Below are 57,671 nucleotides of genomic sequence, written 5' to 3'. Positions count from 1 at the left end.
TTCAAATTACCAAGGCTGCTCCTAACTACAAATAAGCAGTTCAGATTATAAAAAGCGCTGAGTCAGTGATAACCGGCGCTTTTTTTTACTGTCTTAAATACTATGCTTTAGTGATGATGTGGCAGGCCAGGACGATATAATTGCTTGCGGTGAACGGTTGCTTTAGAATTTTGGCAATACGCGGCCTAACTTACATACCGATTGTTTCAGTTATCTGAATCAGTCAAAAAATATCTGATAATATGGTAGGATATTAATTAGTAAAACTTCAAAAAAGTAAGAATATAATAATGAAGAAACTGTTCATTTTGTTGATGATTTTAGCCGCAATTTGTTTTGTTGCCGTATGGATTTACCAGACCCGGCGCTTAAAACGAAATGCCCAAGCATCAATCAGCAAAGGACAGGTAGTGATGAACTGGGGACTGATCATTCTGTTTGTAATTGGCCTGGTTGGCACATTTACAGCACCAGACGGCAAAACAACCGGTACGGTGCAGCATCAATCAGCAACCGAACATGCCTCAACCAAGATCAGCAAGGCTCAGTCCAGTTCTACGACTGCCAAGGCGGCTTCTTCGACTGCCAGCAGTTCACAGTCTGGTTCATCATCTTCATCATCCAGTTCATCGAGTTCCAGCAGTCAGCTACAGGTTGATTTTCCGACCGATGTTTCATTAAATAAGACTGGAGACGCGACCGTCAGCTTTAAGGCACCAGCTAATACCCAGTTTGAAATCAAGGACAGTAATAACAACGTGGTGACGACCTTAAACGGCAACGCACAAGGCGCTGATCAGACCTATAACTTTAAAAAGCCGGGTAAGTACCACGTTACTGCGCATAACGGCGACCAAACCATTGATAAAGACTTAACAGTGCGTGGAATTAGTCAATAATCTATGAAAATTTTATCCAATAAATTTATTTAATAAAATTATTTATAAATTATAAATAATCCGTACGTGGAGCGGTAATGTAATGCATCTGTGCATATAAAACAATAAATGAAAAGTTTAATAAATAAGGCGTTAATCCCTGATATAGCAGTATATAAGGGGGTTGGCGCCTTGATTTTTGGGGGCTGAGCATAGATAATTTTAAGGTATGTAGATGTAAAAATTTTTTTAAAAATGGGACTATGTAAATATGAATGAAGAATCGAATCAAAATCAACCAGTGCACCATTCGCACCACCATCACCACCATCATCATCACCATCGTCGGAAACGATTAGGTTTGAAGATTTTGTGGTCATTTATTGGACTTTTGGTGATTCTCGCTTTGATTTTCGCGGGGGTTGCCTGGCGAAACGTCCACGTTGCTACAGATAATATGTATAGCGAATCAGGCGCCAAGACGTACCGAAATGCTGACAAGGTCCTCAAACAGGGCAAGCCGATCAATATCCTGCTCTTGGGTACCGATACGGGAGCATTGGGCCGCGACTATAAAGGGCGAACGGATACGATCATGATGATGACGCTCAATCCGCAAAAAAAGACGACTACGATTGTCAGCCTGCCACGGGATATGAAGGTTAATCTGCCTGGCTACGCGGAATATTCACCGGCTAAGATCAACGCGGCCTATACATATGGTGGGGTTAAAGAAACCATCAATACTGTTCAAAAATACTTTAACGTGCCAATTGACTACTATGTAATGGTCAATATGGGCGGCATGGAAAAAGCCATCAATCAAGTTGGCGGCGTCAGCGTGACTTCGCCATTGACGTTTGACTATGAAGGCTACAGCTTTAAAAAGGGCCAGACGTACCACATGAATGGTGCCAAAGCCCTGGCCTTCAGTCGGATGCGCTATGATGATCCGCAAGGCGACTATGGCCGCCAAGAACGCCAGCGCCTGGTCATCACGGCTTTAGTGAAGGAAGCTGCCTCATATAAGTCAGTGCTCAACCAAAAATTCTTAAATTCAATTGCTGATCAGTCCAAGACTAATCTGACGTTCAGCGACATGGCAACGTTAGCCATGAAGTATCGCAAGGCCAATGGCAAAGTGGTTTCTGACCACGCGCAGGGCCATGGCGACAGTGAAGGCGGCGAGTCGTTTGAAATCGTGCCAACCAGCGAAATGCAGCGCGTGTCGGATGAGATTCGCGATGCCCTGCAGCTTAAACACGTCAGCGTGACTGATTAAAGGAGGAAAAAAGTGGAAAACAGCAGCAACAATACGATCGATTTGCGACGCCTGTTCAATCTGTGCCGTAAACATCTGAAGTTTTTGATTACCTGTACGATTGTTTTGGCTTTGGCCGGCTTTATCGTTTCAAAATTTATTATGACGCCGAAGTACACGGCGACTACGCAATTATTGGTTAATCAAAAACACGATAATGATGCCAATGGTCAAGCCTATGCCAACCAGCAGGCCGACGTTCAAATGATCAACACCTATAAGGACATCATTACCAGCCCAGTGATCTTGAAAGAAACCAAAAAAGAACTGGCCAACCCAGTTAAGGTCATTCGCAAGGCCCAGCCAGCTAAGTACAAGACGCTGGCCGATGGGACCAAGCGGCTGGTTAGCGCGGCCAAACCAGCGAAGGTGGAACACACTGGTCAAGGCTACAGTATGACGACCAGCCAGCTGTCAGACGCAATCACGATCAAGACGCAGACCAACTCACAGGTATTCTCCGTCAGCGTGGAAACCGATAATCCTAAGAAGTCGGCAGCGGCCGCCAATACGATTGCGCAGGTCTTTAAAAACAGAATCAAGAAGATCATGAACGTCAACAATGTCACGATCGTCGCACGGGCCACAACGCCAAATAAGCCATCATCGCCTAACGTTAAGCTGTTTACGCTGGCGGGGGCTGTTTTGGGCCTCCTGCTCAGCTTTATGATCGTCTTGATGCGGGATCTGATGGATACCAGTGTTCGAGACAACGACTTTATGGTTGATGAATTGGGCTTGACGAATTTGGGAACGATCACGCACATCAACTTGGATGACGGTTTCTCAATCAAGCGGCGTTCACAAAACACGCAGACGCGTCGAGTCTAAAGGAGGGTTATGATGGGGATATTCAAACGCAAGTCGCGAGTTGACAATAGTACGATGAAAAACGGCGCTAAGCTGATCACGGTGGCTAAGCCTAAGAGCGTGGCCGCGGAACAGTTTCGGACCGTGCGAACCAACATTCACTTCATGGCCGTGGACCGCAGCTTAAAGACGATTGCTTTTACCTCCGCTAACATCAGTGAAGGGAAAAGTACCGTCGCGGCCAACCTGGCGATTGTCTGGGCACAAGAAGGCAAGAGCGTACTGCTGATTGACGCCGACATGCGCCGCCCAACGCTGTACTCGACTTTTGATCTAACCGGTCAAGAAGGATTGTCAACGGTCTTGAGCAGTGATCAGGCAGAAGTCAACTTGAACGCTGTGATTCAGGAAAGCGGCATTGAAGGACTAGACCTGCTGCCAAGCGGGGCGGTACCGCCAAATCCAGCCGAACTGTTGAGCTCACAACGGATGAAGGTGCTTTTGGAAGCCGTGCAGGCCCAATACGACCTGGTCGTATTAGACGTGCCGCCAATGCTGGAAGTTACCGATACGCAAACGATCGCGGGCAGCGTGGACGGCGTGGTTCTAGTCGTTCGCCAAGGTGTCACGCAAAAAGCCGGTGTGCGGCGGGCCGTTGAGTTATTGAAGATGAGTCAAGCGCATCTATTAGGCTACGTTATGAATGACGTCGTACCAGAAGATGACGCCGGCTACGGTTATGGCTATGGCTACGGTTATGGCTATGGCTATGAAAAGGAATCGGAAAACTAGTCGTATTAAAAGCAGGAAGGGTGAATCAGGATGGTTTTAGTCGATCTACATTGTCACTTGTTGCCAGGCGTGGATGATGGTTCACCGGACCTCGCGACTTCTTTAAAACTGGCTCAAGACGCGGTTAATGATGGCGTAACGCATGCATTATTGACGCCGCATCATATGAATGGGCACTATCTCAATCATAAAGCCGATGTACTGCAGCTGACGGCAGATTTTCAACAAGCCTTGAAGGAAAAGGATATTCCATTAACGGTTTTTCCGGGTCAAGAAGTTCGGATTAATGGCGAGCTATTGGAAGCCTTGCGTAAAGACGATATTTTGTTCGCGGATGAAGGCGGGCGCTACATGCTGCTGGAGTTTCCCAGCCAAGAAGTGCCGCAGTACGCGAAGGAAATGGTTTTTAAGCTGCGGCAGCAAGGTATCGTGCCGATTATCGTCCACCCCGAACGGAATGCCGAGCTGCTGGAACATCCGGAAAGACTGCAGCCGTTTTTGGAACAGGGATGTCTGACCCAATTGACGTCCAGCAGCTATCTGGGCCGGTTCGGCAAAAAGATTGAAAAGGTGACGACCAGTATGATCAAGGCCGGGCAGGGAGCCATCTTTGCCTCCGACGCGCATGCCTTGAGTCATCGCGAATATGAGCTCAGCGAAGCGTTGCAGAAACTGCGTGGCGAATTTGGTGCTGAGCTGGCCGATACATATGAACAAAACGCGCGCGACATTATTAATGGGGATCAGGTTAATTTAGATTGGCAGCCGCTGCCTAAAAAGAAACGTTTTTGGTTCTTTTAGTTAAGAAAATTAGGCGGGGGGGGGGTAACCTCGCCCCTCTTTTCGACTAAAGAGGATGATTAAGGGAGGAGGAATCGTGTAATGATGGCAACAAAAACTAAAGCATATGTCAATCAACAGCGCGTAAAAAAGCGGCTGTTTTATCGAGTCTGTAAACGCGGCTTTGATTTGATTGCCAGCTTGCTTGCCTTAGTGCTACTTTCGCCATTGTTTTTAGTGATTGCATTGCGGATCAAGCTTGAAGATGGTGGTCCAGTATTTTATTCACAGACTCGGCTTGGCAAAAACGAAAAGCCATTTAAGATGTACAAATTTCGGTCAATGGTACAGAATGCCGATCAGATTAAACAACAGCTGCTCGACCAGAATGAGGTTGAAGGTGCGATGTTTAAGATGAAGGAAGATCCTCGGGTTACTAAAACCGGCAAATGGATCCGTAAATACAGCTTAGACGAACTGCCACAATTGGTTAACGTCCTCGTGGGGGATATGAGTCTGGTTGGGCCACGACCACCGCTACCAAGCGAGGTCGCTGAATATACTGATTATGATAAGCAGCGATTGTTGGTTACGCCGGGTTGTACGGGACTTTGGCAGGCAACGGTTCGCAATAAGGCCAGTTTTGATGAAATGGTCAGTTTAGATATTGAATACATAAATAAAGCCAGTTTTTGGTATGACGGCTGGATTATCTTTATGACGGTTAAAATTATGATCTTTCCTAATAGTGCATATTAGGAGTTAGGAGAATACATAGATAATGAAAGGTATTATTTTAGCCGGGGGTAGCGGCACACGGCTCTACCCAATTACCCGTGGTATTTCTAAGCAATTGATTCCGGTTTATGATAAGCCGATGATTTATTATCCATTGTCAACTTTGATGTTGGCAGGGATTCGTGAGGTTTTGGTAATTTCAACGCCAGAATATTTGCCGTTGTTTGAAGAATTGTTGGGGGACGGTTCAGAAATTGGAATGAGCTTTTCCTATCAAATACAGGAACATCCAAATGGCTTGGCCGAAGCATTTATTTTAGGTGAAGATTTTATTGGCAATGATTCAGTTGCATTGGTTTTAGGCGACAACATCTACTATGGCTCGGGACTTTCCAAGCTGGTTCAAAATGCCGCGCGAAAAGAGAGTGGGGCAACGGTGTTTGGCTACCATGTCAATGACCCCAAACGTTTTGGCGTCGTTGAGTTTGATGAAAATATGCATGCCCTCTCATTGGAAGAAAAACCAAAACAGCCTAAGAGCAATTATGCAGTGACTGGGCTTTACTTCTATGATAATGATGTCGTTGAGATTGCTAAGCATATTCAACCATCGGCACGAGGAGAATTAGAAATCACTGATGTCAATAAAGAGTACTTAAAACGTGACCAGCTGGACGTGCAGTTGATGGGTCGCGGCTATGCTTGGCTTGATACTGGCACGCACGACTCAATGCTGGAAGCAGCCAATTTTATCGCCACGATTGAGAAACGGCAAAATCTGAAGGTTGCGGCAATTGAAGAAATTGCCTACCGGATGGGATACATTAATAAAGAACAACTGATTCGACTGGCACAGCCATTAAAGAAAAACGACTATGGTCAGTACTTATTGCGTTTGGCAGAGGAGAAATAGACTATGGGTAAATTAAACGTTCAAACGACAAAACTACAAGACGTTAAGATTATCACACCGGCTGTCTTTGGCGATCATCGTGGCTTCTTTGAGGAAACCTACTCTGATCGTGACTTTAAAGCTGCTGGTATTGATTTTGACTTTGTCCAGGACAACCAGTCGTTGTCCACCCAAGCCGGTGTGTTGCGCGGCTTGCATTTCCAGCGTGGTCAGGCCGCGCAAACGAAACTGATTCGCGTGGTTACCGGCGCGGTTTTGGATGTCATTGTTGATCTGCGGAAGGGTTCACCAACGTACAAGCAGTGGGAAGGCTACATTCTTTCCGCCAGCAACCATCGTCAGCTGTTGGTACCACGCGGTTTTGCTCATGGCTTTCTGACGCTGACTGACAATGTCAACTTTGTCTACAAATGCGACAACTACTATGATGCTGAAGCTGATGGCGGGATCTCGTTTAAGACGCCTGAACTCAACATTGACTGGCCAATTGAATTTGACAAGGCGATTACTTCCGAAAAAGATGCCAAGCAGCCAACCCTGACGGAATTCGAAAAGGACAATCCGTTTGTCTACGGTGAAATCTAGGAGACACAAGTATGACGGAATTTAAGAATATTATCGTAACGGGTGGCTGCGGCTTTATTGGTTCCAACTTCGTTCACTACGTCGTCAATAACCATCCGGAAGTAGAACACATTACGGTATTGGACAAACTGACTTATGCTGGCAATAAGGCCAATCTGGCGGGACTGCCAACCGATCGGGTGGAACTGGTAGTCGGAGACATCTGTGACAAAGAACTGGTTGATCAATTGGTTTCAAAGGCTGATGCCGTGGTTCACTACGCGGCCGAAAGTCATAATGACAATTCACTGCAGAATCCCGATCCATTTATTCAAACCAATATTGTCGGCACTTACACGCTGATTCAAGCTTGCCACAAGTATGATGTCCGTTTCCACCATGTTTCGACTGATGAGGTCTATGGTGATCTGCCATTGCGGGAAGACTTGCCTGGTCACGGTGAAGGTCCGGGTGAAAAATTCACGCCAGATTCACCATATCGTCCATCCAGCCCCTACTCATCCTCCAAGGCCAGCTCTGACTTGCTGGTACGGGCATGGGTTCGTTCATTTGGACTGAAGGCGACGATTTCCAACTGTTCGAATAACTATGGTCCTTACCAACACATTGAAAAGTTCATTCCGCGCCAGATTACCAATATCTTGAGTGGTATTCGGCCAAAGCTTTACGGCTCAGGAAAGAACGTGCGTGACTGGATTCATACCAATGATCATTCACGAGCGGTTTGGACGATTTTGACCAAGGGCAAGATTGGCGAGACTTACTTGATTGGTGCCAATGGCGAAAAGAACAATAAAGAGGTCCTGGAATTGATTCTGGAACTGATGGGTCAGCCTAAAGACGCCTATGATCACGTTAAGGACCGTCCTGGCCATGACTTGCGCTATGCGATTGACGCTACTAAGCTGCGGACCGAGCTGGGATGGGAGCCTAAGTACACGGACTTCCGTGAAGGCTTGAAGGATACGATCAAGTGGTATACCGAACACCATGATTGGTGGGAAGCGGAAAAAGCCGCCGTGGAAGCCAAGTACGCTAAGAATGGTCAATAAAAACAGATAACACATAGATGAATTGAATTTCTCTTATGAAGGTCTCGTTACTGGGGTAGGAGAAATTTTTAATATGAAAAAGGGAATGGATAACGAAGGATGCAAGACGTATTTATTATTGGTGCCAAAGGAATTGGTAACTATGGCGGATATGAGACCTTTTTAAAAAAGCTGATTGAAACTGATCGTAACAATAAGCAGATTAAGTATCACATTGCCTGCAAATATAATGGCCAAGGAGCAATGGACGAAACCAAGCTGCCAAACGCCAAGACGATTGATGATCATCATTTTATCTATTACAATGCCGATTGTTTTAAGGTTGACGTTTCGGAAAAGCTTAAATCAGCTCAAGCAATTTACTATGATATTGCCGCATTTAAAGAATGTATCCGACAAATCAAACTTCAACAAATCAAGCATCCAATTGTTTATGTCTTGGCTTGTCGAATTGGGCCGTTTGTAAATAAATACGTTAAGCAGCTGCATCAGCTTGGGGGACAAGTTTTTGTTAATCCTGATGGTCATGAATGGATGCGGGCTAAATGGTCTAAGCCAGTACGGAAATACTGGAAAGTTTCCGAGGCTGGAATGGTTAAGCATGCTGATCTGCTAATTTGTGACTCAGTTAATATTGAAAAATATATCCAGACTACCTATGCCAAATATCATCCCAAGACTACGTTTATCGCTTATGGAGCTGATGTAACGGCAACCAGCTTAAAAACAGATGATGCTAAAGTGCGAGCTTGGTATCAGCAACATAATGTTCAAGAAAACAACTATTTCTTAGTAGTTGGTCGTTTTGTACCCGAAAACAATTACGCAACCATGATCAAAGAGTTTATGAAGAGTAAGGTTGACAAGGATTTAGTATTGATTACCAATGTTGAACATAACCAATTCTATGATGACCTTAAGGCAGAGACTCATTTTGATCAAGATGCACGAATCAAGTTTGTCGGTACGGTTTATGATGGTGAATTGCTGAAATATATTCGAGAAAATGCATTTGGCTACTTACATGGACATTCAGTTGGCGGTACCAATCCGTCCTTGTTAGAAGCTCTTGGCAGTACAAAGCTGAATTTATTGTATGACGTCGGCTTTAACCGCGAAGTCGCCCAAGATGCAGCATTATATTGGACTAAGGATTCAGGATCATTAAGTGAGTTATTGAATAAGACTCAGCAAATGACACCTGAACAGATTGAATGTTTCGGTAACAAGGCTAAGCAACGAATTAAAGATGCCTATAGTTGGCAATTGATTACTGAAGAATATAATCAAGCATTTTTAGGAAACAGAAATTATGAAATTAAGTGAAACTTTTAAAAAGCAAGGTGGAGTTCATTTAATAAAGCAATATTGGAGAAATGGTGCTTTATTTACTGCGATATGTGAATTTTTTTTATTAGGAAAAAGTAGGACGGCTTTAGAAATTTTACGACTTTCTACGGAATTAAAAACTCAACAAAATCTTAAGAAAAAATATGGCCATTTTTTAGAATATGAAATTTCTAATTTCAAAAAGAAAAAAGAAGAGATGGGTAATAAAGTATGGTTTTGTTGGTATCAAGGAATTGAGAGCGCACCTCCAATAGTTAAAAAGTGCTATGAATCTGCGAAAAGGGCGTATAAAGGAAAAAAAGAAGTAGTATTAATTACAGAAAAAAATTATAAATCATTTATTAAATTTCCTGATTATATTCAGGAAAAAATCGATAATGGTTTAATAACCAAAACTCATTTATCTGACTTAATAAGATTAGAATTACTTATAAATTATGGTGGTATTTGGACAGATGCAACTGTCTATTATAGTGATGAGGTACCCGACTATATTTTGAAGTCTAAGCTATTTTTGTATCAGTGTCTAAAACCAGGGAAAGATGGACATTCAACTGTAATATCAAGTTGGTTTATTTCATCATTTTCAAATAATAAAATATTGATTTTGGTAAGAGACTTGCTTTACAAATATTGGGAAGAAAATACTGATTTAGTAGATTACTTCTTGCTTCATGATTTTTTTCAATTGACTATAGAAGCTTGTCCAGATGAGTGGAAAGCAGTAATTCCTTCAGATAATGCAACACCACATATGTTGTTACTTAGACTTTTTGATGAATATGATCCAGATATTTGGAAGGGTATATTAAGCCAAACGTCTATACATAAGTTGACGTATAAGTTTGATAATAATAAAAGTAAAATAGACAATACCTATTATAAGAAACTTATGAATTCATAAATTTCTTATATATAGTATAGTTTCTCTAAAATATAATGGTTTTGAATCTAACTAAAGGTTTTTTATGAAAGTAAATGTAATAGTTCCAGTATTTAATACTGAGATTAGCAAACTACAGAGATGTTTTGATTCGATTCGTGTGGCTCAAAACAAAAGTATAGCTAATTTAGAAATAGAATGTTTAATAATTGATGATGGGTCAGAAGAGAAATATACTTCTTGGTGTTCTGAATATGTAAAATATCACAATAATTTTAAATTGTATAAAAAGAAAAATGGTGGGGTTAGCAGTGCTAGAAATTATGGTATAGCAAAGGCTGATGGAGATTATATTTGTTTTGTTGACTCTGATGATGTGATTACGGCTAATACGTTTAGGGGGATACCTTTTGACCAAAATTTTGATCTTATAATGACAGATCTAGAATTTGTGGATAGGAATAATAAAGAAGTATGGTCAGTTTTACCAAATGTAAAAGGGAAATTACAAGTAGAGCAAATAGTTTGGAGACTCACGCAAGATGGTAAAGTTAATGGCCCATGTTGTAAATTTATCAAGAATAAATTTTTAAAAGAAAATAGAATAGAATTTAAAACATATATGGTTTTAGGTGAAGATTTATTATTTTTAATGAATATCCTTGAATGTTTGCCTAGAATCTATTACATTCCAAAAGTTACATATATTTACTATATTGATAGTAATACATCAGATAATAGATTAAAGAAAAATCCGGAAATCATTATTAAGAATAATCAATGTATATATAATGAAATGTTTAAATTAATTAACAAAATTTTTAAGGATGGAGAAGGAGAAAAAGTACAACTTAAGGCAACTGAAAGATTCATTAAGCAGTTATTTAATACTGTTGCGGAGGTTAGAATTTTTGGGTTGTTTACAAAAGAAAATAAAAAGTTAATCGAAAATAGTATCGATAATATAAAAAACAAAAAAAGTGTGTATAAGTTTAGTGATCTTAAAACAAAAATTAGATTAAAGATTCTCGATAATGAAGATTGGAGAATTCTAGATACTATAGGTCACATACGTATTATGTATTTAAAAACTAAACGTTTATTATAAATAAGGTTTGAATTATGTATGTATATTTAATTGCTTTTATAGTATCTACCATATTATTTAAATGTGGAGATTTTTTTAAAGAAAAAAATCGATGGATAGTTGATGCATTAGGGATTTTATTGCTATGTATGGTAGCAGGCTTTAGAGGAATTAGCGTTGGTACAGATGTAAGTGTCTATTTACGTCCATCAATAGATGCAGCGATGTATGCTAATAACTTTGTGGAATACTGGCATGCTTCTTGGATGCCTCCCAATGGGTATCGTCTTATGGAGATATCCCAATTTGAATTTGGATATACACTTCTTATTTGGATCGTTACTAAAGTATTTCATAGCATTGTAATGACTCAGCTTGTTGTTGAATTATTTATTATATATCCAATTTATTTCGTATTGAGAAGATTGAAAAAAGCTTCTGTATGGATTGGAATGTTGACATTTGAGTTAATGTTTTTCAATGCATCTTTAAATATGATACGTCAATCAATGGCTGTATCTGTAGGTTTGGTTGCGGTATTTTATTGGTTTAATAATGACAAAATTAAATTCTTATTTTTAACAGTATTAGCGTTCTTTTTTCATAAATCAGCAGTTATCCTATTTATAGTGGTAGGATTATATGAATTTTTATACTCTAAAAAAAGGCTAAGAAATTTAAAATTAGAAGGAAGTAGTTATAGATTAATAATTTTTAGTGTAATTGGTACATTAGTTGTATTTAGCTCACAATATTTAACTTACCTGCTTAAATTTATAGGCCTAGGTCAATATGCTAATTATATGAGTAAGGCTTCTTTCTTACCTAATCAAATTTTGTATTATTTACCTGGATTGCTTGTATTAATAATAAACTGGAGAGTATATAAGCAATATATAGATAATTATAAATTTTATATACTTATGATTATTTGTGCCATTTTAGCAAGTCAGTTTTATACAGAATCTACAGTGCTATCAGCTAATCAATATGGAGGAAGAATAGCATTATATTTCTCAATGTTTCAAATACTGGCTTATGCGCAAGCATTTAAAAAAATAAGGTATAAATATAGTTTGTTACTTATGCTTATTATTTATATGTCATTTTATTGGTGGTATCATTATGCCTTCCTTGGAATAGATATGACAGTACCATATACTTTTATTAATTATTAATAAAAATGCATAATTTTAGTGAAGTTTTTAAAAGTATAGTTGATATATCGAGTATAGTAGAGGATTACCATGACAAAAAAAGTTTTTGTGAATTTTTATGCTGCTAAAAATTTTGGCGATGATGCTTTTGTCTGTTTATTAGCTCAGAGGTATCGCAATGTAAATTTTATAATAGCAGGTCAGATAAACAAATTAAAAGCTTTTAAAAATAATCAGAATATCAAAATTCATTCAATAAGTATTTTTCAAAGAATTCTAATTAAATTAGATGATAAATTATTGAATAATGGAGATTTTCTATATAAGCAGATGGTAAGAAAAGTTAACTATATTGTAACAATTGGCGGATCAATATTTATTGAGCCTGATCATAAACATATAAAAAAGTATCTTACCATGAAAAAAAATTTATTTGTTCCTGATAAAAGAAATTTAATTTTAGGTGCAAATTTTGGCCCTTATCAAGATGATTTCTTTTATGATTTTTTTAAAAAAGAATTTAAAAAATATGATTATATCTCTTTTAGAGATCACGAATCTTACAACCTTTTTTGTGAGCTAAATAATGTCCACTATGCTCCAGATATTTTATTTGGCATTAAAAAACTAGATGTTGAAGGAATTGAAGAACCGAAAAAAGGTTATGTTATTTTGCAAGTTATTGAAAAGACCCAAAACATGGATGAATATATAGCTAAAAATTTAGAAGTAATAAAATATTATAATTCTAAAGATTTAGAAGTTATTTTAATGTCACTATGTGAAAACGAAGGTGATTTAAACATTGCAGAAAAAATAGCTAAAAATAGTAAATCAAAAATAAAAATTATTAATTATGATGGGAACATTGCTGAGATTTTAACTTATATAAAGAATGCTGATTATTTAATAGGAGCAAGGTTTCATTCTATCGTTATGTCTCTAGTATATGGTGTTCCTTGCTTACCCATTAGCTATAGTAATAAGACTGATAATTTGTTAAAAGATATTAATTTTGAAGGGTTAAAGGTTAAAATTAATGATTTTGCTAGGCTTACAATAGAAGAAATTGATAGAAATAGAGTTAATAAATATGTTGTTAACGTAGAAAAGCAGGTAAAAAATTCTGAAAAGCATTTTATGTATTTGGATAAATTATTATTAGGAGAATAATTTATCCAAAAAAATTTGATTTTGAATGATTAGGAGCAATGAATGGAAAAAAAATATAGGAAGTTAATGGGGAATTCCCTTATTTTTGCTATAGGAAATTTTGGCAGTAAAATAATGTCATTTGTTATGGTGCCTGTGTATTCCTATACGCTAAGTACTAATGATTTTGGTAAGGTAGATATGTTAACAACCTTGACATCGTTAATACTTCCCATTGCGTGTTTAGAAATATATGATTCTGTCTTTAGATTTGCACTAGATAAAAATGAAAATAAAAGTGAAATTTTCAGCACTGGGTTGATTATGTCGATTATATCTAGTTGTTTATTTTTCCTTATAGGCTTTATATTATCTTTTTTTATCAAAGGCTATCCTATCATGTACACTACTATTTACATGATAGTTTCATTACTTTTTTCATTGATTTCAAACTTTTCAAGAGCAATAGGCGAAGTTCGATCGTTTGCCATTGCTGGTATTATAAATACTTTTGTTATGGGGATATGCAATGTTATACTGCTAATTTTTGTAAAACTTGGTATGACGGGGTATATGTTGTCGCTAATTTTAGGTCAGGTAGCGGCTATTTTGTTCATTACGTATAGTATAGATATAATAAAATTTTTTAAGGTGAGTTTATTTAGTAAAAACAAACTTAAAGAAATGATGAGATACGGAATACCATTAACGCCTAATAATTTAGCTTGGTGGCTTAATTCAGCTTCCGATAGAGTCTTTATTTTAGGGATGTTGGGATCTGGTGCTAATGGTATATACGCAATGGCTGGAAAAGTTCCAGGTATTATAACTACAGTTAACACAGTTTTTTTTCAATCATGGCAAATGTCAGTTGTTGAAGAATATGAAAAAAAAGATGGAAAAAAATTTATCAGTACAGTTTTTGAATCGTATATAAGTATATTATTTTTTGCAGGGATTGGAATATTATCCATTATTAAACCCTTATATAAAATAATTTTGAGTTCTAGTTACTTTGTCGGGTGGAAACTCACACCATTGCTTGTTCTAGCGGTTATATATACTAGTATCGCATCATTTTTGGGAACTATTTATACAGCAAGTAAAAGGACTGTATCTATATTAGTTACGACAATTATTGGTGCAATTATTAATGTCATATTAACAATTATTTTAATTAAATTGCTTGGTTCCAATGGTGCAGCTCTTGCTAATGCATTATCTTTTTTTGTAGTATCTTTTTTAAGATTTAGGGAAATAAAGAAAATGGGGAAGATTTCCTTAAATGTAATAAAATTTGTATTATTACATATTTTGTTTTTCATAACGTATCTAACTTTGTTTATTTTTAAAGATGATATATTGGTATTTTTAATTGCAATGTCTATATTATTCATTCAAATGATTATTGATAGTAATTTGAGGCATATGATTGTAAATACAGGTAAAAAGTTGGTTAATAAATTTTTTTGAAAAAAGTCGACTACTGATTATTAAAGTAAAGGAAATAAGATAAAGCAATGGAAGAATTGAATGTTAAAGAAACACAAAAGATCTCTTTAGAATTATTACATACTATTGCAGATATATGTGAAATGAAGGGCCTACGATACTATCTAATGTATGGTACTTTAATAGGTGCTATTAGACATAAAGGGTACATTCCTTGGGATGATGATACAGATATAATGATGCCAAGGCCAGACTATGATGCTTTATTGGAATATTTGTATGAAAATATAAACAAATATCCAAACTTAGAAGTGTTTAATCATGATACAAATAAAGATTATCCTTATATGATTACGAGGATTAGTGATAATAGGTATGTTACATATTCACAGAATGAAGCATCGTACGGATTAGGTGTATTTATAGATATATATCCTTTTGACGGTTTAGGAAATAATAAAAAGGAGGCATTGAAATATGGACTAAAGGGCGATCGATTGTCCTCAATTTGTTATCAAGCTACTCGTAAGTATTTTACTTTAGGTACTACAACTAAACCAATAAGAAAAATTATAAAGTATCCTTTTTTTATTTTTTCAAAACTTATTGGAAAAGACAAAATTCAAGATAAACTTGAGAGCCTAACACGAAAAAAACAGTATGACTACAGTAAATATGTTGGCTGTATCGTGTGGCTTTCAGGGGGGATAAAGGATATTTTTGAAAGAAAATGGTTTGATAATTATATAATTGTACCATTTGAAAACTATAATTTTAGAGTGCCTAAGAATTATGATGCTGTTTTAAGACATGTATATGGAGACTATATGCTTTTACCTCAGGAAAAAGATAGAGTTGGTCATCATAATTATAATGCTTATAAAAAATAGGTATTATTTTAGTGAAGTAAAAAGTATTCTTGCAAATAGCAAAACTATGAGAACATATTGTGTTTTTTTCTTGTATAACGATGTATTAGTACCCTATAGAAATAAGCAACACTGCAGTTGATTAATCATCTTTGGCATAGGTAAAAGTTTACATTCGTATCTTTACTTAGTATAAGGTGCGATATAAATTATAATGAAAGCTGTCAAACTTTTAAAAACGTAGTATATGGGAAATATCTGAAGTTATTGTCTATTAAGGAAGATATAGTTCATAGGGGAGTGATTGAATAATGAAAAAATATTTTCTTGTTTTAAGTAGTATTATATTGCTTTTCTTCGGAATGCAAGTGGAAGCTTATGCCGATAATACATTAACTTCTAATCCAAATGTTGGTGAAAGTGATACATTATCAGATACGAATAAAAGTAATTCAAATAGCATTGTCGTGGCAAATAGTGATGATAAAAATTCAGTTGGCAATTTGAATCGTAGTAGTTCAGAGAATAAAGATAGTCAAGATGATATGAATTCTGATTCAAAACAAAATCTTGAAAATGATGAAAAGGCATCAGTTAACAATTTGGAAAATAATAATACTCAAAATAAAATGGACTCTGGTCGAGGCAACATTAGTAATGAAGATGTGTCGTTTACTACATTGTCTGCTTCAAATGCAAATAATCATTATTCTCTCTATATCGATTCTGATGGAGAACAACATTTTCTTAACAATGGTAGTTATGTACGAAGTTCTTGGATACATAAAAATAACGAATGGTACTATGCCAAGATGAATGGAAACTTAGCGCAGAATGAATGGTGCAGTATAAACGGGCAATGGTATTATTTTAACTATTATGGAGAAATGGCTGTTGCAGGATTCGAAACGGATTCGAATAGCAATAGATACTATTTTGATCAAAATGGGCATTATCTAAGAAGCAAATGGGTTAAGCATCAAGACGTGTGGTACTATGCTCAGTCAAATGGAGTAATTGCAAGCAACAAGTGGAGTTTCATCGGTGGCCAATGGTATTATTTTAACTATTATGGAGAAATGGCTGCAGCAAGATTTGAAACTGATTTAAATGGCAATAGATACTATTTTGATCAAAATGGAAAATATCTAAGAAATAAATGGGTTAAGTATCAAGGTAATTGGTACTACGCTCAGTCGAATGGAGTGATTGCAAGTAATAAATGGTGTCTCATCGGTGGCCAATGGTACTACTTTGACTATGGTGGGGAAATGGCTGCAGCAAGATTTGAAACCGATTCAAATGGCAATAGATACTATTTTGATCAAAATGGGCTTTATTTAAGAAGCAAATGGGTTAAGCATCAAGGCGAATGGTACTATGCTCAGTCAAATGGAGTAATTGCAAGCAATAAGTGGTGTCTCATTAATGGTCAATGGTACTACTTTGACTATAGTGGGGAAATGGCTGCAAACGGTGTTTATAAAGACAATAACGGAAAAGATTACTATTTCTATGCTAATGGCTCATATAAAGCCATTGGATAATTAAATGGTCTTTGTCAAATCGTGTTGGTGAGGGGTACTGTAACCTGTCAAGGTAACACTTAAAAAAATAAAAAATTAGTCTATACGGCCTCATTGCGGAAGTCCTCCGCGGTGAGGTTGTTTCGTGTACTGGAAATCTCGACTGTGTTGAAGTATTCGACACCTTGCTTAACCAGAGCTTCCAGTTCTACCAAAGTTTGCGGATGTGAATGATGCGCCATCCAGATGTACTTAAAATCGCCCCAATAGTGCTCAATCACTGCGTTATCTGCGGGAGTGCCGGGCGCAGAGAGACTGTGCCTACTATTCTGGTTAAGTAGTTGTTAAAGTCTTTTGAAGCATAGGCAGCGCCACGATCGGTATGAATCATTGGTGCGAACGTCCCAGCCTGCTTGGCGGCACGTTTAAAGACTTCCATTGCGGTTTCTGCTGTCTCAGTTGGCGAAATATGATAACTGAGCGCATAACGATCATACAAGTCCAAAACTACGTATAAGCGAACCTTGTTGTTGCGACCATAGGTTAGTTCTGTCGTATCGGACACCCAAACCAGATTCGGCGCTACCTGAATAAATTTCCGTTCCAATAAGTTATCCTCTTGATACTGTTGTTGTTCCTGCTTGCGGTTGCGCTTTTTCTGACGGACATCGGCTTTAATGCTGTGCTTCCGCATGATTCGGCGCACACGCTTAATATTGATACGAAAGTCAAACGAAAAGGTGTATTCTGGAATTTCTTGATTTTTCCCGTTCTCATTGTTCAAAATCGCGGTTACTTTTTTATAACCAGCACAGTTCTGATGACGTTTTTCAATCTGATAGATTGCTTCCAAAATTGCCTGGTTCTCAATTTCTCTTTGTGTTGGCTGTCTTTTGAGCCACTGATAGTATGATTTGCGTGAAACCTTGGCAATTTTAGTCAGTTCGCTAACGGGACTTGCGGTTTCGTTGATTAATTCTTGAACCGCTTGATATCGTCCGGTCGCTTCACCCCCGATTGCGTATTTCGACTAATTTTTTTACAAATGCGATCTCAAGCTCCATTTCTCGATTGATTTTCTTTAGTCTTTTAATTTCAGCTTCAAGTCGCTCTTTTTCAGTCATCTCTTCTAAAGTTTTTTGAGGCTTGCGATGCCCGCGATTATCTTTCAAGGCTTCCCAACTGTCAGCTGCCTCATGGTATTTGCGAACCTATGAGTAGACACGCTGATAGCTTACATTAAACTGAATTGTTGCTTCTTGGTAGTCATTGTCATGATCCAAGACCCACTGTACGATTTTGCATTTCTCTTCAAAACTAACTTTTCGACCCATTTTTCTGACTCGCTTTCTTGACTTAGTCTTTAGTTCATCATTATTGTACTGGACCGACCACTGTTTTAGTTGAGAGAGGCTACGAATATCATACTTTTCAATGATTTTTTCACCTGGGAAACCGGCTTGATACTCTTTGACGGTTTCAATCTTGGTATTTAGTGAATAGCGATGATTGAATGAACGATGGCGAACTCTCGCCAAACCATGCAAGAGAAACTGTCGAATCCATATTGTCATCGCATTCATGATTAACATGATGCATATTGGCATATACTTTGAGGCCGGATTCTGTCTTTTGATAGCCATAAAGCAACTCTAGTCTATTCATTGTCGAATAACTTGAAATAAAAAAACCTTTAAGGAATAACACTTTTATTATTTCAAGTGTCACTCTTAAGGGAATTATAGACATAACGTCACCTCTATTTTTTTAAGTGAGTATACAAAAAATGCACGAAAATGTACAATTTGAGATTGCTTAAGTATAGAAGGTCAGTTTGGTTGTTAAAATATGTGTTACTAGGGTGTGCTTATACTTTACAAATAATTATGAAGGGTCTATTATATGTTCATAAAATCAGTAAAGGTTGATAAAATGAACGCAAGAGAAAATTTGATCCTTCGATGTTTAGCAAACAATAATAATGGAAAGATGACCCAGCGAAAGTTAGCTCAAGCTACGTCTTTTTCATTAGGAACAGTAAATAAAAGTTTAAGTATTCTGGAAAAAATTGGGTATTTAAAAAAAGATCTTACCTTAAATTTTGAGAAAGCACTTTTTCAAAAACCAAAACGAGCTATAATTCTGGCTGCCGGTTATGGAATGCGCATGGTACCTTTGAATGTAGAATTTCCTAAGGGACTGATTGAAGTTAAAGGAGAGTTTTTAATTGAGAGGTTAATTAACCAACTTCATGAAGTAGGAATAAAAGATATAACAATTGTAGTTGGCTTTATGAAGGAGAGATACGAATATCTTATTGACAAATATGGGGTGAAAATGATTGTTAACAATCATTATTCTGATATGAATAATCTCTATTCGCTCTCATTGGCTTGTAGAAATAGTGGGCTTTCAAATACATATGTTATTCCTTGCGATATATACGCTAAACTTAATCCCTTTAGTAAATATGAACTTGAATCTTGGTATATGGTTAGCAAGGAAAAAGTTTATAACACAAATATAACTTTAAATAAAAAGCTTCAATTAAAGAAAGTCAAGAAGGGAAATCTTGGAAACAGAATGATAGGGATTGCCTATCTAAATGAACAAGATGGGAATGTTTTAACAACTAGGCTCAGAAACTATGTCGGACACCCCAAAAACAATGATGAGTATTGGGAAATGATTCTTGAAAACAGTGAAGGATATATTGTTAATGGATTGGTGGTTTCTCCTAATTTAATAACTGAAATCAATACATATGAAGAATTACGTGAATTGGATGAAAATTCTAATCAATTAGATAACCAAATCATAAAACTTATTTCATCTGTTTTATGTGTAGATAATAAAGAGATTGGTCAGATTAAACTCTTAAAAAAAGGAATGACTAATCGTTCTTTTAAATTTACTTGTCAAAATAAACGCTATATTATGCGAATTCCAGGTGAAGGAACCGGTGAACTGATCAGTAGAAAAAAAGAATCCAAAGTTTACCATCTTTTGTCTCAACATAATATTGGTGAAAAAGTCTTATATATTAATGCAGATAACGGTTATAAGCTTAGTGAATTTATTGAAGGTGCAAGAACCTGTAACAGTGATAGCCAAGAAGATTTGACTAAGTGCATGGATTATTTACGCAAATTTCATCATTTAGGTTTAAAAGTTAACTTTACTTTTGACTTGTTTGAAAAAATTAATTTCTACGAAGGCTTGAGGAAAGGAACGTCTAATTATCGTGATTACCTACTAATCAAAGCCAGAATTCTGAAATTAAAAGAGTATATTGAAAGTTTAGATAAGCAATTTGTGCTCTGCCATATAGATGCTAATGCTGATAATTTCTTATTAAAGAAAGATGGTGATATTGTACTTATTGATTGGGAATATGCTGCAATGCAAGATCCTGATGTTGATATTGCTATGTTTGCTATCTATTCAATGTATGAACGTGATCAATTAGATAATTTGATTGATACCTACTATAAAGGTAATTGTCCTGATGACACACGCCTAAAGATATATGCATATGTTGCAATTTGTGGACTTTTATGGAGCAATTGGTGTGAGTATAAAAATACTTTAGGGGTAGATTTTGGTGAATACTCTTTTATGCAGTATAGATATGCTAAAGAATATAGTAAACTTGTATTAGATGTTTTGGAGAAGAAAAATGCATAAAGTAAAAAAAGCTATTATTATGGCAGCGGGTTTCGGAAGTCGTTTACAACCTTTAACATTAACTACACCGAAACCACTTATTAAAGTTAATGGAGTAAGAATGATTGAGTCAGTAATTACTGGATTAGAAGTTAACGGAATTACTGAAATATACATAGTTGTTGGTTACCTTAAAGAAAAATTTCTTTTTTTAAAAGAAAAATATTCCAATATTACATTAATTGAAAATCCTTATTATGATACGGCAAATAATATATCATCTCTTTATGTTGCTAGAGATGTTTTAAATGATGACTTGATAATTCTTGATGGAGATCAAATTATTGAGAATCAAGAAATTTTACAAAGAAGTTTCCGTCAATCAGGATACTTATGTAGTTATACTAAGAAAACAGATGAATGGTTATTAACCTTAGACAATGATAATCAAGTAATAAGCTGTAAAAGAAATGGTGGATTTGCTGGTTGGCGATTGTATTCTATTTCTTATTGGACAAAAAATGATGCTTTGAGGCTTAGAACTCAATTAATAGAGGAGTTTATTCAAAATAAGATAACTGATGTTTATTGGGACGACATTGCGATGTTTTTACATCCCAAAGACTATAACCTGTGTGGAATTAAAATTAAGGAAACAGATTTAAAAGAAATTGATACATATTTAGAATTAACCAAAGAAGATAATCATTATGAAATGAAAGTTTCAGAATATGAGTAATGATTGTTTTAATTTTTTGAGGTGAAGATTATGACTTCAGGAATTATTGCAGGAATTACATGGGCTTTGGAAACTCTAATACTAGGTATTGCATTAAAAATGACGCCTTTTATAAGTACCCAAGAAGCAATCACATTGGCACCATTTGTAAGTACGTTTATTCATGATGGGTTCTCGGCAATTTGGGCAACTTTATATAATTCATTACATGGCAATGAAGGAGAAGTAAAGAAAATACTAAAAACACCAAGCGGAAAATTTGTAATTTTGGCTGCAATTATTGGTGGACCAGTTGGAATGACAGGATATGTTTTAACTGTAAATAATCTTGGACCGTCTATTGGAGCTGTAGCAAGTGCCATTTTCCCAGCAGTCGGTGCTGTATTAGCATATTTCTTTTTGAAAGAAAAGATGCAATGGTATCAATGGATGTTTCTTTTTATTACTCTTTTAGGAGTTTATGGTCTTGGCAACTCATCAGCTCTAAATGTTCGAAACCTATCATTGGGATTGATTGGCGTTATAATGTGTACTTTTGGTTGGGGAATTGAAGCTGTTATTCTTGCGAAATCATTAAAAAATGATGATGTTAAGGATGCTTATGCTCTTCAGATTCGGCAAACAACTTCTGCTATAGTATACGGAGGAATAATTCTTCCCATTATCAATGGTTGGCCATTGGTAATATCTCTTTTTACTAATCCAAAAACAGAAGAAGTAGTATTAGTTATTGCTTTGGCTGGATTATTTGCAACAATTTCGTATCTTTTTTACTACAAGGCCATTTCTAAAATTGGACCATCAAAGGCAATGGCTTTAGATGTTACATATGCTGCTTGGGCAGTTATATTTACAGTCTTATTTTTTCACGATGTACATATTATTACTAAATCAACCATTGTATGTACTGCCGTAGTTTTAGTTTGTGGTATATTATCTGCTACGGATTATAGAGAATTAATTTAAATTTTCAATATGTAGTATAAAAAGTAATCGAATCCAACACTGATGTAAATTTTGGAATATATTATAAATATTGTGATGAGGAATTTATTATGTCAAAAATCTTAATTATTGGCGCAAATGGTCAACTGGGGACTGAATTGCGCCATTTACTGGATGAACGCGGAATTGCTTATGATGCCCGTGATGCCAAGGATATGGACATTACGGACCGTCAAGCAGTTGAAGAACAGGTAACGGCTCTTAAGCCAGCAGTAATCTACCATTGTGCGGCCTATACGGCAGTCGACAAGGCTGAAGATGAAGGCAAGAAGATTAATTGGCGAGTAAATGAAGATGGCACTCGCAACCTGGCTGAAGTAGCAGCTAAAGTTGGTGCTAAGTTGGTTTACCTTAGCACGGATTATGTATTTGATGGTACCAAAACCAGTGAATACGAGGTTGACGATCCAACCAATCCCAAAAATGAGTACGGCAAAGCCAAGCTGGCTGGAGAAAAGGCTATTCAAGCTGCTATGACTGATTATTACATTATTCGGACTTCATGGGTCTTTGGCGAATATGGCAAGAACTTTGTCTACACAATGCTGCGCCTGGCTAAGGATCATGATCGCTTGACAGTAGTTGATGATCAAGTTGGCCGCCCTACCTGGACTCGGACGTTGGCAGAATTTATGACGTATCTGGTTGACCATCATTGTGAATATGGCGTTTATCAATTGTCGAATGAAGATAGTTGCTCTTGGTATGAATTTGCCTGTGAAATTTTGAAAGATAAAGACGTGGAGGTTGCTCCAGTCACCTCTGAGGAATATCCGCAAAAGGCATATCGACCACGTCATTCCATTATGAGCCTGAAAAAAGCGGAAGCTACTGGATTTGCCATCCCAACGTGGCAAACTGCTTTACAGGAATTTATGAGCCAGATTCAAGACAATCATTAATAATTGGAAACAACCTTCTATACATGAGATGACGTGTATAGAAGGTTGCTTATTAGTTATCGAAGAAAGCGTATACATACGTGCCGGAAAATTAATGACCATTTTGAATTTAATAAGAAAAGGGTTAGGCGCAACCCGTACAATACCCCTTAGGGTTGACACTTTAAATAATAAAAGTGTGAATCCTAGGGGGTGTTTTGCATTGTAAGTTATTCAACTATTGAAAAGCTTAAATTACTTCATGATTATCAGAAATCGGATTATGGTTTAACGGTGTACTCCGATTACCATGGTGTCCGACCAGCAAACATGAGTAAGTGGATTAAGCAATTCCTACTCGCTGGATTGGCAGGATTAATTAGACCTAAGCATAATCAGAAGTACTCATTAGAGACTAAGTTAACTGCTGTAAAAGCTTATCTTTCTGGCAAGTATACTAATCAAGCAATTCTCCAGCAGTATCAAATTAGAAATATTTCTCAACTACATCAATGGGTTATCAGTTACAATAATGACAAACTCCGAGTTAATCAGACAACGAGAAAGCGAGTCAGAAAAATGGGACGAAAAGTAACCTTTGATGAAAAGAGGCAGATTGTCCGATGGGCAATTGAACATAACAATAACTATAAAGCGGCTGCAGAGAAGTATGATATTAGTTACCAACGAGTTTATTCTTGGGTACGGAAGTACCGAGTAAATAGCGACTGGGAAGTACTAAAAGATAACCATGGGCGTAATAAAGGAAAAGAGCCCACTAATGAACTAGAAAGACTAAGGAAACGAGTTCGTGAGCTAGAAGTTCGTGACCGTGAACGGGAGCTGCAAATCGCTTTTGCAAAAAAATTAGTCGAAATACGCAATCGGGAGGTGAAACGACCGGACGATATCAAGCGATTCAAGAAATGAACAATGAAGGTTATTCTATTAGTGAATTGACCAAGGTCGCTGGAATTACTAGATAGGCTTACTACAAATGGCTGAAACATGAACCGACTAAATATGAGATTGAAGAATCGGAGATTCTCCAATTGATTAAACAGTTAGAAAATGAACACAAGCAAAGCGTTGGCTATGACAAAATGACTAGGTTAATCAAGTTAAGTCATCAGATTCCTTATACCGTCAATAAGAAACGAGTCATTCGCATTATGAAAGACCATAGTATCAAAGCTGACTATCGCCAGCCAACCCATAAACGTATTCAAGCCCAGCAAACTTATGAAGCTGAAAATATTCTTAACCGACAATTTGACCAAACCGCAGCTAACCAAGTTTGGGTTACGGATACGACGGAACTAAATTACGGAATCCGGCTTAATAAAGTTCGTCTACATGTAGTATTAGATTTATATGGTCAATATCCAGTAAGCTGGTTAATTACACCTACAGAAACCGCTGAAGGAGTAGTTCAAGTGTTCGAGCAAGCACGGATGAAGGAAGGAGCATTAGCTCCGTTAATTCATACTGATCGAGGTGCGGCGTATACTTCCAAAGCATTTAATCAATATTTAGTAGTTAATAATGCCCAACACAGTTATTCAGCACCAGGGACACCGGCTGACAATGCCGTAATAGAACATTGGTGGGCAGATTTTAAGGCTATTTGGATCGCACACCTGCCTAAAGCACAAACATTATTAGAACTAGAAGGACAAGTTAGAGAAGGAATTACCTATTTCACTGAAAAATTTATCTCAGCGAAGAGAAATGACCTTACTGCAGCGGAATACCGTTTTGGCAAGGCCAACTAATTTTTATTATTTAATGTGTAAACTTGACAGGGCACAGTACCTTTTTGAAAGGATGCGATTCTTCGTGAAGGAGGATATCAAACCAAACTTTAGTCAGATTGCCAGACAATATGGCGTTGATCGAAGAACGGCTAAAACTTTATATGATAAATTTGTGGTCACGTAGCTATTACATGGGGACACTGGGGAACATGAGCAAGGAGGTTGTAGAGCGCTATATTGCCAACCAAAGACGACTAAAAGTGACCACCTCTCAAAAGAAAATGGCGCCTTACGATACTAATAAAGGGGCATTTTCCCTCCCGATTAAAATCGTAGGATTCCTGCCCAAGTTTTAATTGAAGTACCACGCGCTGGAACGACTGTAATTTAAACATTTCTAAAGCCCGCGCCTGATGCGAGCTTTTTTCTTTTAGGCTCGTTATAATAAAAGAAGCTAAATTACGAAAAAATGAGGAGTACGGCTTATGAAAATTTTGATTGTTGATGACGATAAAGACATCGTTCAATTATTAGAAATCTATGTCCGCAATGAAGGATATGAGCCAATCACTGCCTACAACGGCAAAGAAGCCCTAACCAAATTAAACACCAACCCAGATATTAGCCTGGTAATCCTAGACATCATGATGCCAGAAATGGACGGGATGGAAGTTATCAAGCAGGTGCGCAAGGATTCATCAATTCCAATTTTGGTGGTTTCGGCCAAGACAACGGACATGGATAAGATTCAAGGCTTGATCACGGGGGCCGATGATTATGTCACCAAGCCTTTCAATCCCCTGGAGGTCATGGCCCGTGTCAAGTCCTTGCTGCGGCGGAGTAAAGGCGATCTGACCAACGATGAGCCGGATGTCTTGAACGTTGGCCCGTTGGTGATTAACAAGGATTCCCACGAGGTCAAGACGCTCAAGGGTGATACGATTCAGCTGACGGCGCTGGAATTTGGAATTTTGTACCTGCTGGCCAGTCATCCTAACCGTGTTTTCAGTGCGGATGATATTTTTGAACGAGTTTGGCAGCAGGAGTCCGTGGTTTCGGCTAAGACGGTCATGGTTCACGTCAGCCACTTGCGCGATAAAATCGAAGCCGCTACCGGTGGCGAAAAGGTCATCGAAACGGTGTGGGGCGTTGGCTACAAGGTTGAAAGCCACTAGTTTTGATTTGTTAGATAAGGTCCGGCGCTCAGATAAATGGGCATTGGGCCTTTTATCATGTTTGGTCGGCAGGCTCGCGGTATTTACGTGGGCGGTTAGGGGGTAAAGTTTGAAGTTAACTACGCGTGAAAAGAGCTCGCTATTTTTTGAGGGCGTCTCGACGGTGATTTTGCTAGCGATGATCAATCTGGCCATCATCGTGATTCTGCAATGGATCGTGCGGCATAATCCCGGCGTCAACAGCGGGATCTTCATCATTAAACAATCCTTGGCGTTTGGCCCGATGGAGATTCGTATCTGGAGCTATCAGCGCATCGTGATCGGCATCATGCTGGTAATTGATGTCTGGGTTCTCTGGTGGCGCTTGATGCGGCGCTATCGGCAGTACCAAATGGACCACATTATCAGAGAACTGCATTACATCGCGCAGGGACATCTGGATCACCGCATTCCCTTTAAGCTCAATGGTTCGCTGCAGGACGTCATTACCAGCGTTAATACGTTGGTTGACAGCGTCGTTCAGTCAATGGACGATGAGCGGCAGGTAGAAAAGTCCAAAGATGAGCTGATCACCAACGTCAGCCACGACCTGCGCACGCCGCTGACCAGCATTATTGGCTACCTGGGTTTAATCGAAAACAAACAGTATCACAGTGAGCAAGACATTTTGCAATACAACCACATCGCCTACGAAAAAGCCGTGCAGATGAAGGGGATGGTCGATGATCTGTTTGAATTTACCAAGGTACAGCAGCATGGCGCTCCACTTAATTTTATGAAAGTCGATCTGGATCCGCTGTTGGAACAGGTCAGTGCCAGTTTTGAGCTGGAAGCCGAAAAAAAAGGAATTGAGATTTCCACGCACGTTGATCCTAAACCGTTAATGATTGAAGCTGATCCGGAAAAACTGGGGCGGGTCTTCAGCAATCTGGTGGCAAACGCCTTGAAGTATGGTCATGGGGCCACCTGGATCAAACTTTCGGCCGCGCGCTACCATGACATGATCATCGTGAAGGTTGCCAACAACGGGGAGCCGATTCCGCAAAAGTCGCTGAAGCACGTCTTTGACCGGTTCTACCGTGTTGAGTCATCGCGCTCTAAAGCGACTGGCGGGACAGGGCTGGGCCTGGCAATCGTCAAGGGTGTCGTGGACCGGCACCATGGTCAGGTCTCGGTAGCCTCTGATGAAAAGGAAACCGCCTTTACCGTGGTGCTGCCAGCCAGTCAAACCGCGCCATCAGAAGCAGCGGTCAATGGGGACTCTGCCAAAGCGCAGCCAGCCGAATAGCATTGTGACTACTGGCTGTAAAATGCCGGCAGTTGAGTGATTATTGATAGCTGAGTCAGCTAAGATCGGCCATGGCTCCGGTCAGCTGAAATTAACTGACTGGCGCCCAGCGAATTTGGTGCCATAAATCAATGCAGGATCGGGCTGCCGGTGCTGCATTTTTTGAGTCGGCAGCATTGTATGCATGGGCTGATCATGATAATGCTGCATATGAACAGTTCGTGCTGGCAGCTTGCCCTTGCTTAACGATCAGCAAAAACCGAACTAAATCGGGCTATTCTGGTATTCTTTAAAATTTAAATATGTTAGACTGGAATTGCATCGTGTTCAAAGGAATACGAGATAAAAGATGAAAAACAATTAAATTAAATGCTGGGGGATATACTTTTTGGCTAAAGCACAGCAAATCAATCCAGAAGGTGCCAGATGGCTGCAGGTCTTAGGCGTTTCGATGCCGCTTTGCCTGAGTTACGTGCCAATTGGCGTTGCCTGTGGGATTTTGTTACACGCCGCGGGGATGAACTTCCTGCTGACGTTTCTTGTTTCGGTGATGGTTTTCTCCGGTGGGGCTCAATTCATCTTGGCTTCACTGTTGATGCTTGATGCACCCATCTCCTCAATCTTTATGACGCTGTTTTTCTTGGAACTTCGCTATGCATTGCTGGGATCAAGTCTTTCCAAGTATATGCAAAACGAGTCGCAGCGCTTCGTCTGGCTGTTTTCTGTTTCGATGAACGATGAAAACTATGCCGTCAACTATCTGAAATTCGCGACCGACAAAAACTGGACGCCAAAAGATGCCTTAATGGTTGAGCATTACTCGCTTTTATCATGGGCAGGGGGCAATATGGTCGGCGGTCTGATCGGTAGTGCCGTGCACATCGATCTGGAAATCGTTGACTTTGCCTTGACGGCGCTGTTCTTATACATGATCGTGATGCAGGTGCGCAATCACCTGTCATTGTTGATCAGTCTGGTTTCCGCGGTACTGGCAGTCATCTTCTTGAGTCTGACCAAGAGCACGCTGGGAATCATCATCGCGACTTTGATTGCTTCGTTTATTGGTTTCATGATCGAAAATACGGTTCGCCAACGTTCTGATCATCCCGATGATGCCTGGATCATGCGCAAACTGTTCCGACCGGCTTCATCGCGTGATACGATCAGCGACCGCCAAGAAAAGGACCGAGAAGCTGAGGTTGAGGCCGAGCTGAAAGCCGAGTTGCAAGAAAAACTGCAAAATGATGCCAAAACCGATGAGGCAGCCAGTGATTCGGCAGCAGTCAAGCAGGAGAGCAAGAAATCGAGTGGAGATAAATAGACATGAGTGATTTATTAACTGGTATGCCGGTACTATCATTGGTGCCCAGTCATCACAACCTGACCTATCATTTGATCGTCATCGTGATCGCGGCCTTCGCGGCATTTATCCCGCGCTACTTCCCAATGCGTTTCTTTACCAACCGGAAGATTCCGCTCTGGTTTAACGAATGGATGAAGTACGTGCCGGTCAGTCTGTTTACGGCATTGGTTGTTAAGTCGATCTTTATGAGTAAGACCTACACCTTTGTGCCATTTGGTCATGTCAGTCAGATCCTGGCAGCCGTTATCGTAATGATCGTGGCCTACTTTACGCGATCCATGGCCGTTTCGGTAATCGGCGGGTTGGCCGCGGTATGGCTGATTTCTTTGGTGATTTAAAATATTTGCAAATAATTGAAGCGTCATTTTCAAGCGTATGATGGCTGGGTTCTGAGGCCAATCATCATGGGCTGCCTTGCGTCGGAACTGTCCGCGCCGGCTGAAAATGGCGCTTTTTCATTTTGCGTTAAGCTAGCTGGGGCGATTCATCTTATAATTAAGCCAAGTATTGATAAAACGAGGGGAGCAATTTGATGAAAAAAGCATATTTGATTCATGGGACCTCCACCCGCGATGATGACTGGTTCCCATGGCTAGAAAAAGCGGCACGACCGGAAATTGAGCTGGATCGACTCTGGCTGCCCGATCCGTTTGCCCCGCAACCGGCAGCGTGGAATCAAGCGGTTGATGATCAAATCAAAGCTGAAGATGGCATTACGCTGGTAGCGCATAGTCTGGGCTGCATAACGGCAGTACGCTGGCTGGCGCGGCATAACGTTAAGAACGTGGGCCTGCTTTTGGTAGGGGCGTTTGATCAGCCGCTGCCAGACTACGCGGGTTTAGATGAATTCATGCAGGGCGGGGTTGACTATCGCCAAGTGCGGCCCAAGATCAGCCGTGCGACCGTGATCACAGCGCAAAACGATCCCATTGCGCCATATCAGTTTGGTGTAGCCATGGCCAATCGATTGGGTGCCAAATTGATCGTACGTCCAGATGGTGGGCATTTCTTAACCAGTGATGGCTTTACGGAATTTCCGCTAGCATTGACGGAGCTAAAACGCGTTGCCGGCGTTGCCTGACTTGGTGGCCATTGCGACTAGCATTGACATTAGATTTATCGCTAGCTTTATCTTCAAAATAAAAAGATCCGCCATACTGAAAACGTGACGGATCTTTTTATTTATTGCTGATTGCTCATGTAATCGCGGGTCATTGGCAGGTTCTTGCCGGATGCACCCTTGGTAATCAAGAATTGCATGACGTCGATGTTGCCCGATTCAAATGAGGCCGCGCACGCCTGCAAGTACAGATCCCACATGCGTGTAAACCGTTCGCCCATCATATCTTGAATGTGAGCGCGATGGGCATTGAAGTTCATGTCCCAGATTTCAAGCGTTCGCTGATAGTGGCGGCGCAGCATTTCAATGTCGGCAATCTGCAGATTATTTTCAATGATGTGGCCAACCATTTCCTGCAAGCCCGGCACATAACCACCAGGGAAGATGTACTTATTGATCCAACCGTTGTAGGCGCCGCCTTGTTGACGCGTAATCCCGTGAATCAGAGCCACGCCATTATTGGTCAAATAGCGAGCGATATCTTTAAAGTATAGACCCAGGTTTTCTTTACCGACGTGTTCAAACATTCCCACGGAAACAATATAGTCCCATTTTCGATCGCCTAATTCGCGGTAGTCCATCAATAAGACCTCGGCGACGTCCTGCAGGTGCTCTTCTTCAATCTTATTTTGGACCAGACGATACTGTTCTTTGCTCAGCGTAACGCCGGTAACCTTCAGCCCGTATTCGCGCGCGGCCGTCAGCATCAAGGTGCCCCAGCCGCAGCCGATGTCGAGCAGCGTCTTGCCTGGTTGTGGATGGAGCTTGTTGATGATGTGGTGCACCTTGGCCATTTGAGCAGCTGTCAGGTCATCGTGGTTGCCATTGGTAAAGTAGGCACATGAATAGGTCAGCGTGTCATCCAGCCACAGCTTATAAAAATCGTTGCCGACGTCATAATGGCTTTGGACGTCACTGGCGCTTTCCTTTTCACCATGACTCTGTTTGGGCATCATATGGCGGAACTTGCTGCTGCGCATAAAGCTGTCTTTGCTTTCGTAGGCCGATTCAATGACTTTTTGAATGCTGCCGTCAATTTCGATTTTCTTATCCATGAAGGCCTCGCCTAAAGCGATTGAAGCGTTTTTGGTCAGGTCGCGCACTGGGATCTTCTCGTTGAACCGAATTGTTGCTTGCGGCTCGCCATTGCCGTAAACGACTGAGGAGCCATCCCAGAATACGATTTTGACTGGGATGGTAAATGAGCGGCTCAGCAAGACTTTATAAAATGTCTTTTCCAACATGTGCTTTTCCTTCTTTCCAATCCGTATGCAGGTTATTATACACCAGGCAGTAAAATTAGGCGGAATTTGCATCATTGCATGCTATACTTAGGCTAAATTGTCTAAAAATAGGAGGGATTGGATGGTCAATGCATGGCATCGATTCATCGATAACGTACCATTAAGGCGGTTTGCGGTGTTGGCGCTGTTGATCTGGGTGCTCTATTTGGTGCGGGGAATGCTGAGCGCGATCCTGCTGACGTTTATCTTTACATACATTGTAGTGCATTGGGTTCGTTTCGTGCAGCGCTGGCTTCCCAAACTGCCCTCGTTGCTGGTAGTCTTGGTAACCTATGCCGTTTTGATCGCGGCGGTTTATTTTGCGGTGACCAAATACCTGCCACTGCTGATTACGCAGATTATCAAGATGGTTAATTCAGTCTTGAAATTCTATCAGTCACAGGACGGTTCTTGGCTGATCAAACAGCTCAATCACTACATTAGTGCCAAAACCGTAACGGCTCAGATCAAGCATGGCATCAACCTGGCCTTTTCGACCTTGACCAGTTTGACGAAGATGGCAGTGACGTTCTTGATGTCTTTTATTCTGAGTTTCTTTTATACGATTGAGCTCAGGCAGATGTATTCGTTCAGCCGACTGTTTTTGACTAGTGAGCTGTTCAGCTGGCTGTTTGAGGATATCTACTTTTTTGGCAAGAAGTTCGTCAATACGTTCGGCGTGGTCTTAGAGGCCCAGTTCTTCATCGCGCTCTGCAATACGGCGCTGACGACGATCTGTCTGATGTTTATGCATATGCCGCAGATTCTGGCGTTGGCTTTGATGGTCTTTGTTTTCAGTCTGGTGCCGGTTGCTGGGGTGATCATTTCACTGATTCCGCTGAGCATGGTTGGTTATTCGGTCGGCGGCATTCGCGATGTGATCTACATTATCATTATGATTATTGCAATTCATGCGTTGGAGTCGTACGTCTTGAATCCCAAGTTTATGTCCAGTCGCACGGAACTGCCGATCTTTTATACGTTCGTAGTGCTGATGGTCAGTGAAAAGCTGTTTGGTACCTGGGGCTTGATCGTTGGCGTGCCGATCTTTACTTTCCTGCTTGATATTATGGGCGTAAAGTCAATTGGTGACAAAAAACAAAGTGAATAGCTTTAAAGACCAGGATTGATGGAAATCGGTGCTGGTTTTTAATTATCCAATTGGTAATTAGATGATCACTGCTCAAGCGACTACGGCTGTTTGAGCAAATTATCCGTATCTATGCAAATTGTGGGCAATATGAGAAGGGCGGCGTTGGGCAATGCGAGATAGTTGTGGATTGTCATTCTCATTCAAAAGCAATCGTTTTAAATTGTTGATTAAGACAAAATTAAAAACGAATTAAAAAACGTGTTGACTTTCTAATGATCAACTCGTAGACTAAGACACATCAAATATTTACTACGGCAAAAGAAAGGAGCCATGGATCATGAAAAAGCAATTATTCGTACAATTCAACAACATGGCTCTTCAATTGAACGCCCTACTGCTACTGCAGGTCAAGGACCCGGTTGCGTGATTAAGCATTTTTGCTGATCAGCGATTGAGCCCTTCTTTCTGTTGGCATGAGGGCCGATCGATACCGGTTGAGAAAAGCCCTCATTCCATTGCGGATGAGGGCTTTTTTCTTTGATCAAATGCAGTCAGCAAAATATTTGATTGATTGAATGATGAGAAAAATTAAACAAGGGGAGTCAGGCTTATGAAGATTAAAAATAAGAAAACGGGGATTGCCATAATGATGGCAGCCATGACCATGATGGCAGCAGGATGTTCCGCAACTGGTTCGCAAAAAGGCAACTCAGCTTCAGGCAATACGATTAAGGTTGGGGTCAACATGGAACTGTCTGGCGCGGCCGCTGGCTATGGTCAACAAGAAGAAAACGGGATCAAGCTTGCCGTTCACGACATCAACAAAAACGGCGGTATTAAGATTAACGGCAAGAAGATGAAGATCAAGATCATCACGCGCGACAACAAGACCTCAACTTCAACGGCGGCTTCGGTTGCTTCACAATTAACCACCAAGGACAAGGTTGTTGCTACGGTCGGCCCCGCAACGACCAACGCGGCTACGGCAGCTATTCCAAACCAGACTAAGGCGCAGGTGCCACTGGTTTCACCAACCGCGGCTGATCCTAGCTTTACGCGGACTAAGAAGGGTGGCGTTCAAAAGTACGTCTTCCGGGCCCAGGCACAAAACAACTACCAAGGTCAAGTGGCTGCCAACTTCGCCAACACGCATCTGAAGGCTAAGCGCGTAGCTATCTTGGCTGATAACTCCAGTGACTACGGGACGGGACTTGCCAAAGCATTTAAGAAGAACTTTAAGGGTACGATCGTTTCAACGCAGTATTTCCAAGAAGGCGACAAGGACTTTAGCTCTTTGATCACGGCTATCAAGAACAAGAAGATCGATGCCATCTACGTTCCGGGCTACTACTCTGAAGTCGGTGTAATTATTAAGCAGGCTCGTGAAGCCGGAATTAATGCCCCAATCATTGGTTCTGGTGGAATGGCAGATCCAAAGCTTGCCAAGATTGCCGGTGCTTCAAACGCAACCAACGTTTACTACACGACGCCATTCTCCACGATTACTGCTAAGAACAATGCCGAAGCTCGTAAGTTTATGAAGGAATACAAGGCTAAGTACGGTCAAACCGCACCAACCTACTCTGCATTGGGCTACGACGCGACGATGATGGTTGCCAATGCCATCAAGAAGGCCAACTCAACCAATTCCAACAAGATTACGGAAGCCTTGGCTAAGACTAAGAACATGAAGGGAGTTACTGGTACGATTTCAGTTAACAAGCACCACGACCCACAAATGAAGATGTCGGTTGAACAAATGACCAATGGCAAGGTTGTCGCCGGCTACACTGTTAAGTAATTAAAGAAAGGGGGCACCAACCGTGCAAATCTTTATGCAGCAACTGATCAACGGTCTCTCGCTCGGCAGCATCTACGCGCTGTTGGCTTTGGGATATACGATGATCTATGGGATTATCAAGATTATTCACTTCGCGCATGGTGACGTCTATATGCTGGGGGCGTTCTTCGGCTACTATACGATCAACGTTTGGCATTTCAACTTTATCATGGCGCTGTTCGGCTCAATGATCTTCTGCGCTCTGGTGGGCATGCTGATCGAGTTTGTCGCATATCGGCCGCTGCGTCATTCATCACGGATTGCCGTTTTGATTACGGCGATTGGGGTGTCTTACTTTTTGGAAAACGGCATGTCGGTCCTGTTCTCTGGCGACACTCGTGACTTTCCCCAGGTGATCAAACAGGTTAACTATGAATGGTTCGGCATTCGGGTAACCAATATCCAGTTGTTGATCTTTGCAACCACGATTATTTTGATGATTATTTTGCAGTTGATCGTTAAGAAAACCAAGATGGGACGGGCAATGCGGGCGGCCGCGGCTGATCCCGTGGCAGCTGAACTGATGGGGATCAATATCAACGGTACGATTTCATTTGTCTTTGCAATTGGCTCGGCTATGGCTGGCGCGGCCGGCGTTTTGATTGGTCTGTACTACAACTCGATTGAACCAACGATGGGGCTGACGCCAGGGATCAAAGCCTTTGTCGCCGCAGTCGTTGGCGGTGTCGGCTCCATTCCAGGGGCGGCAGTCGGGGCCGTGATTATTGGCTGTCTGGAATCACTGATGCAGGCGATTGGCTTCTCAGCTTTCAAGGATGCAGCCGTCTATGTTGTTTTAATTATCGTGTTGCTGTTCTTGCCAGCAGGTCTGTTTGGCAACAAGCAGCCAGAAAAGGTTTAGGGAGGCGCGAAGATGAAAATACGTTGGCAGACCATTGCCATCTGGTTCGTCTGCATGGCAGCCGGATATGGCATTATCTATGCTGGTGAAATGACTGGCGTGGTTGATACGTTTATCGAGAACATGTTGGTCATGATGGGCATCAACATCATCCTGGCCGTCAGTCTGAACCTGATCGTGGGCTTTTCTGGTCAGTTTTCGCTGGGTCATGCCGGCTTTATGGCAATTGGCGCCTATGCAACGGGAATTATGACGCAAACTGAATCAACATTTGCAGGACTGATCTTTTCCATGATTACCGGCATTGTGATTACGATTGTGATTGCTCTGATCGTTGGGGTTCCAACCTTGCGGCTTAAAGGTGACTATTTAGCGATTGCAACGATGGGAGCGGCTGAAATCATTCGGCTGACTGCTAATAACTTAAAGATCACCAATGGACCGGCTGGGCTCTTTAACATTCCCCAGCTTGCCACTTGGCCGCTCGTTTACATTATGATGTGTCTGACGATTATTATCGTTGCCAATTTTGTTCACAGCAAGACGGGCCGGGCGATTCGCGCTGTTCGCAATGACGAGCTGGCGGCCACGGCCATGGGCATCAACGCAACTAAGTACAAATTAATGGCCTTTGTAATGGGCGCGTCACTGGCAGCTGTAGGCGGCTCACTCTATGCTTCCTACTTGCAGAGTATTGCCCCAAGCAACTTCAACATCATGGAGTCGGTTTCGATTCTGATTATCGTGGTTTTAGGCGGCATTGGCAGCATTACTGGATCCGTAATTGCTGCCGTCGTCTTAGGCGCAATCGACACGGTTCTGCAAAACTTCGGCTCGCTGCGGATGGTTATCTACGCGGTCATGCTGATTGTCATTATGATTGCTAAGCCAAGTGGTTTGATGGGCCGGCGCGAGTTTTCAATTGGCAAATGGCTGGCGAAACGTACGGCCAAAAAGCAGGCTGCCGCTGAATCATAGAAAGGAGCAACTATGGCAGAGAAATTATTAACCGTTCGCAACGTTACGCGGCAGTTTGGTGGACTGACAGCGGTCAATGACGTTTCGATGACGATCTATGATAATGAGTTGGTCGCTTTAATCGGTCCCAATGGTGCTGGCAAGACGACTTTGTTCAACATGTTGAGCGGTCTTTTGCCAGCCACCAGCGGCACGATTGCCATCCGTCATGATGGTCGCTTCTATAAGGTCAGCGGCAAGGGTGCTACCAGTGTTGCGCAGCATGGTATCTCACGGACGTTTCAAAACATTCGGCTGTTTGGCGACATGACGGTGCGGGAAAACATCATGGCGGCGCTGAACAATCAGTTTAAGGAAAGTTTTTGGGGTACGATTATTCGAACGCCGCACTACTACCGCACTGAACGCGAGATGAATGACGCGGCTCAGAAGCTGATTGACCGCTATCATTTGACGGCGGTTGCTGACAGTCCAGCCAACAAGCTGCCATACGGGATGCAGCGACGCGTTGAAATCGTGCGGGCCTTGGCAACCAAGCCGAAGATTATCTTTTTGGATGAGCCGGCCGCGGGGATGAACCCTGAAGAAACTGCGGAGCTGACAACGATGATTCGGCAGCTGCGTGATGAGAACAATCTGGCCGTTCTTTTAATCGAACATGATATGTCATTGGTGATGAGCCTGGCTGAACGGATTTATGTTTTAGATCAAGGCGAGGTTTTGGCCAGTGGCACGCCAAAAGAAGTGAGTCAGAATCCAGCCGTTGTCAAAGCATATTTGGGAGGTGATGCCAATGCTGCAGGTTAAGGACTTAAGTATCAGCTATGGTGCGATTCAAGCGGTCCGTCACGTTGATTTTGAAGTTAAAAAAGGTGAGATCGTGACCTTAATTGGAGCGAATGGCGCGGGTAAATCAACGATTCTTAAGACGATTTCGGGAATTGTTAAGCCGCAGTCGGGCTCCATTGAATATCAAAATGAATCACTGATTGGAAAAAAGGCGCCGCAAATCGTGGCCGCGGGAATCTCTCAGGTTCCAGAAGGGCGGCACGTCTTTCCAGCCATGACCGTGATGGAGAATCTGCAGTTGGGTTCATATCTGCAAAAGAATCGCGACCAGATTGATCAACACCTGCAGGAAATCTTTGAAATGTTTCCGATTTTAAAAGAGCGCCAGCACCAAGACGCGGCGACCCTTTCCGGTGGTGAGCAGCAGATGTTGGTAATGGCGCGAGCAATGATGGCTAACCCAGAGCTGCTGCTTTTGGATGAACCATCCATGGGATTGGCACCGATTTATATTCAGAAAGTTTTCGACATCATTCAAAAAATCAACGCGCAAGGGACCACGATTCTTTTGATCGAGCAGAACGCGCATCAGGCTCTTTCGATTGCTGATCGAGGCTACGTGATTGCCTCGGGAGAAATTCAGCTGAGCGGCAGCGGACAGACGCTTTTGAATGATCCAAAGGTTAAACGAGCCTATCTTGGCGAATCGGCTTAAAAGCGCTTTAATAATGGGTATATAATAGTAGAAAAGTTCCATTCAAATAGGATGGAGCTTTTTTTATAATATTGACAATTTACGGTTTACACTTCATAATAAAGCCGTTGTTGTTATGAATGTACTTAAATTAAAGCCTATTTAACTTGATATAAGCTATAATGTTCGCTTTTACGAAATGGAGGAACCGCATCTATGACTGATCTAGAAATTGCCAATGCTGCTGAAATGGAGCCTATTACTAAGATTGCTGAAAAATTAGGTTTAAGTACTGATGAAATTGAACCATACGGCAAGTACAAGGCTAAGATTGATCTGCCAGTCAAGGAAGCACCAGACAAGAAGCACAAACTGATTCTGGTTACCTCAATCAACCCAACGCCGGCTGGTGAAGGTAAGTCAACGGTTCTGGTTGGCCTTGGTGATGCTTTGAACCTGCTTGGTCACCAAACCGTAATTGCAATGCGTGAACCATCCATGGGACCTGTTTTTGGCATCAAGGGTGGTGCAACTGGTGGTGGCTACAGCCAAGTCGTACCAATGGAAGACATCAACCTGCACTTTACGGGGGACCTGCATGCTTTGACCAGCGCCAACAACACGCTGGCTGCTCTGATCGACAACTACATCATGCGGGACAATGAACTGAATCTGGACCCACGCCGCATTATCTGGAAGCGCGTGGCTGACGTAAACGACCGGGTGCTGCGACACGTGGTTACTGGTTTGGGCGGCATTATGCAGGGGGTACCGCGTGAAACCGGTTTTGACATTACGGCGGCTTCCGAACTGATGGCGATCCTTTGTCTGTCTAAGGACCTGGCTGATTTGAAGCGGCGGATTTCCAAGATCGTAGTTGGCTACACCTATGACCAAAAGCCAGTTACGGTTGGTGAACTGGGCTTTAGCGATGCCATTACGATTCTGCTTAAGGATGCTTTGAAGCCAAACCTGGTTCAAACGTTGGCGCACACGCCGGCAATCGTTCATGGGGGCCCATTTGCCAACATCGCCCATGGCTGCAACTCAGTTCTGGCTACCAAGACGGCTCTGCAGCTGGCGGACTACACGGTTACGGAAGCTGGCTTCGGTGCTGACCTGGGGGCTGAAAAGTTCCTGGACATCAAGCGGCCAGTGTTGGGCAAGACGCCAGACGCGCTGGTAATCGTGGCTACGGTACGGGCACTGGAATACAATGGTGGTGCGGCACTTGCCGATCTTAAGGAAGAACAGCTGCCAGCGCTTAAGAAGGGCCTGGCCAACTTGAACCGTCACATTAAGAACATGCAGCGCTATGGCCTGCCTGTCGTTGTTGCCATCAACCACTTTACTTTTGACACTGAAGCCGAAATTAAGACGATTGAAGACAACTGTCATGAACTAGGAGTCAACGTGGTTCTGGCCGATGCCTGGGCTAAAGGCGGTGAAGGTACGGTTGACCTGGCTAAGGAAGTTGTCAAACTGGCTGATCAGCCAAGCGATTTCCATGAACTTTACGATGTTGAAGGCGACTCGATTGAAGACAAGGTCAATACGATTGCCAAGACCATCTATGGCGCCAAGGATGTTGAATTCTCCAAGAAGGCTCAAAAGCAGCTCAAGAAGTTCCATGAAATGGGCTGGGAAAACATGCCGGTCTGCATTGCCAAGACGCAGTACTCATTTACCGATGATCAAACGGAACTGGGTGCGCCAACCGACTTTACGTTCCATATTCGTGAATTCGTTCCTAAGCTGGGCGCGGGCTTTGTCGTAGCTCTGTCCGGCAGCGTGATGACGATGCCTGGTCTGGGTAAGAAGCCAGCTGCCGTTAACATGCACATTGACGGTGAAGGCAACATTACTGGTTTATTCTAAGATCACTAAAGAAAAGGGCGCGGCAGGCGCTCTTTTTTGTGTTGGAGCTATTGTATTAAAGACGAACATTATAATTATCTTATTTATTCCGGTTCGTGAAAAATCTTGTTTTTGCTGAAAAGTTTTGCTATGCTAGAGACAGTTTTTAGGAGGTGCCATTGTGAGCAGTGAAATCAGCGTGGTCATGGGCAGTAAGTCCGATTGGCCAACAGTTAAGCAAGCATGTGATATTTTGGATCAGTTTGGCGTCAAGTACGATAAGCAGGTTATCTCAGCGCACCGGATGCCAAATGAAATGTTCGATTTTGCCCAGCACGCGGCAGAAAATGGCGTTAAGGTTATTATTGCCTGTGCAGGCGGGGCCGCTCATCTGCCAGGGATGATTGCTGCCAACACGCCATTGCCGGTGATTGGGATTCCGGGGCAGACTAAGGCGTTAGGCGGCATGGACTCGCTGCTTTCCATCGTGCAGATGCCAGCGGGAATTCCGGTCGCCACTACGGCAATCGGTAATGCTGGGGCTAAGAACGCTGCCTTATTGGCCATTCAGATTTTAGGCATCAATGACCAAGCCCTGCAAGACAAGATTGTGGCTTTCCGTAAAGAAATGCATGACAAGGCGGTGGCCAGCAATGCCGAACTTGACTAAGCATCCAGAAGCCTATATTGAGCAAGGCAAGACGATCGGGATTATTGGCGGTGGTCAGCTGGGTCAGATGATGGCTTTTTCTGCTAAGGCAGCCGGGATGAAGGTTATTATTTTGGATCCGACGCCACAATGTCCTGCCGCCCAGGCTGCTGATGATCAAATTGTGGCGCCTTATGCTGACGTGACGGCAATCAAAGAACTGGCACGGCGAGCTGACGTTTTGACCTATGAGTTTGAAAACGTTGATCTGCAGGCCTTAAGAGACGTTGCTGATCAAGTTGCCATTCCTCAGGGAACCAATCTCTTATACACGACCAAGAATCGGATTCGCGAAAAGACGTTTTTGCGCGACGCAGGCCTGCAGACGGCACCATTCGCGGCGGTCAAGAATCGTGCTGATCTGAACGCGGCCGTAGCAAAACTTGGCTATCCATGTGTCTTAAAGACTTGCGAAGGCGGGTATGATGGTCATGGCCAAATGGTTTTAAAGAGTGCGCAAGACCTGAATGACCCGATTACTGAAGAAGTGCTGCAGTATGGCGATGACATTCTGGAAGGCTGGGTACCATTTAAGATGGAATGTTCAGTCATGGTAGCGCGCAATACGGATGGTGATATTACCGTCTTTCCAGTCAGTGAAAACATTCATGCTCATGAAATTCTGCACTTGAGTATCGTGCCGGCCCGCATGCCGGTTGAATGGCAGCAGCGCGCTCAGCGGATGGCCGAAAAGATTGCCACGGCCATTGATCTAAAAGGCATCTTGGGTGTTGAGATGTTTGTCGGTGCCGATGGACAGCTCTATGTCAACGAACTGGCACCACGACCACATAATTCTGGTCACTACACGATTGAAGCCTGCAACTTTTCACAGTTTGCGGTTCACAATCGCGCGATCTGCAACTGGCCGCTGCCTAAGATTAAGCTGCTGAGTCCAGTCGTAATGGTCAACGTTTTAGGCCAACACGTAGCTGGCACGCGCCGTTTGATTCATGAATATCCGCAATGGCATTTTCATGACTATGGCAAGGCTGAGATTCGGCATAACCGGAAGATGGGCCATGTCACGATTTTGACCGATGATATTGAAGAAACCTTGAAGCAAATTAAAGATTCCCATGTTTGGGACGATGAATAGGAGAAAAGATTAATGATTGATCGTTATACCCGTCCAGAAATGAAGAAGCTGTGGAGCGATGAAACCCGCTATCAATGTTGGCTGGCCGTAGAAATCGCGGCTGATGAAGCCTGGAGCAAGCTGGGCAAGATTCCAGCAGAAGATGTTGAAAAAATTAAGCAAAACGCCAAATTCACCGTGGAAGGCATTCAAGAAATCGAAGCCGTCACGCACCATGACGTGATCGCCTTTACGCGTGACGTTTCCAAGTCGTTGGGCCCAGAACGCAAGTGGGTACACTATGGTCTGACCAGTACTGACGTCGTTGATACGGCTCAAGGCTACCAGCTTAAGCAGGTCAACGAGATTCTGCGTCAAGACATCAAGGACTTTATGGAAATCCTGAAAAAGATGGCCAATGAATACAAGTACACGGTCTGCATGGGGCGGACGCACGGGATTCACGCTGAGCCAACGACTTTTGGTCTCAAGGTTGCCCGCTGGTACTCTGAAATGAAACGCAACTATGAGCGCTTCGAACACGCGGCCGCTGGCGTTGAAGCCGGTAAGATCTCTGGGGCCGTGGGAACGTTTGCTGAAGTTGACCCACGCGTTGAACAATATGTCTGCGAAAAACTGGGACTGCGCGCGCAAGAAGTTTCCAGCCAAGTGCTGCCACGTGATCTGCATGCTGAATACATCGCTGCTTTAGCTTTGATTGGGACCAGCCTAGAAGAAATGGCTACCGAGGTTCGTTCTCTGCAACGGACGGAAATCCATGAAGTTGAAGAACACTTTGCCAAGGGTCAAAAGGGTTCTTCAGCAATGCCGCACAAGCGCAACCCGATCGGCTCCGAAAATATCTGCGGCTGTGCGCGGGTATTGCGCGGTCATGTTGTTACGGCTTATGAAAACGTGGCACTGTGGCATGAACGCGACATTTCTCACTCCAGTGCTGAACGGATGATTTTACCAGACACGACGGCGCTTTTGGACTACATGCTGCACCGTTTTGGTCGGATCCTGGCAAATCTGGACGTCTTCCCTGAAACCATGAAGAAGAACATGGATAAGACGCTGGGTCTGATTTACTCTGGCCGGGTCCTGCTCAAGCTGGTTAAGTCTGGCATGACGCGGGAAAACGCCTATGATCTGATTCAGCCATACACGGCTAAGTGCTGGGCTGAACAAGTGCCATTCCGGCCACTGCTGGAAGCTGACCCAACGATTCAAAAGCAGCTGACCAAAGAAGACTTGGATGATGCCTTTGACTACCACTGGCACCTGCGTCATGTTGACGACATCTTCAAGCGGGTTGGCTTGGACGATTAATCATCATTAAACTAAAAAAGCATCGATCAGATGGGTCGATGCTTTTTGTTTACTTTTCAACCGCCAAAACACGAACAATTTAATTCAAATAGCGATTTAGTTAAACGTTAAACTTATAAAAACCATTATTTTATGATTAGAAACCGAAAAAGGTTCGGCTATACGCTTGACGATTTTTAAAAATATGCGTACGATAATAGCAGGATTTAACGAACAATTTTCCGTTAACCAATTCATCAATTCGTTTTTAGCCTATAAGGAGGGCAATCAAAAATGGAAAAGCTGTTATATACCGGCAAAGCAAAGCAAATGTGGCAAACCGAAGATCCTGACGTTTTACGGGTAGTTTACCTGGATCAGGCAACGATGCTTAATGGTAAGCGTAAGGACCACTTTGACGGAAAGGGTGAAGCAGCCAACGATATTTCAACGCTGGTTTTTGAATACCTGATTGATAACGGCATTCCAACCCACTTCATCAAGCGCCTTTCGGAAAAGGAAGAATTGGTTAAGAAGTGTCACATGTTCCCACTGGAATTCGTTACGCGCAACGTCTGCGCTGGTCACTTTGCTTCTCGCTTTGGTCTGGAAGACGGCATGGAATTGGCCGAACCAGTTGAAGAAACGTTCTACAAGAGTGATGCTTTGGATGACCCATTCGCCAATGAATCTGACGCGGTTGCCATTAAGGCCTGCACGCATGAAGAATACCAACAATGCTGGGAACTGGCACGGCGTTGCAACAAGCTTTTGACGCCCCTGTTTAAGAAGGCCGGCATGAAGCTGGTTGACTTCAAGCTGGAATTCGGTAAGCTTTCAGACGGCTCGTTGGTACTGGCTGATGAATTTTCGCCTGACAACTGCCGTCTGTGGGATATCAAGACCAACGCCCACATGGATAAAGACGTATTCCGCAAGAACCTGGCTGACCTGACTACGACCTATGATGAAGTTTACGCACGCCTGCAAGAAGCCGTTAAGGAGGACTAATCAAATGACTACCGTTCGTATTTACGTTACCTACAAGCAATCTGTTTTTGATCCCCAAGCCGAATCTGTTTTAAATGCCATCCACCAGTTGGGGCATGAAGAAGTCAAGGGTCTGACGGTTGGCAAGTTCTTTGATCTGCAGGTTGAAGGCGATCAGGCAGCCGTTGAAAACACGGTTAAGGAAGTGGCTGAATCACTGCTGGTCAACTTCAACATCGAAACGTACAAGTTTGAAGTGCTGGAGGCGAAATAAATGAAGATTGCGGTCATTCAATTCCCAGGCTCGAATTGTGATATCGACCTGTATTCAGCCCTGCACGATGTCTGCAATGCTGATGTCGAATACGTTTCACACAAGGCCACGAGTCTGGATGGCTTTGATGCGGTTATGCTGCCAGGGGGCTTTTCCTATGGCGACTATCTGCGGGCCGGCGCGATTGCTCGGTTCGCCAACGTTATGCCGGCCGTCATCAAGCTCGCTAATGAAGGCAAGCCGGTTTTTGGTACCTGCAATGGCTTCCAGATCTTAACGGAAGCGGGCCTTTTGCCAGGTGCTCTAAAGAAAAACGACAGCCAAAAGTTCGTCTGTGAAACGGTGCCTTTGGAAGTCGTTAACAACGATACGCTTTTTACCACGCAGTACCAGGCTCACGAACGCATTGCCCTGCCAATCGCGCACGGTGAAGGCAGCTACTACGCGGATGAAAAAACCTTGGATGAGTTGGAAGCCAATCATCAAGTCGTGTTCCGCTATGCAAGTGAAAATCCCAACGGCTCTTTGCGCAACATTGCTGGGATCGTCAACAAGCGCGGCAACGTATTGGGCATGATGCCCCACCCAGAGCGGGCCGTAGAAGCACTGCTGGGTTCGACGGACGGTTTGCGGCTGTTCAAGTCTTTATTGGAAAACGGCACGGTTAAGACGGAGGCATAATTAGAATGAAGCAAGCAATGACCCCTGAAGAAATTAAGGAAAAGAAGCCATATCTCGACTGGAGTCTGTCCGAAAAAGAATATGACTACATCAGTGAAAAGCTGCTGCACCGTTTGCCAAACTACACGGAAACGGGTCTTTATTCGGCAATGTGGTCGGAACACTGCTCCTACAAAAAGTCCAAGCCAGTGCTGCGTCTGTTCCCCAACAAAAATGATCGCGTTTTGCAAGGCCCTGGCGAAGGTGCTGGTGTCGTTGACATTGATGATGGTCAGGCAGTCGTTTTCAAGGCCGAAAGTCACAACCACCCATCAACGGTTGAGCCATACCAGGGCGCGGCTACTGGGGTCGGCGGGATTCTGCGTGACATCTTCAGTATGGGCGCGCGTCCAATCGCTTCTTTAGACTCGCTGCACTTTGGCGAATTAAGCGATGCTGAAACCCGCATGAAGGTTGATGGCGTTGTGCGCGGGATTGGCGACTACGGCAACTGTATGGGGATTCCAACCGTCGCTGGTGAAACGACTTTTGATCCTTGCTACAAGGGAAATCTTTTGGTCAATGCCATGAGCGTGGGCTTGATGGACCAAAAGAACCAACAAGAAGGGAATGCTTCTGGGGTTGGCAACGCCGTGATGTACGTTGGGGCCAAGACTGGTCGTGACGGGATTCACGGGGCAACGTTTGCCTCCGCTGACTTTGGATCTGGCAACGAGTCACAGCACTCGGCCGTTCAAGTCGGCGACCCATTCATGGAAAAACTGCTGATGGAAGCCTGCCTGGAACTGATTCAAGACCATGCGGAATGGCTGGTCGGCATCCAAGACATGGGTGCGGCTGGCATTGTTTCTTCCAGTGCCGAAATGGCCTCTGAAGGTAACTCAGGTATGGACCTGGATCTTGATTTGGTACCGCAGCGTGAACCTGGGATGTCAGCTTATGAGATCATGCTGAGCGAGTCTCAGGAACGGATGCTTTTGTGTGTTAAGAAGGGTCATGAAGAAGACGTTAAAAAGATCTTTGACTACTATGATCTGGAAGTCGTAACGATTGGCCGGATCACGGAAGGTCACCAATACGTGCTGCACCATGATGGTCAGGTAGTCTGCGATATTCCGGTTTCAACGTTGACGGATGACGTTTTGGAAGTTGAATCTGAAGAACGAAAGCCACAGCGCTTAATCGATGCTGAAAAACAGGCCAACTGGACGCCAGTGATCGATGACGTGGCTGAAGTCTACAAGAAATTACTGACGCAGCCAACGATTGCCGACAAGTCTTGGATCACGCGTCAATATGACTCACAGGTGCGGACTTCAACGGTGGTTGGTCCTGGTTCTGATGCCGGTGTTATTCGCGTGCGCGGCACCAAGAAGGCTCTTTCAATGACGACGGATGGCAACGGTCGCCTGGTTTACTTAAACCCATACGTCGGTGGTAAGATTGCATTGGTTGAAGCAGCCTCCAACATTATTGCTTCTGGCGCTTTGCCATTAGCCATTACGGACTGCCTGAACTATGGTGACCCAACCGATCCTGAAATCTTCTGGGAACTGCACCATTCAATCGAAGGGATGGCTGAAGCTTGCCGCGTCTTTGATACGCCAGTCATTTCCGGTAACGTATCGCTTTACAATGAAAACAACGGCTCGGCCATTTACCCAACGCCAATGGTCGGTATGGTCGGTTTGATTAAGGATGCTAAGTACGTCATCCCATCCCGCGTTCAGCATGCTGGCGACAAGCTGTATCTGGTCGGCAAGACTGGCGATGACTATGCCGGTTCCGAACTGCAGAAGATGATGACGGGTGATATTGCCGGCACGCTGGCTGACTTTGATCTGGAGCACGTCCATGACTACCTGAGCCGCCTGCTGCAAGCTGAACAAAGCGGTCTGGTAGCCAGCGCTCATGACTTGAGTGAGGGTGGTCTGGCCGTAGCTGCTGCTGAAACGGTCTTTAAGACGGAGCTGGGCTTAAACGCTGATTTCCGCGCTCTGGATAAGAAGCAGTTCTTCAGTGAAACGCCGGGCCGGATGCTGGTCAGTGTGGCACCAGAAAATGTGGCGGCCTTTGAAGAAATCATGCAAGACGATGCAATGCCAGCTGGTGAGGTCGTAGCAACGCAATGGCTGGAAGTCCATCTGGCTGATGCTGAGCTCAACTTGCCAGTAGCTCAAATGCAAAAACTTTGGGAGGAAGCTTTGCCATGCGCAATGAAATCAAAGGACTAAATGAAGAGTGTGGGGTTTTTGGCGTATTTGGCGTGCCAGAAGCCAACCGAGTCACCTACTTCGGTCTGCACAACCTGCAGCACCGTGGACAAGAAGGGGCCGGGATTGTCACGACTGACGGCGAACATCTTTATCAGCACCGGGATCGTGGCCTGCTTTCGGAAGTCTTTGCCGATCCAAGCGATATGGAGCGCCTGGTCGGGGATGCCGCGATTGGTCACGTTCGCTACGGTACCAGTGGCCACAACTCGATCAACAACGTGCAGCCATTTTTGTTCCATTTTCATGATGGCGACATTGCGATGGCGCACAATGGCCAGCTGACCAATGCCGTCACGCTGCGTCGCAAACTGGAAGACAACGGCGCCGTTTTTCAATCGGATTCAGATACCGAGATCTTGATTCATTTGATTCGGCAAAACATTCACATGGGCTTTATTCCGGCCTTAAAAAAGACACTGAATATGGTTAAGGGGGGCTTTGCCTTCTTGTTCCTGCAAAAGGATCGCCTGATTGCAGCTTTGGATCCCAATGGCATTCGACCGCTTTGCTTAGGGCAGATGCCAAATGGAGCCTATGTCGTGACCAGTGAGAGCTGTGCCTTGGATATCGTGGGCGCTAAGCTGATTCGTGATGTCCAGCCAGGTGAGCTGCTGGTGATCGACAAGGATGGTCTGCATGAAGATCGTTATACTGATGACACCAAGCTGGCCATCTGTTCAATGGAATACATCTACTTTGCCCGTCCTGATTCCATTATTCATGGTGTAACAGTGCATAGTGCCCGCAAGCAGATGGGGCGGCTGCTGGCCAAGGAACAGCCAGCCCCTGATGCCGACATGGTCATTGGGGTGCCAAACTCTTCGCTTTCCGCGGCGTCTGGTTATGCGGAAGCAGCTGGTCTGCCTTATGAAATGGGGCTGATCAAGAACCAATACGTTGCTCGGACTTTTATCCAGCCCACGCAGGCATTGCGGGAACAAGGCGTTAAGATGAAGCTTTCGGCTGTACGCGGGGTCGTTGCCGGCAAGAACGTGGTCGTAGTCGATGATTCGATCGTGCGGGGAACGACTTCCAAGCAGATCGTGCGGATGCTGAAAGAAGCCGGCGCCAAGTCGGTTCATATGCGGATCGCCTCACCGCCATTCCGTTTCCCATGTTTTTATGGAATCGATGTCTCCAACCGAGCTGAACTGATGGCGGCTCATTATTCCGTCCCTGAGATGTGTAAATTGATGGAAGCCGACTCGTTAGGATTCTTAAGCGTTGATGGTGTCGTTAAGGCGATCAACGTTCCGGATGCCGGTGATGCACCATATGGCGGTCTGACGGTGGCCTACTTTAATGGTGACTACCCAACGCCACTGTATGATTTTGAAGAAGGCTATCTCAAGTCATTGAATGAACAAGAAAAGCGCGCGCGAAAGGAACGACTGTCCAAATGAAGCGGAAACGTTATGAAGAAGCCGGCGTCAACGTCAATGCCGGCTATGAAATGGTAAAAAAAATCAAGGATGCCGTTGCTTCAACCGACCGTCCCGGCGTTGTCGGCGGGATCGGCAGCTTCGGCGGGATGTTTGACCTGACCGCGGTTGCCGGCTTGACGCATCCGATCCTGGTTTCGGGTACGGATGGCGTTGGCACCAAGCTTTTGATTGCCCAAAAGCTGAATCGGCATGACACGATCGGCATCGACTGCGTGGCGATGTGCATCAACGACATTTTGGCACAGGGCGCGGAACCACTGTTTTTCCTGGACTATATCGCAACGGGACACAACACACCAGATAAGATGGCTCAGATCGTTTCTGGCGTGGCAGAAGGCTGTCGGCAAGCTGGCGCAGCTCTGGTTGGCGGGGAAACCGCCGAGATGCCTGATATGTACAGTCAAGATGAGTACGATCTGGCCGGCTATGCGACCGGCGTTGTTGACCAAGACAAGATGCTGACGACGGCCTTGCCAAAAGCTGGCGATGTTTTGATTGGTCTGGCCTCATCAGGGATTCACTCTAATGGCTATTCGCTGGTGCGCCAAGTGCTGTTTAAGGATCATGACGTTAAGCTCAGTGATCAGCCGGCCGAACTGAATGGCCAAACGGTTGGTGAGGCACTGTTGACGCCTACGCGTATCTATGTCAAACCGGTGTTGCCATTGATCAAAAAGGGCTTGATTCACGGGGTCAGCCACATTACCGGTGGCGGTCTGCCGGAAAATTTGCCGCGGATGTTTGCTGATTCCCTGCAGGCCGTGGTTGATTCCAGTGCCTGGCCTAAGTTGCCGATCTTTAGCTATCTGCAAAAGATGGGCGATTTGGATGCAGATGATCTGTACGGCACGTTTAATATGGGGCTGGGGATGATTTTAGCCGTGGCGCCAGAAAACGCTGCTGCCGTTCAAGATGCTTTAAAGCAGGCTGGCGAAGACTCATGGCAGATTGGTCAACTGCAGGCTCGACCAGCTGATGAAGAAAAACTGATTATTAAATAAAAGAGGCAAGAACATGAACGTGGCAATTTTTGCCTCGGGGAACGGGACCAATTTTGAAGTGCTGACTGAGCATTTTCAAAATGGCGATATTCCTGGCAAAGAGGCTTTACTTTTTTGCGACCACCCCGATGCTTATGTAATTAAACGTGCTCAAAGACTGGGCGTTCCATATGAAACTTTTACCGTGAAGTCTTGCGGATCCAAGCAGGCCTACGAAGAAAAGATTATGACGGTGTTGGAAAAATACGACATTGACTTTATCGTGCTGGCTGGTTATCTGCGGATTATCGGGCCAACGATTCTGGATAAGTATGAAGGCAACATCGTCAACCTGCATCCTGCTTGGCTGCCGGAATATCCAGGACTGCATTCGATTGAGCGGGCCTTTGCCGATCATCGCAAAGAAACCGGCGTTACGGTTCACTACATTGATTCAAATCTGGATGCGGGGACGATTATTGCCCAGCGGCACGTGCCAATCTATCCTGATGACACGGTCGACACGTTGGAAACGCGGGTTCATGAAACTGAACACGAATTATATCCAGAAACCGTTAAGAAGATTTTGACTGAACGAATTGCAAAGGAGAAAAACAACCAATGAAACGTGCATTAGTTAGCGTATCTGATAAGACCAACCTGGTGCCTTTCGTTAAGGGCTTGAGTGAAAATGGTTTTGAAATCGTTTCGACTGGTGGGACCAAGAAGACCTTGGATGAAGCTGGCATCAAGACCATCAGTATTGAAGAAGTAACCCACTTTCCAGAGATTCTGGATGGTCGGGTCAAGACGCTGAATCCGTATGTTCACGGTGGGCTGTTGGCGCGTCGTGACGTTGCTGAGCACATGGACACCCTGGATAAATTAAACATCACGCCAATCGACCTGGTCTGTGTCAACCTGTACCCATTCAAGGAAACCATCGAAAAACCAGACGTTACGCTGGCCGATGCTATTGAAAACATTGATATTGGTGGCCCTTCGATGGTTCGTTCAGCAGCCAAGAACTATCGTGACGTGACGATCGTAACCGACATCAACGATTACGAAACGGTTCTCAATGAAATCAAGGCCAATGGCAACACGACGCTGGAAACGCGGACGATGCTGGGGGCCAAGGCATTCCGGACCACGGCTGCCTATGACGCGTTGATCTCACAGTACCTGACGAAGCGGCTGGATTTGGAAGACCCAGAAAAGCTTACGCTGACCTACGATTTGAAGGATACGATGCGCTACGGCGAAAACAGTCATCAAAAGGCTTGGCTGTACGAGGATCCAATTCCTAAGAAGTTCTCGATTCTTGAAGCCAAACAGCTCCACGGCAAGAAGCTTTCCTACAACAACATCAAGGACGCTGATGAGGCATTGCGCAGCGTGCGCGAGTTTGATGAACCAACCGTTGTTGCCATGAAGCACATGAATCCTTGTGGCATTGGCCGCGGTGAAACCCTGGAACAGGCTTGGGATCGTGCTTATGAAGCTGACCCAGTTTCTATTTTCGGTGGGGTGATTGCCTTGAATCGGCCGGTTGATCTGGCAACGGCAGAAAAAATGCACAAGATCTTCTTGGAAATCATCATTGCGCCTGACTTTGACGACGATGCTTATGCTGTTTTGGCCAAGAAGAAAAACATTCGTTTGCTCAAGGTTGACTTCTCAGCCAAAGACGAGCCAACGCGTCATGAAGTCGTTTCTGTCATGGGCGGGGTGCTGATGCAGGAACAGGATACGCTTAAAGAAGACTGGCACGACTGGGAATGCGTTACGGACGTCAAGCCAACTGAAGAACAGCTTAAAACGATGATGTTTGCTTGGAAGGCCGTTAAGCACACCAAGTCCAATGCTATCGTGGTTGCCAACGACGAACGGACGCTGGGCGTGGGCTCTGGTCAGCCTAACCGAATCGACTCACTGAAGATTGCGGTTAAGCATGCTGGTGATGCCATTGATGGTCGAACGGTAATGGCATCTGATGCCTTCTTCCCATTCAATGACTGTGTCAAGTTTGCCGGTGAACACGGGATTAAGGCCATTGTTCAACCAGGCGGCTCGGTACGGGATCAAGAATCGATCGACATGGCCAATGAAATGGGCATTGCCATGGTAATGACGGGTGTTCGTCACTTCCGCCACTAATTGCATTTGCAGGTCCGCGGATTGATTTTCGCGGACTTTTTTGGGTAAAGAGGTTTTACAAATATGGAAAAGATGAAATTACTGGTAATTGGTGCTGGTGGTCGGGAATTTGCCATTGCCAAAAAGCTCAACGAAAGTCCCCATGTCGATACGGTTTATTGTGCACCAGGCAATATCGGCATGGTAACGGCGGGAATCGTGCCTTTAAACATTGAAGAAGACGATTTTGAGGCGCTGATTCAGTTTGCCAAGGACCAAGCCATTGCCTGGACGTTTGTTGGCCCTGAGGATGCTTTATGTGCGGGGATCGTGGATGCATTCCAAAAAGCCGGGCTGAAGATTTTTGGGCCCAATCAAGAAGCTGCTCAGTTGGAAGGCTCTAAGGACTACGCGCTGAACTTTATGAACAAGTACCACGTGCCAACTGCCAAGCACGAGACGTTTACGGACCTGAAGTCGGCATTGGCGGGGCTAAACGACTTTGCTCGGCCGGTAGTCATTAAAGCCAATGGTCTGCAAGGCGGCAAGGGAGTCGTGATCGCTCAGACAACACCAGAAGCTGAGGACACGATTACGGAAATGTTTGAGTTAGGGGAAGAAAAGCTGGTCTTGGAAGAATGTCTGGTGGGACCTGAATACTCAATGTTTGTCGTAGTGCAGGATGATCAGTACCGGATTTTACCAATGGCGCAGGATCATAAGCGGGCCTACGATGGCGATAAAGGTCCTAACACGGGTGGTATGGGTGCCTACAGTCCACTGCCACAGCTGAGCGATGCCGAACGTCAGCGCATGATTGATGAGGTTGTGGAGCCAACGGTTAGCGGTTTGCATCAAGCCGGCTACAACTACCATGGCATTATTTACATTGGCCTAATGCTGACGGCGGATGGCCCTAAAGTCATTGAATATAACGTGCGGCTGGGCGATCCGGAAACGCAGGTCGTCTTGCCACGGCTGAAAACGGACCTGGTCGAACTGATCGATGCCAATGTTAATGATCAAGAAATGCCGGCAATTGAGGAACGCGATATGGCCGTTTTGGGCGTGATTCTGGCGTCCAAGGGCTATCCTAAAAAGCCGGTACATGGTCAGGCGCTTGGTTCGTTCCCGGCAGCTAAAGACATTGCCATTGACTATGCCAACGTCAAGGGACATCTTGATAATCTGCACGGTGATGGCGGTCGGCTTTTAATGGTGATTGGTGAGGATGCTGATCTGCAAAAAGCTCAAGACAAGGTTTATGACTACCTGGCCAAATTGGATGAACCAGAATGCTTCTATCGTCATGATATTGGTGACAAGGCTTTGAAAAACTAACTAAAGTGAATAATTAAAACGGTCGGCGATTCAATTTGAATTGGCGACCGTTTTATTGTCGGCAAAAAAGTTGGTAAGCATGGTGCCAATTGTGGCATCTGAATAAATGGATTGGCTGTTGATGGCAAAACGTTATTGGCGCGGTACAACCTACGATTAAACTGCCAGATTGATTAGGCTTTTTTAGGATTTGCTGTTTGCTGAAGTTTGGCAATAACGATGTTTAATCATTGGCGATTTTGGCTCCATGTGTTAAAATTAAAATAAGATTAAAATGAAATGAGAGTAAAAGGACGTGAAAAAATGGAAGATAGCGTCAAGCTCAGCATTTTGCAGGAACTGATCCAGATCAATACGGTTAATGGTCATGAACAGCCAGCTGCCGAATATCTTAAACAGGTATTGAGTGATCATGGTATTGAGGCCAATCTGGTTGCGCTGGCAGCGGGGCGTACGAACCTGGTGGCCGAAGTCGGCACAGAGAATGGACCAGTACTGGCGTTGGCCGGCCATCTTGATACAGTTGATGTTGGTGACGACAAAAAATGGCAGCATAATCCATTTTGTGGTCAGGTAATCGATGATGCTATTTACGGTCGTGGTAGCGTTGACATGAAGGGCGGCTTGGCAGCAATGGTCAATACCTTGATTGAGCTTAAGGAAGCCGGTCTGCCTAAGCATGGCAAGGTTCGCTTGTTGGCGACGGTTGATGAAGAGATTGGCGGTCTGGGTTCATTGGAATTGACGCGGCAAAGATTGGTGCACGATGTTGATGCAATGATCGTTGGCGAGGCCACGACCAACCGGCTGGAGTATGCACACAGCGGCTCGTTTGACTATCGCATCAAATCATATGGTCATCTGGCTCACAGTTCAGATCCCAGCTTAGGCGTTAATGCTGTGGCCAATTTGGCGGAGTTTTTTGAATATGAGCGTCACGCGTTTGATGATGTTGAAAAAAGCCCTAGTTTGGGCCACTTGATTCACAGCGTTACGGTCTTTCACGGCGGTCGTCAGCTCAATTCCATTCCCGATTACGCTTATTTGGAAGGTAATGTCCGCACGATTCTGGAATTTGATAATACGGCAGTGCAGAACCGGCTGCAGACTATCGTTGACCGTTTGAACGCTGAAACGGACGGTCGGTTTGAATTAGAGGTCGTAGCCAGCTTTATGCCAATGGCGACTGATCCAGCTGATCCATTCGTTTCGCTGGTGCAGCAATCATATCAAACTGTTGCTAAGCAATCGCTGCCGCTTGCCGTTTCACACGGTGCCTCGGATGCTTCGCGCTACATACTGGATGAACACCGTTTTCCAATCATTGAATGGGGACCGGGCAAAGAAGAAATGTCGCATCAGGTTGATGAAAGGCTGTCAGTCGCGGAGTATCTGCAGGCGGATCAAGTCTATCTGCAGATTGCCAAGGATTTTTTTGGCGAGTCCTAAAATCGTTTAGGCAGTAGCCAGCTGGGTTTAGGCGGTTGAGTTGATTTTAAAATCATGACGAATTAAAAGAATGCTGGAATTAGGTAAAAAAGGTCAACTATACATTGGTGACCTTGCAAAATAAGCGGCACACTGCGCCATATTAACTAAAAGTGTGGTCTTTAGGCAGCTGATCGCCCGTCAGCGAAAGCTATTAAAAACCTGCCACGGTCGTTGAATTTTTGATACGATAAGGTCAACAAAATGAAAATGGAGCGGTGACAATGGAAAAATTCGATCGTCTGGCAAAGCGTGTTGGCAATTTTTTTGAAGGCTTTATGGAAGCAGCGATGGCAATTCTAGGGCTGTGTCTGATCTGCTTTATTTTTGTAGAATTATGGCACTTGGTTGAACTGACACCGTTTCTGAGTGGTGCTAAGATATCGATCGACTCGATATTAGGCAGCTTGATCAATTTCTTTTTGCTGCTTGAGTTTTTGGCGATGGCAGCTGCCGCTATGCAGAATCATGGTCACCTGGCAGCTGACTTTTTGATCAGCTTAGGAATCACGGCCTTGCTGCGGGGATTGATTGCCGAGCATGAAGCGCCATTGCAAAACGTGCTGACGTGCTTGGCAATTTTGGCCTTGATTGTGGGTGAGATTTTGATGCACTGGCAAAACAATCGCGAACAACATCACAATAAATAAGTGCTTGCTATTGGCACAAACGAAAATCTGATTTAAAATATATCTTGAATTGTTGTGTATTTTATATACGGCTTACCATAAAGAAGAAAGAGGTCAAACGAACAATGGCTAAATTAGTACTGATTCGTCACGGTAAAAGTGAATGGAACAAGTCCAACCAATTTACTGGCTGGGTAGACGTTGACTTGGCTCCGGAAGGTGTTGAACAAGCAAAGGCTGCCGGTAAGGCACTGAAGGAACACGGTCTGGAATTTGACTACGCCTACACTTCCGTTCTGAAGCGTGCCATCAAGACGCTGCACTACGCACTGGAAGAATGCGACCAACTCTGGATTCCTGAATTCAAGACTTGGCGTCTGAACGAACGTCACTACGGCGCTTTGCAAGGCAAGAACAAGAAGAAGGCTGCCGAAAAGTACGGTGACGAACAAGTGCACATTTGGCGTCGTTCCTATGACGTACTGCCTCCACTGCTGAGTGCCGATGACGAAGGCTCTGCAGCTAAGGATCGTCGTTACGCTAACCTGGACCCACGTGCCATTCCTGGTGGTGAAAACCTGAAAGTTACGCTGGAACGGGTTATTCCATTGTGGCAAGACGAAATTGCACCAAAGCTGTTGGACAACAAGAACGTAATCATTGCTGCCCACGGTAACTCCCTGCGTGCTCTTTCCAAGTACATCGAAAACATTTCTGACGAAGATATCATGAACCTGGAAATGGCTACCGGCCAACCAGTTGTTTACGACTTCGACGAAAAGCTGAACGTTTTGAGCAAGGAAAAGTACTAATAATTTCTTAAACGTTCTTTAAAGACTCGCGAATCGCTCGCGGGTCTTTTTTTACTTTACAGATCAGTAGGTAAGCGGGGCGGTTGTGCTTGACATCGGCAATCGCGCTTGATTTGCACGTTTTGGTTCAGTAATGGTGATCAGCTGTCGGCTTCGTGGAAAACTTGTTATTTAAGGAATGGATTCGTGATTTTGTGAAGACTTTGTAAAGCATAGGCGGTGACAGTGGTACAATTTTCAAGATGTGTTAAGATACACGAAGAACATTTTTAAAGATATTAAGCAAAAGAGGAGAATTGAATTAATGAAACGCAATCACTTGCCTCTCAAAGAATTCATCAACCAATTAAAGAGTACGCTGAAGGGCAAATATAACGCTGCGGTTTGGCCAATTGCCGGCATCACGCTGCTTTACCTGGCGTTGACGGCCCTTTTGGCACTGCTGTTCACGCGCAGCGCCATGATGCTGGGATATGCCACGATGCTGATTATGTACGGCATGATCAGCCAAGTGCTGCTTGCCGTGGTTGAGGCATTAGGTATCTTGATTCTGTGGTTCTTGGTAACGTTTGGCATGTACTTTGTCAACATGAGTATCCTGTACAGCTACCAGGATCAAATCAAGAACCCGAACCTAAAAGTCAGTGCAACGACGATCTGGAAGCACTTTAAGCATCTGAATAAAAACCAGCTGTTGCGGCTGACGCTTTACAGCAGTCTGTTCATCTTCTTGTGGACGCTGCCGTTGGATATCGTGGCAGCCTTGGCAGCTAAGAATCAAGCGCTGGTAATTGCGGTTCGGATCGTTAACTTCTTGATTACGTTCTGGAAGACTTTGGAATACTCACAGGCACCATTGCTATATCGCGATCAACAGCCAGCCTTTTTGGGTCAGTCAATGCGTCATGCTCTAACGGCCAGTCGCCGCTTTATGGGTGGCAAGAAGCTGTCGTTTTTCACGATTGAATTTGTCGTTAGCTTTCTGCCGATGCTGGTCTGGGGCGCGATTTTTGGTGGAGTAGCCTATTACGGCAACTACACGGCAATCTACTTTATCATGTATGCTGGCTTGATCATTATGCTGCTGGGCTTTTGCGCTTATGCTCCGGTTGTCTACCTGGCAACGGCTCAATTTTATGAACAAAGCAAGCCGCAATCGCCAATCTCGGTTGAGGATGCTTTCGTTAAGACCTTCAAGCCAGTTGAGGCATTGACTGGCGAGGCTTATGACGATGCTGCTGATGAGTCAGTGGCAGTTGACGATAGCGAACCAATTGTTGAAAATCAAAAATAATCAAAAACGTGTCATTGATAACGGTGGCACGTTTTTGATTTGCCAAGAATTTAATTTGTTTGACTAAAAAGGCAGCAGCTGGTTTAAAATGTACTGGTTCATGACCACGAAAGCTAGCGATGGTTAAAAATGGATAACGATTACAATCTTCGGCAATTGAGCAACGTTTTGCTGGTGAGGCGGCAAAGTTGTTCTGCTTCATTGACTTTTTTTAAAAAGTTTGAATTTGTCGTTGACATTTGCTTGGAATCTCGTTATATTAGATAACGTTGTCGCGGCGATGAGTTGTTGATCACTTGAGGTTGACTACTTCTCGCTTAACTATCAAGATAAATTAAATAAAAAAGTTCTTGACAGGTAGTTGACAATTTGTTAAACTGATTAAGTTGCTTGCTTGAAATAAGCGAACAACGGTAGACCTTTGAAAACTGAATACAGTTTCGACGAACACAAATGTGCAGGGTCATCAATCATTACGATTGATGCAAA

General features: G+C 43.4%; 54 protein-coding genes and 3 pseudogenes (1 of these 57 running past the window's edge). 53 read left to right on the top strand and 4 right to left on the bottom strand.

What is annotated here, in order from left to right:
* From HF864_RS04035 to HF864_RS03950, 18 genes are all read left to right on the top strand, one after another.
* On the top strand, window positions 1-35 hold the 3' end of the coding sequence (locus HF864_RS04035) for an IMP dehydrogenase (protein ID WP_169461807.1). 1,114 nt of this gene lie to the left of the window's left edge; 35 of the gene's 1,149 nt are visible here — the last part of the coding sequence; its start codon lies off the left edge, out of view; it ends in the stop codon at window positions 33-35.
* A gap of 255 nt (window positions 36-290) precedes the next feature.
* A complete protein-coding gene (locus tag HF864_RS04030) occupies window positions 291-899 on the top strand; it encodes a hypothetical protein (protein ID WP_169461806.1) in 609 nt (202 codons plus the stop codon).
* Window positions 900-1,149: 250 nt separating this feature from the next.
* The gene (locus HF864_RS04025; protein WP_169461805.1) at window positions 1,150-2,160 is read left to right on the top strand and encodes an LCP family protein; all 1,011 of its coding nucleotides are present in this window, start codon (window positions 1,150-1,152) and stop codon (window positions 2,158-2,160) included.
* Between the two features lie 12 nt (window positions 2,161-2,172).
* Window positions 2,173-3,030: a Wzz/FepE/Etk N-terminal domain-containing protein gene (locus HF864_RS04020; RefSeq protein WP_169461804.1), complete on the top strand. Its 858-nt coding sequence runs from the start codon at window positions 2,173-2,175 to the stop codon at window positions 3,028-3,030.
* Between the two features lie 12 nt (window positions 3,031-3,042).
* Complete coding sequence (locus HF864_RS04015; RefSeq protein WP_169461803.1) at window positions 3,043-3,801, top strand: CpsD/CapB family tyrosine-protein kinase; 759 nt, start codon at window positions 3,043-3,045, stop codon at window positions 3,799-3,801.
* 30 nt (window positions 3,802-3,831) lie between these two features.
* Complete coding sequence (locus tag HF864_RS04010; RefSeq protein WP_169461802.1) at window positions 3,832-4,602, top strand: CpsB/CapC family capsule biosynthesis tyrosine phosphatase; 771 nt, start codon at window positions 3,832-3,834, stop codon at window positions 4,600-4,602.
* 81 nt (window positions 4,603-4,683) lie between these two features.
* Window positions 4,684-5,340, top strand: a complete 657-nt coding sequence (locus HF864_RS04005; protein ID WP_240936873.1) for a sugar transferase — start codon at window positions 4,684-4,686, stop codon at window positions 5,338-5,340.
* A gap of 22 nt (window positions 5,341-5,362) precedes the next feature.
* Window positions 5,363-6,232: a glucose-1-phosphate thymidylyltransferase RfbA gene (rfbA, locus tag HF864_RS04000; protein ID WP_169461801.1), complete on the top strand. Its 870-nt coding sequence runs from the start codon at window positions 5,363-5,365 to the stop codon at window positions 6,230-6,232.
* A 3-nt stretch (window positions 6,233-6,235) separates the two neighbouring features.
* Entirely contained in the window at window positions 6,236-6,817 is a 582-nt protein-coding gene (gene rfbC / locus HF864_RS03995) for a dTDP-4-dehydrorhamnose 3,5-epimerase (RefSeq protein ID WP_006499898.1), read from the top strand.
* An 11-nt stretch (window positions 6,818-6,828) separates the two neighbouring features.
* Complete coding sequence (gene rfbB / locus HF864_RS03990; RefSeq protein WP_169461800.1) at window positions 6,829-7,869, top strand: dTDP-glucose 4,6-dehydratase; 1,041 nt, start codon at window positions 6,829-6,831, stop codon at window positions 7,867-7,869.
* Between the two features lie 99 nt (window positions 7,870-7,968).
* Window positions 7,969-9,195 carry a DUF1972 domain-containing protein gene (locus HF864_RS03985; protein WP_169461799.1) on the top strand — a complete coding sequence of 409 codons (1,227 nt, stop codon included), beginning with the start codon at window positions 7,969-7,971 and terminating at the stop codon, window positions 9,193-9,195.
* Window positions 9,182-10,123 (top strand): capsular polysaccharide synthesis protein, encoded by a 942-nt coding sequence (locus HF864_RS03980; RefSeq protein ID WP_169461798.1) that lies wholly within the window; start codon window positions 9,182-9,184, stop codon window positions 10,121-10,123. The genes HF864_RS03985 and HF864_RS03980 overlap by 14 nt, the downstream gene beginning before the upstream one ends.
* A 64-nt stretch (window positions 10,124-10,187) precedes the next feature.
* A complete protein-coding gene (locus HF864_RS03975) occupies window positions 10,188-11,210 on the top strand; it encodes a glycosyltransferase (protein ID WP_169461797.1) in 1,023 nt (340 codons plus the stop codon).
* A 14-nt stretch (window positions 11,211-11,224) separates the two neighbouring features.
* On the top strand, window positions 11,225-12,367 hold the full coding sequence (locus HF864_RS03970; RefSeq protein ID WP_169461796.1) for an EpsG family protein: 1,143 nt from the start codon (window positions 11,225-11,227) through the stop codon (window positions 12,365-12,367).
* Between the two features lie 69 nt (window positions 12,368-12,436).
* Entirely contained in the window at window positions 12,437-13,519 is a 1,083-nt protein-coding gene (locus HF864_RS03965) for a polysaccharide pyruvyl transferase family protein (protein ID WP_169461795.1), read from the top strand.
* A gap of 42 nt (window positions 13,520-13,561) precedes the next feature.
* Window positions 13,562-14,971 carry an oligosaccharide flippase family protein gene (locus HF864_RS03960; RefSeq protein ID WP_169461794.1) on the top strand — a complete coding sequence of 470 codons (1,410 nt, stop codon included), beginning with the start codon at window positions 13,562-13,564 and terminating at the stop codon, window positions 14,969-14,971.
* 47 nt (window positions 14,972-15,018) lie between these two features.
* Complete coding sequence (locus HF864_RS03955; RefSeq protein WP_169461793.1) at window positions 15,019-15,840, top strand: LicD family protein; 822 nt, start codon at window positions 15,019-15,021, stop codon at window positions 15,838-15,840.
* A 290-nt stretch (window positions 15,841-16,130) separates the two neighbouring features.
* Window positions 16,131-17,366: an N-acetylmuramoyl-L-alanine amidase family protein gene (locus tag HF864_RS03950; RefSeq protein WP_169461792.1), complete on the top strand. Its 1,236-nt coding sequence runs from the start codon at window positions 16,131-16,133 to the stop codon at window positions 17,364-17,366.
* Window positions 17,367-17,446: 80 nt separating this feature from the next.
* On the opposite strand, the pseudogene HF864_RS03945 reads toward HF864_RS03950, so the two are convergent.
* The 3 genes and pseudogenes from HF864_RS03945 to HF864_RS09460 all read right to left on the bottom strand — a co-directional run bounded on the left by HF864_RS03945 (window position 17,447) and on the right by HF864_RS09460 (window position 18,919).
* A pseudogene (locus HF864_RS03945) lies at window positions 17,447-18,318 on the bottom strand (IS3 family transposase).
* 34 nt (window positions 18,319-18,352) lie between these two features.
* Entirely contained in the window at window positions 18,353-18,517 is a 165-nt protein-coding gene (locus HF864_RS09465) for a hypothetical protein (RefSeq protein ID WP_240936872.1), read from the bottom strand.
* Between the two features lie 39 nt (window positions 18,518-18,556).
* Window positions 18,557-18,919 (bottom strand): hypothetical protein, encoded by a 363-nt coding sequence (locus HF864_RS09460; RefSeq protein ID WP_240936871.1) that lies wholly within the window; start codon window positions 18,917-18,919, stop codon window positions 18,557-18,559.
* Window positions 18,920-19,277: 358 nt separating this feature from the next.
* Between HF864_RS09460 and HF864_RS03935 the strand changes: the two genes are divergently transcribed.
* The 12 genes and pseudogenes from HF864_RS03935 to HF864_RS03880 all read left to right on the top strand — a co-directional run bounded on the left by HF864_RS03935 (window position 19,278) and on the right by HF864_RS03880 (window position 30,300).
* A complete protein-coding gene (locus tag HF864_RS03935; RefSeq protein ID WP_169461791.1) occupies window positions 19,278-21,032 on the top strand; it encodes a phosphotransferase in 1,755 nt (584 codons plus the stop codon).
* The gene (locus HF864_RS03930) at window positions 21,025-21,750 is read left to right on the top strand and encodes a phosphocholine cytidylyltransferase family protein (protein WP_169461790.1); all 726 of its coding nucleotides are present in this window, start codon (window positions 21,025-21,027) and stop codon (window positions 21,748-21,750) included. The genes HF864_RS03935 and HF864_RS03930 overlap by 8 nt, the downstream gene beginning before the upstream one ends.
* A gap of 30 nt (window positions 21,751-21,780) precedes the next feature.
* A complete protein-coding gene (locus HF864_RS03925; RefSeq protein WP_169461789.1) occupies window positions 21,781-22,716 on the top strand; it encodes a DMT family transporter in 936 nt (311 codons plus the stop codon).
* Window positions 22,717-22,805: 89 nt separating this feature from the next.
* On the top strand, window positions 22,806-23,657 hold the full coding sequence (gene rfbD / locus HF864_RS03920) for a dTDP-4-dehydrorhamnose reductase (protein ID WP_169461788.1): 852 nt from the start codon (window positions 22,806-22,808) through the stop codon (window positions 23,655-23,657).
* Window positions 23,658-23,966: 309 nt separating this feature from the next.
* Window positions 23,967-24,566: a helix-turn-helix domain-containing protein gene (locus tag HF864_RS03915; RefSeq protein WP_169461787.1), complete on the top strand. Its 600-nt coding sequence runs from the start codon at window positions 23,967-23,969 to the stop codon at window positions 24,564-24,566.
* Window positions 24,563-25,411, top strand: a pseudogene (locus HF864_RS03910) (IS3 family transposase). Before HF864_RS03915 ends, HF864_RS03910 begins: the two are co-directional and overlap by 4 nt.
* A 149-nt stretch (window positions 25,412-25,560) precedes the next feature.
* A pseudogene (locus HF864_RS09455) lies at window positions 25,561-25,749 on the top strand (transposase); the annotation flags it as partial.
* A 129-nt stretch (window positions 25,750-25,878) separates the two neighbouring features.
* A complete protein-coding gene (locus tag HF864_RS03900; RefSeq protein ID WP_006499325.1) occupies window positions 25,879-26,568 on the top strand; it encodes a response regulator transcription factor in 690 nt (229 codons plus the stop codon).
* 109 nt (window positions 26,569-26,677) lie between these two features.
* On the top strand, window positions 26,678-27,856 hold the full coding sequence (locus HF864_RS03895; protein WP_169461786.1) for a HAMP domain-containing sensor histidine kinase: 1,179 nt from the start codon (window positions 26,678-26,680) through the stop codon (window positions 27,854-27,856).
* Between the two features lie 388 nt (window positions 27,857-28,244).
* Window positions 28,245-29,177 carry an AzlC family ABC transporter permease gene (locus HF864_RS03890; RefSeq protein ID WP_033934865.1) on the top strand — a complete coding sequence of 311 codons (933 nt, stop codon included), beginning with the start codon at window positions 28,245-28,247 and terminating at the stop codon, window positions 29,175-29,177.
* A gap of 23 nt (window positions 29,178-29,200) precedes the next feature.
* Window positions 29,201-29,557 carry an AzlD domain-containing protein gene (locus HF864_RS03885; RefSeq protein WP_169461856.1) on the top strand — a complete coding sequence of 119 codons (357 nt, stop codon included), beginning with the start codon at window positions 29,201-29,203 and terminating at the stop codon, window positions 29,555-29,557.
* A 194-nt stretch (window positions 29,558-29,751) separates the two neighbouring features.
* Window positions 29,752-30,300, top strand: a complete 549-nt coding sequence (locus HF864_RS03880; protein ID WP_056968635.1) for an alpha/beta fold hydrolase — start codon at window positions 29,752-29,754, stop codon at window positions 30,298-30,300.
* Window positions 30,301-30,401: 101 nt separating this feature from the next.
* Here the strand turns inward: HF864_RS03880 and HF864_RS03875 are convergent, their stop codons facing one another.
* Window positions 30,402-31,583, bottom strand: a complete 1,182-nt coding sequence (locus tag HF864_RS03875) for a cyclopropane-fatty-acyl-phospholipid synthase family protein (RefSeq protein WP_169461785.1) — start codon at window positions 31,581-31,583, stop codon at window positions 30,402-30,404.
* Window positions 31,584-31,704: 121 nt separating this feature from the next.
* On the opposite strand from HF864_RS03875, the gene HF864_RS03870 reads away from it, so the two are divergent.
* The 23 genes from HF864_RS03870 to HF864_RS03760 all read left to right on the top strand — a co-directional run bounded on the left by HF864_RS03870 (window position 31,705) and on the right by HF864_RS03760 (window position 57,182).
* Entirely contained in the window at window positions 31,705-32,733 is a 1,029-nt protein-coding gene (locus tag HF864_RS03870; RefSeq protein WP_169461784.1) for an AI-2E family transporter, read from the top strand.
* Between the two features lie 592 nt (window positions 32,734-33,325).
* Window positions 33,326-34,516 carry an ABC transporter substrate-binding protein gene (locus tag HF864_RS03865; RefSeq protein ID WP_169461783.1) on the top strand — a complete coding sequence of 397 codons (1,191 nt, stop codon included), beginning with the start codon at window positions 33,326-33,328 and terminating at the stop codon, window positions 34,514-34,516.
* A gap of 22 nt (window positions 34,517-34,538) precedes the next feature.
* On the top strand, window positions 34,539-35,417 hold the full coding sequence (locus HF864_RS03860) for a branched-chain amino acid ABC transporter permease (protein WP_048345601.1): 879 nt from the start codon (window positions 34,539-34,541) through the stop codon (window positions 35,415-35,417).
* 54 nt (window positions 35,418-35,471) lie between these two features.
* Window positions 35,472-36,395 (top strand): branched-chain amino acid ABC transporter permease, encoded by a 924-nt coding sequence (locus HF864_RS03855; RefSeq protein WP_240936874.1) that lies wholly within the window; start codon window positions 35,472-35,474, stop codon window positions 36,393-36,395.
* A gap of 12 nt (window positions 36,396-36,407) precedes the next feature.
* Window positions 36,408-37,202, top strand: a complete 795-nt coding sequence (locus HF864_RS03850) for an ABC transporter ATP-binding protein (RefSeq protein WP_169461781.1) — start codon at window positions 36,408-36,410, stop codon at window positions 37,200-37,202.
* Window positions 37,183-37,899, top strand: coding sequence for an ABC transporter ATP-binding protein (locus HF864_RS03845; protein WP_169461780.1), 717 nt, complete (start codon window positions 37,183-37,185; stop codon window positions 37,897-37,899). The genes HF864_RS03850 and HF864_RS03845 overlap by 20 nt, the downstream gene beginning before the upstream one ends.
* Before the next feature lie 195 nt (window positions 37,900-38,094).
* Window positions 38,095-39,756 (top strand): formate--tetrahydrofolate ligase, encoded by a 1,662-nt coding sequence (locus tag HF864_RS03840; protein ID WP_169461779.1) that lies wholly within the window; start codon window positions 38,095-38,097, stop codon window positions 39,754-39,756.
* Window positions 39,757-39,940: 184 nt separating this feature from the next.
* Window positions 39,941-40,405: a 5-(carboxyamino)imidazole ribonucleotide mutase gene (gene purE, locus HF864_RS03835; protein WP_034539052.1), complete on the top strand. Its 465-nt coding sequence runs from the start codon at window positions 39,941-39,943 to the stop codon at window positions 40,403-40,405.
* Window positions 40,389-41,543: a 5-(carboxyamino)imidazole ribonucleotide synthase gene (purK, locus tag HF864_RS03830; RefSeq protein WP_205882275.1), complete on the top strand. Its 1,155-nt coding sequence runs from the start codon at window positions 40,389-40,391 to the stop codon at window positions 41,541-41,543. Before purE ends, purK begins: the two co-directional genes overlap by 17 nt.
* A 12-nt stretch (window positions 41,544-41,555) precedes the next feature.
* The gene (gene purB, locus HF864_RS03825) at window positions 41,556-42,854 is read left to right on the top strand and encodes an adenylosuccinate lyase (protein ID WP_034539039.1); all 1,299 of its coding nucleotides are present in this window, start codon (window positions 41,556-41,558) and stop codon (window positions 42,852-42,854) included.
* A gap of 273 nt (window positions 42,855-43,127) precedes the next feature.
* Window positions 43,128-43,844, top strand: coding sequence for a phosphoribosylaminoimidazolesuccinocarboxamide synthase (gene purC / locus HF864_RS03820; protein ID WP_128513394.1), 717 nt, complete (start codon window positions 43,128-43,130; stop codon window positions 43,842-43,844).
* Between the two features lie 4 nt (window positions 43,845-43,848).
* On the top strand, window positions 43,849-44,097 hold the full coding sequence (gene purS, locus HF864_RS03815) for a phosphoribosylformylglycinamidine synthase subunit PurS (RefSeq protein ID WP_169461777.1): 249 nt from the start codon (window positions 43,849-43,851) through the stop codon (window positions 44,095-44,097).
* The gene (gene purQ, locus HF864_RS03810) at window positions 44,098-44,778 is read left to right on the top strand and encodes a phosphoribosylformylglycinamidine synthase subunit PurQ (protein WP_033934857.1); all 681 of its coding nucleotides are present in this window, start codon (window positions 44,098-44,100) and stop codon (window positions 44,776-44,778) included.
* A gap of 5 nt (window positions 44,779-44,783) precedes the next feature.
* Complete coding sequence (gene purL / locus HF864_RS03805) at window positions 44,784-47,012, top strand: phosphoribosylformylglycinamidine synthase subunit PurL (RefSeq protein ID WP_169461776.1); 2,229 nt, start codon at window positions 44,784-44,786, stop codon at window positions 47,010-47,012.
* Entirely contained in the window at window positions 46,988-48,457 is a 1,470-nt protein-coding gene (gene purF, locus HF864_RS03800) for an amidophosphoribosyltransferase (protein WP_033934855.1), read from the top strand. The genes purL and purF overlap by 25 nt, the downstream gene beginning before the upstream one ends.
* The gene (purM, locus tag HF864_RS03795; RefSeq protein WP_169461775.1) at window positions 48,454-49,500 is read left to right on the top strand and encodes a phosphoribosylformylglycinamidine cyclo-ligase; all 1,047 of its coding nucleotides are present in this window, start codon (window positions 48,454-48,456) and stop codon (window positions 49,498-49,500) included. The genes purF and purM overlap by 4 nt, the downstream gene beginning before the upstream one ends.
* A 13-nt stretch (window positions 49,501-49,513) precedes the next feature.
* The gene (gene purN, locus HF864_RS03790; protein ID WP_056968648.1) at window positions 49,514-50,104 is read left to right on the top strand and encodes a phosphoribosylglycinamide formyltransferase; all 591 of its coding nucleotides are present in this window, start codon (window positions 49,514-49,516) and stop codon (window positions 50,102-50,104) included.
* Window positions 50,101-51,639, top strand: coding sequence for a bifunctional phosphoribosylaminoimidazolecarboxamide formyltransferase/IMP cyclohydrolase (purH, locus tag HF864_RS03785; RefSeq protein WP_169461774.1), 1,539 nt, complete (start codon window positions 50,101-50,103; stop codon window positions 51,637-51,639). The genes purN and purH overlap by 4 nt, the downstream gene beginning before the upstream one ends.
* A 63-nt stretch (window positions 51,640-51,702) precedes the next feature.
* A complete protein-coding gene (gene purD / locus HF864_RS03780; protein ID WP_169461773.1) occupies window positions 51,703-52,959 on the top strand; it encodes a phosphoribosylamine--glycine ligase in 1,257 nt (418 codons plus the stop codon).
* Window positions 52,960-53,238: 279 nt separating this feature from the next.
* Window positions 53,239-54,408, top strand: coding sequence for an ArgE/DapE family deacylase (locus tag HF864_RS03775; RefSeq protein WP_240936870.1), 1,170 nt, complete (start codon window positions 53,239-53,241; stop codon window positions 54,406-54,408).
* 263 nt (window positions 54,409-54,671) lie between these two features.
* On the top strand, window positions 54,672-55,097 hold the full coding sequence (locus tag HF864_RS03770) for a phosphate-starvation-inducible PsiE family protein (protein ID WP_169461771.1): 426 nt from the start codon (window positions 54,672-54,674) through the stop codon (window positions 55,095-55,097).
* Window positions 55,098-55,201: 104 nt separating this feature from the next.
* Window positions 55,202-55,888, top strand: a complete 687-nt coding sequence (locus tag HF864_RS03765) for a 2,3-diphosphoglycerate-dependent phosphoglycerate mutase (RefSeq protein ID WP_033934849.1) — start codon at window positions 55,202-55,204, stop codon at window positions 55,886-55,888.
* Window positions 55,889-56,192: 304 nt separating this feature from the next.
* A complete protein-coding gene (locus HF864_RS03760; protein ID WP_169461770.1) occupies window positions 56,193-57,182 on the top strand; it encodes a hypothetical protein in 990 nt (329 codons plus the stop codon).
* Window positions 57,183-57,671: the final 489 nt, after the last annotated feature.

The sequence above is a fragment of the Lactobacillus sp. MRS-253-APC-2B genome (assembly GCF_012843675.1).
GTDB lineage: Bacteria > Bacillota > Bacilli > Lactobacillales > Lactobacillaceae > Limosilactobacillus > Limosilactobacillus pulli.
Note: the sequence above shows the minus strand (reverse complement) of the source record. Positions and strands in the feature narration are given on the sequence as shown.

Excerpts from the sequence above, each read along its gene's own strand:
- HF864_RS04030 (WP_169461806.1), top strand. The coding sequence starts at position 291 with ATGAAGAAACTGTTCATTTTGTTGATGATTTTAGCCGCAATTTGTTTT.
- HF864_RS03930 (WP_169461790.1), top strand. The coding sequence starts at position 21,025 with ATGCATAAAGTAAAAAAAGCTATTATTATGGCAGCGGGTTTCGGAAGT.
- HF864_RS03845 (WP_169461780.1), top strand. The coding sequence starts at position 37,183 with ATGCCAATGCTGCAGGTTAAGGACTTAAGTATCAGCTATGGTGCGATT.
- HF864_RS03760 (WP_169461770.1), top strand. The coding sequence starts at position 56,193 with ATGAAACGCAATCACTTGCCTCTCAAAGAATTCATCAACCAATTAAAG.
- HF864_RS03775 (WP_240936870.1), top strand. The coding sequence starts at position 53,239 with ATGAGAGTAAAAGGACGTGAAAAAATGGAAGATAGCGTCAAGCTCAGC.
- HF864_RS04005 (WP_240936873.1), top strand. The coding sequence starts at position 4,684 with ATGATGGCAACAAAAACTAAAGCATATGTCAATCAACAGCGCGTAAAA.
- HF864_RS03985 (WP_169461799.1), top strand. The coding sequence starts at position 7,969 with ATGCAAGACGTATTTATTATTGGTGCCAAAGGAATTGGTAACTATGGC.
- HF864_RS03980 (WP_169461798.1), top strand. The coding sequence starts at position 9,182 with ATGAAATTAAGTGAAACTTTTAAAAAGCAAGGTGGAGTTCATTTAATA.
- HF864_RS03850 (WP_169461781.1), top strand. The coding sequence starts at position 36,408 with ATGGCAGAGAAATTATTAACCGTTCGCAACGTTACGCGGCAGTTTGGT.
- purL (WP_169461776.1), top strand. The coding sequence starts at position 44,784 with ATGAAGCAAGCAATGACCCCTGAAGAAATTAAGGAAAAGAAGCCATAT.
- purQ (WP_033934857.1), top strand. The coding sequence starts at position 44,098 with ATGAAGATTGCGGTCATTCAATTCCCAGGCTCGAATTGTGATATCGAC.
- HF864_RS09460 (WP_240936871.1), bottom strand. The coding sequence starts at position 18,919 with ATGACAATATGGATTCGACAGTTTCTCTTGCATGGTTTGGCGAGAGTT.
- HF864_RS03770 (WP_169461771.1), top strand. The coding sequence starts at position 54,672 with ATGGAAAAATTCGATCGTCTGGCAAAGCGTGTTGGCAATTTTTTTGAA.
- HF864_RS03915 (WP_169461787.1), top strand. The coding sequence starts at position 23,967 with ATGAGTAAGTGGATTAAGCAATTCCTACTCGCTGGATTGGCAGGATTA.
- HF864_RS03955 (WP_169461793.1), top strand. The coding sequence starts at position 15,019 with ATGGAAGAATTGAATGTTAAAGAAACACAAAAGATCTCTTTAGAATTA.
- HF864_RS03875 (WP_169461785.1), bottom strand. The coding sequence starts at position 31,583 with ATGTTGGAAAAGACATTTTATAAAGTCTTGCTGAGCCGCTCATTTACC.
- HF864_RS03925 (WP_169461789.1), top strand. The coding sequence starts at position 21,781 with ATGACTTCAGGAATTATTGCAGGAATTACATGGGCTTTGGAAACTCTA.
- HF864_RS03855 (WP_240936874.1), top strand. The coding sequence starts at position 35,472 with ATGGCAGCCGGATATGGCATTATCTATGCTGGTGAAATGACTGGCGTG.
- rfbA (WP_169461801.1), top strand. The coding sequence starts at position 5,363 with ATGAAAGGTATTATTTTAGCCGGGGGTAGCGGCACACGGCTCTACCCA.
- purH (WP_169461774.1), top strand. The coding sequence starts at position 50,101 with ATGAAACGTGCATTAGTTAGCGTATCTGATAAGACCAACCTGGTGCCT.
- purB (WP_034539039.1), top strand. The coding sequence starts at position 41,556 with ATGATTGATCGTTATACCCGTCCAGAAATGAAGAAGCTGTGGAGCGAT.
- rfbB (WP_169461800.1), top strand. The coding sequence starts at position 6,829 with ATGACGGAATTTAAGAATATTATCGTAACGGGTGGCTGCGGCTTTATT.
- purN (WP_056968648.1), top strand. The coding sequence starts at position 49,514 with ATGAACGTGGCAATTTTTGCCTCGGGGAACGGGACCAATTTTGAAGTG.
- HF864_RS03975 (WP_169461797.1), top strand. The coding sequence starts at position 10,188 with ATGAAAGTAAATGTAATAGTTCCAGTATTTAATACTGAGATTAGCAAA.
- HF864_RS03935 (WP_169461791.1), top strand. The coding sequence starts at position 19,278 with ATGAACGCAAGAGAAAATTTGATCCTTCGATGTTTAGCAAACAATAAT.
- purE (WP_034539052.1), top strand. The coding sequence starts at position 39,941 with ATGGGCAGTAAGTCCGATTGGCCAACAGTTAAGCAAGCATGTGATATT.
- HF864_RS03840 (WP_169461779.1), top strand. The coding sequence starts at position 38,095 with ATGACTGATCTAGAAATTGCCAATGCTGCTGAAATGGAGCCTATTACT.
- HF864_RS03900 (WP_006499325.1), top strand. The coding sequence starts at position 25,879 with ATGAAAATTTTGATTGTTGATGACGATAAAGACATCGTTCAATTATTA.
- rfbD (WP_169461788.1), top strand. The coding sequence starts at position 22,806 with ATGTCAAAAATCTTAATTATTGGCGCAAATGGTCAACTGGGGACTGAA.
- purM (WP_169461775.1), top strand. The coding sequence starts at position 48,454 with ATGAAGCGGAAACGTTATGAAGAAGCCGGCGTCAACGTCAATGCCGGC.
- purK (WP_205882275.1), top strand. The coding sequence starts at position 40,389 with ATGCCGAACTTGACTAAGCATCCAGAAGCCTATATTGAGCAAGGCAAG.
- HF864_RS03885 (WP_169461856.1), top strand. The coding sequence starts at position 29,201 with ATGCCGGTACTATCATTGGTGCCCAGTCATCACAACCTGACCTATCAT.
- purF (WP_033934855.1), top strand. The coding sequence starts at position 46,988 with ATGCGCAATGAAATCAAAGGACTAAATGAAGAGTGTGGGGTTTTTGGC.
- HF864_RS03960 (WP_169461794.1), top strand. The coding sequence starts at position 13,562 with ATGGAAAAAAAATATAGGAAGTTAATGGGGAATTCCCTTATTTTTGCT.
- HF864_RS04015 (WP_169461803.1), top strand. The coding sequence starts at position 3,043 with ATGGGGATATTCAAACGCAAGTCGCGAGTTGACAATAGTACGATGAAA.
- HF864_RS03880 (WP_056968635.1), top strand. The coding sequence starts at position 29,752 with ATGAAAAAAGCATATTTGATTCATGGGACCTCCACCCGCGATGATGAC.
- HF864_RS03970 (WP_169461796.1), top strand. The coding sequence starts at position 11,225 with ATGTATGTATATTTAATTGCTTTTATAGTATCTACCATATTATTTAAA.
- HF864_RS04025 (WP_169461805.1), top strand. The coding sequence starts at position 1,150 with ATGAATGAAGAATCGAATCAAAATCAACCAGTGCACCATTCGCACCAC.
- rfbC (WP_006499898.1), top strand. The coding sequence starts at position 6,236 with ATGGGTAAATTAAACGTTCAAACGACAAAACTACAAGACGTTAAGATT.
- purD (WP_169461773.1), top strand. The coding sequence starts at position 51,703 with ATGGAAAAGATGAAATTACTGGTAATTGGTGCTGGTGGTCGGGAATTT.
- HF864_RS04010 (WP_169461802.1), top strand. The coding sequence starts at position 3,832 with ATGGTTTTAGTCGATCTACATTGTCACTTGTTGCCAGGCGTGGATGAT.
- purS (WP_169461777.1), top strand. The coding sequence starts at position 43,849 with ATGACTACCGTTCGTATTTACGTTACCTACAAGCAATCTGTTTTTGAT.
- HF864_RS03950 (WP_169461792.1), top strand. The coding sequence starts at position 16,131 with ATGAAAAAATATTTTCTTGTTTTAAGTAGTATTATATTGCTTTTCTTC.
- purC (WP_128513394.1), top strand. The coding sequence starts at position 43,128 with ATGGAAAAGCTGTTATATACCGGCAAAGCAAAGCAAATGTGGCAAACC.
- HF864_RS03765 (WP_033934849.1), top strand. The coding sequence starts at position 55,202 with ATGGCTAAATTAGTACTGATTCGTCACGGTAAAAGTGAATGGAACAAG.
- HF864_RS03865 (WP_169461783.1), top strand. The coding sequence starts at position 33,326 with ATGAAGATTAAAAATAAGAAAACGGGGATTGCCATAATGATGGCAGCC.
- HF864_RS03965 (WP_169461795.1), top strand. The coding sequence starts at position 12,437 with ATGACAAAAAAAGTTTTTGTGAATTTTTATGCTGCTAAAAATTTTGGC.
- HF864_RS03870 (WP_169461784.1), top strand. The coding sequence starts at position 31,705 with ATGGTCAATGCATGGCATCGATTCATCGATAACGTACCATTAAGGCGG.